Genomic DNA, 57,671 nt, shown 5'->3' on the forward strand with positions numbered 1-57,671 from the left:
ACCCCATTCAAAACGTAAAGGCCCAATGGGCGAAAACCATCTAACCCCAAAACCTACGCTTTGCCTTTGTCCGGCAAAAGTAAACATACTTTCCCCATTGTCAAATGCGTTACCCATATCAAAGAACATAACCCCCCTGATATTGGCGGCTTTAACAATTGGAAACAGATACTCAGCATTAAAAATAACCTGTTTATTACCCCCAATAACAAAATCTGAAGTCTGTAAGTTGGAAGGGTCGTTGCTGGAGGCCACTTGAATTTTTGGCCCCAAAGATCGGATACGAAAACCTCTCAAGCTTAAAATACCTCCAGGGAAATATCGCTCAAACAAAGGGACTCTCTGGTCACTATTTAAAGGTGCCACATAACCAGTTTCAAAATGCAATGCAAAAACTGAATCTTTTATGACCGGAATTTTACTCTTTCTAAACGCGGGAAAAAACCAACGCCCATCAAACTCACTTTTTGAAAATGCATTTTCTCCACCAAAAGGTCCTCCTGCTAACTCTTGCGAAAGTTTTAAGTAAGAGCCTGCATCAGGTTCAAAAACTTTATTACGGGTATCTCTCACTAAAGCAGTGGTAACGCTTGATGTTAGCCCACCAGTAAAGACATTTTCAACCGTTGGCCTTAAATCAGATAAGATTTGATCTACCAATGAATAAGTCAAACCTATTCTAATACGCTCTAAGCCTTTTTGATAAAGTAAATAATCAAACCCTAATGAACCCCCTCTTGAGGTTAAGTCAAAATCAAAATATTGCCGCTCAATATTAAATGCGCTTAGATTCATTCCCCAATTACTATCTAAAAAGTAGGGATCACTGTACGTTAGGTTAAAGGCCTGTGTCCTACCACCAATTCTTGCGTTTAAATTTAAATCCACGCCATAACCAAAAAGATTACGTTTTTGTACCGTGCCTAACAACTGAAAAGAATCTAAAGTATTAAAACCAGCACCAATATTAAAACTGCCCGTTTCTTTTTCTTTAACTTCAAATATTAAGTCAATTGAATTGTCTTGATCCGCTTTGGGTGTTTTAAGGCGCACCTCTTCAAATAAAGCTAAACGCTCAATATTGGCTTTTGAGTTACGAATTTTTTCAATGTCGTATATATCACCCTCATGAATTTCGATTTCTCGCCTTAACACTTTATCCCTGGTGCTTTGGTTACCTACAAACTGAATGCGATTAATTTTTATTTTTGGACCTGGCTGCATAACATAGATAATGCTAACCACTTTATTGCTTTCATCTCTCTGGTCTTGAGGAATCACGTTAACATAGGCATAACCTTTTTTTGCATAGACATCTGATAAACTGGCTATGTCACGTTGTAATGTTAGCGTATCAAAAACTTCTCCTGATTTAAGTTTAACTTTTTCTAATAATTTTTCTTTGGGCTCTAAGAGTTCGCCATCTATATCAATATTACCAACAGTGTATTGTTCACCTTCTTCAATATTAAAAAAGATATGAATTTCACTTTTATCAGATGTAATTTTAATCAAAGGCTCAAGTATTTTTGCATTGATATAGCCTTTATTTCCATAACGACTTTTAATAATTTGCTTATCTTGCTCTAACATATCTTTTTGATATGTTCCGGAAGTTGAAATGAAACTTAAAAAATTCTTTTCTTTGGTAAACAAAAAACTCTTCAATTCTTTTTCACTAAAAATGGTATTGCCAATAAAACTGATACGCGTAACTTTAACTTTTTTACTTTCGTCAATTCGAATCGTCAAGACACTGCCTTGCTTATCATTTTCCAATTTTTCTATACTGTAATCCAAGTCAGCTAAGTAATAGCCTTTACTGGTATAATGATCTCTAATATTATCTAAAGAGCGTTGCAAGTCCTCTTCATTTAAAAAACTATAAGCTTTTATCTCTAACTTTTCTCTTAAAGTATCTTCTTTTTCGTTGGTGTTGCCTAAAAATTTTATTTTATCAATAAAAGGTTTTTCTTGAAGGGTGTAAAGAAGATCTCCTTGTTCATTGATTGAAACTTCAATTTTAGAAAAAAAACCTAAGGCATTAATATTTTCAATGTCTGCTTTTACTTTTTGCCTATCCAGTGAATCTCCTTTTTGGTGACTGACTACGGCTAAAACTGCATCTTTTTCAACCCGCTTATTACCTATTACGTTAATACTGCGGATGCTTTGAGCATGCACTTGATCAACAGTAAATATAAAAAAAACCAACCCAAATACAATGGGAAAAAGCTTAGAAAAAACTATGTTAAAATACTTTTGCATAATTTTACAACAATCACTATTAATCCATATTTTCCGGGATCAAACAGCCATTGCTCAACCTTAATACACGATCTGCTGACTTAGCCAAGTTTCTATTATGAGTTACAACAACTAATGCACAATGATGTTGCTTGACATGCTCAAACAGCAATTGCCCTACACTGGCCCCCGTTTCTTCATCCAAATTACCAGTAGGCTCATCGGCAAGAACAATTTTGGGCTGCGTGACCAAGGCTCTTGCTATAGCAGTCCTCTGCTGTTCTCCCCCAGACATAGCAGAAGGCTTATGATCTTTGCGGTCTAACAAGTGAACCTCTTTTAATGCGGCTTCTGCTTTTTTAAGCGCTTTCTGAACATCCATCTTCTGCATTAACAAAGGAATTGCTACATTTTCAGTGGCTGTAAAATCTGGCAACAAGTGATGAAATTGAAAAACAAAGCCAATGTTCTTATTTCTAAAAGATGATAATTCACGATCTTTTTTAGTAAAAATAGCTTCATTGCCAATTAAAACCTGTCCGGAATTAGGTTTCAATAATGTTCCTAAAATTTGTAAAAATGTAGATTTCCCACAACCTGAGTGTCCAACAATTGCAGCGGACTGACCACTGTTGATTTCAAAATTAAGATTTTTTAAAACATCTACAGTTTCATGATTGTTTTTAGTATACGCTTTGGCAATGTTTTCTGCCTTAATGGAAAGGTTTGAACTATATGTCATGACGAATTCCTTCTGAAGGCTCTAATTGCGAAGCTTTAAAGGCCGGATATAAAGTAGATAAAAAGCTAATACTCAGCGCACATAGTCCTACCCAGGTCCACTCTAATGCGTCAATTCTTATGGGTAAGTGATCTACTTGGTAAACATTGGCGTTGAGTGGAAAAGGAAAGTGATGTTCCAACATATAACAACCAAAAACTCCTAAAGCTAAGCCCAATAAAGTTCCAAGCGCACCTAAAACAAAACCACAAAACATAAATATTTTTGCAATACTTTTGCGTGTTGCTCCTAAGGTTTTTAAAATAGAGATTTCACGTGACTTGGTTAAAACCAACAAGGTTAAGGTGCTAATAATATTAAATGACGCCACCAATACAATCATAACAACCACAATAAAAAATACTGTTTTTTCTAGTTTAAAAGCATTAAACAAGTCTTTGTTTAACTCCATCCAATGCCTAACATAAAACGACGATCCTAAGTTTTTATACAACTCTACGGCAACAGGTTTGGCATTTTTTTCATAGTCCTTCACCATTACTTGTATACCGGCTACGGCATTTTCAACGCCTAGAAAACTTTGAGCATCTTCTAATAATACGTAAGCACTCTTGGTATCAAATTCAAAAAGTCCACTTTTAAAGGTTCCAACAACTTCGAATTTTCTCAACTTGGGTCCAAACCCAAAAGGACTTAGCTCGCCTTCTGGAGATACAATACTAATTGTAGATCCAACACTAACAAAAAGTTGGTTTTCTGCAATATCATTGCCCAAAATAATGCCTGGCAAACCAGATGTAGTTTTAAGGTCTTCAAGCTTACCTCTATTCATGTCATCATTGAGTGAAGTAACGTTTTTGACACGATCAGGATTAACCCCATAAATTACTCCCCCAGAAGACCGCCCAGTTTCAGAAACCATTAATACTTCGCCATAAACAAATGGGTTGGCTCCGGTTACTCCTGAGGTTGCCATTATATCTTCATAGACTGGCTCATAATTATAAATATTGCCTTCATGATTAAATACAATCAAAGGGGCATTATTACCTAAAATTCGTTTACGAAAGTCTTCTTGAAAGCCAGACACAGCGGATAAAACAACGGTTAAAGCCATTACACCAACTGCAATACCCAATACAGAAATCCAACTGATTACTGATAAAAAAGTCTGTTTCTTTTTAGATAAAAGATATCTAAGACCAATAAAATATTCGTAAGAACGATTCATAATAACTACAGCCTTATACTTCAGCAAACCTCTGCTTAATAAAAGCTGTATCTAAAATAGATAAGAAAAAGCCTGCTCTTGGACCTTTATCTTTACCCAAAATAGATGCATAAATCGCATAAAAAATATCTTTAGGGTTTAAGTCCAATTCATTTTTAATGGCATAAATAAGCTCATGAATATCTTGAGCCGACATCTTCTCTTCTAACCTATCTCCTATCAGCTTCAAGGTTTGTTTTTGTTGTGCTGATAAAGTTTTGGCTAAGTCAGGCAATTGTTTTTGAACAGAGAATTTCATGTCTTCTGGTCCAAATTTTTCTAACCATTGCTTGGCATAAGTCATTCTTGAAGATAAAACTGTTTTATCAATATCTTTGTAACCAGATCGTTCAAGTGTACTGGCTACATCATTGACATCATCATGAATTTGCACCAATGAAATAAGATGTTTAAACGGTACGCCTAAACTAGGGGAACTTGAAATCTGAGCTAACTCAAAAGCTCGCTGTTGTTTATTATTGGATTCAGGGTCATCGTATTCATCCATTAGACTTAATATTGGAATGGAAGGATCTAACGATAAATGTTTATTAGGTTTAGCTTTAAACACCCAGTATTTAAGAACTTCAGGAGGAAGAACCTCTAACATATCATTGATTGAAATAACATTTCCTTTACTGGAAGACATGTCGCCCACACCTTTAAGGCCAATCCATTCATAAATGATTGGATAAGGTGCTTCATAATCAAAAATTTCTTTGGCAATAATTTTTCCGGTATCGTATGAGCCACCTCTTGAAGCATGGTCTTTACCAAAAGGCTCAACAGTAACTCCCAACATTTGCCAACGTGCTGGCCAATCAACACGCCAGGTCAACTTGCCACCGCCTTGAATATCTCTAATACCCTTATGACCACAGGCTGAACAACTGTATTCAATTTGTTTTTTTTCTAAGTCATACGATAGAACTTGGGTGGTATCCATACGACCATCTTTTTCACATATGGGCGTAAAAGGAGACCAATCATCTTCGGTATCTTTACCGGTAACCGATTTTAAAATCTTTCTGATGTCTTGAGTTTGCTCTAAAGCCTTAAGCGTATTATTTAAAAAGGCTCCCTGCTTATACAACTCATCCGCCTTGACCAATTCAATATTGATATCCAAGCTTTTTAAGGCTTGTAAAAAAGGGTGTAAAAAACGCTCAGAGTAACTTGGAAAACCGGGCTCTGGCGAAGGAATTTCCGAAAGTGCATTCCCCACATACGGGGCATAGGTTTTTTCATCTAAAAAAGGATAAACTTTGCGCAATGGGTCATAATTATCCGCAATATAGATCAACCTTACTGCCTGACCTTTGTCTTTTACTGCTCTTACAATAGCATCTGCGGTGGCCACTTCTCTAAAATTACCAACATGAATGTATCCTGATGGAGAAATCCCGGTAGCCACCACGACTTCTTTTTTTTGCTCTACAATTTCATTGGCATGTTCATCTGCCCAAAACAAAGGTTGTGTTTGTTCACTCATAGAATGGGTTTCTTAACGTTAAATACGCTATAAATCTATGTATTTTTATATATTTAGAACTTTAGTTTAAGACTTGGCTATAGAAGTGAAAAATACTCCCAACTACCTTCTGATCAACAAAAACAGTTGGTTGCGATTTACAACTTCTCAAAAAAGGTTTTTGAATTTGATTTTTAGTTAAGTTTTTTTGATCTGTGTTTGAAAAAATCCATGCTTCAGAATCTCCAACACTACAACCAACACAGTAGTTGTTAGCTAAAAAAAAGCTACCCCAGTGCACTCGCCATCATCAACATTCTCCATAATTTCACGATCAACAATTTCAAAAAAATCATAAAGCTGTGCGGGCAAATATGCTAAGTCTGTTTCTAATTTTTTTCTTTGAAAAAGTTTATAAAATATTCTGCTGCTAAAGCTCCATTGGCAGAACCACCAACACCATCTGACACAAATACACCCAGCATCTTGTTATCGTATATGTGGTAAGCCGCCCTGTCTTACCCTAAACCTTTTTGTTTTTCTCTAATCTGTACAGAAATATTTTTTTTATTAAACATCACTAATTATGCCTGTTGCAACAAGTAACTTTTAATAAATTCATCAATGTCACCATCAAGCACTGCTTGGACTTTACCAGACTCTGTATTGGTTCTATGATCTTTAATCAGCTGATACGGTTGCATGGTGTATGAACGAATTTGACTACCAAAATCAATCCCTTTTTTTTCACCTGCTAGCTCAGCCTGCTTTTTTTCTTTCTCTTGCTGTTGCTTTTCATACAAGCGGGCTTTAAGAATTTTCATGGCTTGCGCTTTGTTTTTATGTTGAGAACGCTCGTTTTGACAACTGGCCACCGTGTTGGTTGGGATATGGGTTATTCTTACGGCAGAATCCGTTGTGTTAACGTGTTGTCCGCCAGCGCCTGAAGCTCTAAAAGTATCAATGCGCAAATCTTCTTCTAATATTTCAATATCAACATCATCTTCAACTTGAGGAACAGTCGCAACTGATGCAAAAGAAGTATGCCTACGCGCATTAGAATCAAAAGGTGAAATTCTGACTAAGCGATGAATACCCTGCTCTGCCTTTAGATAGCCATAGGCATACTCACCATCAATGGTTACCGTCACATTTTTGATACCAGCTTCTTCTCCCGGCAATATATCTACAATATTAGCTTTGAAACCTTTTTTTTCTGCCCACCGCAAATACATACGTAACAGCATATCTGCCCAATCCTGAGATTCTGTTCCACCTGCTCCACTGTTAATACTTAAAATAGCCGAGCTTGCATCCATCTCACCACTAAGCATACGCTTAAACTCTAAATCGGTTACTGTTTTTTCAACTTTTTTGAATAAGCTTTGTGCTTCTGCTAACATTTGAGCATCACCATCAGCCATATCAACAAAGTCTATGGCATCTTGAATATTCTGTTGCAGCTGATCAAAGGTTCTAACGGTTGTTTCATGACGGCTGCTTTTTTGCTGAATTTTTGCAGCTTTATCGGCATCATCCCAAAAACCCTCTTCTGACATTTGTTGCGCAAGTTCTTTTAGTTCGAGTTTTAACTGATTAACTTTAAAAATCTCTGCTAAAATCTTAATTTTACTTTGCAATGCTTCTAGATCTTGCTTCATAGCCCAAGCTTATACACGATTCCACAACAATACACACGCCAGTAAAATACTGGCGTTTTTTTTTAACTAGTCCAACTGGTTTTTTCGAGTTTGTTTAATTTTTTTTCTAAACGGTTAAGCGTTTTTTCTACAGTGCTTACTTCTTTGCTTAAAGCTTTACTCAACTGCGTAGAGGCTTGTTTTAAAGAATGCTCAACTCTAGAGCCTAACAAAGCTTTACTCCTCTGAGCTCTAGCTTTTACCGCAACTTTTAAATTATTTAATTCGGTTTCTGATAGTTTTTTAACCCGTCCAACTTCATCAATAGATTGATAAACTTGTTTTTCAATATTGGTAGACAAACCATTGGTCATACTCTGGGTTAACTGAATCAAGTTAGAAAATGTATCCATTTTTTGCTGACTTTTTTTATTGTTTTTCCCCCCAGAATAACGAACACTTTGCATGACTCTATGGCTCCTTTTTTTATTTTTTTGAACAATCGGTGTTAATACCGTGATATTAATAACTTAAACGCTAACCGATTTAACGCAAAAGGGCAATCATTTCATATTTTTTTTAAATTATACACCTTGTAAAAACATTATGCTCTAAGCAACTCTCATTATTATCAGACAGCTTTATTTTCCTGAATCACAATACTATCTTCGACTCTAGAATCTTCAAACCTTCATCATCAATATGTTGCTTTAAATCATGTAAAGCTTTTTGTTTTTTTGATAAATCGTTAATTCCGCAAATAAAAGATCCATTGCAGTAATAAAGTCTATAAAAAAAGGGATTCCCCTAAGATATAAAAATGTTGAATCTGTAATTTTTAGATGTTTGTAAACACCGAGCATATCCAGAAAATACTTCCATGCTCGATTGTACTCTTTAAATTGAATCAAATAGCGCATAAAATTATATGTTAGTGATGCCAGATTAATCTGATCCGTGTCAGGTGGGGCTGTTCTATTATCTACTTCATCATTCCAAGCTTTGACTACATTTATAAATTTCTCTTCTGCATCATCAAATTTTTTCAAATATATTAAACAGACTACAGCATTAAAACAATCTATAGATTTTTTAGACCTAATAAACACTTCTTGAAATAATTTAGAGGCAACCTGATACTCTTTTGTTTCAAAGGCTTCTAAGGCTTTTTTTATTAAATCATCTTCTAAAATCAACTTCATATCTCCATAAATAACTTGATCACTCAAAACAAATTTATTTTATCATTAATATTTATGAACTTTATATCATTGCTATAAAATATCCGCGATCCGCAACTGTATATTTTCATAGCCTTGCCAAACATTAATTTCTGGGCGTGCAATAATATCAAACTCATGTTGTTGGCTAGACAAAGATTCAAACTGTTGCCAAAAATCAAAACCAATACAGTCTATGACTTGTCCCTGATTTTCTATTTTAAATTTTAAATGCTTGTTAGATAAGCAACGAACATCAATGGGTTTTACAGTAAACTTAAATAAAGGTTCTTCATGCCCCATACCAAAAGGCCCTAAGTGATTTAACGCTTCTATCAAATCTTTTTTTATAAATTCGTGTTCTAAAACTCCATCATATAACTTTTGAACAATACCTGTATTGGCTTGTTTTTTCATAAACTGCTGACAAGAACTTAAAAACATTGAAAAGTTTTGCATGGCAACACTACCTCCGCCTGCTTGCTTATGTCCTCCATATTGCAACATATGATCTTTTGCATGCTCAAACAAGTCCATCAAATTAAATCCAGAAAAGCTTCTTGCAGAACCTTTGGCAATCTCTCCATCTTCATAAAAAACTATAGCAGGCATAGCAAACTCTTGACTCAACTGTTGTGCAACCAAGCCATTAATTCCTGGATGAAAATCTTTACTACATAAAACAATGCAGCGTTCACCCAAAGATATTTGCCTACGCGCCATATCTTTAGCATTGCTTAAAATGGTCTTTTGTAAACTTTTTCTTTGTGTATTATATGTCTCAAGTTTTGTAGCCAGTTCTGTAGCTTGAATAACATCCTGAGCCAGCAATGTCTCTAGAGCAACATCAGCATAACCTAAACGCGCCGCAGCATTGATTCTGGGAGCTAGCTTGAAACCAACATCTTCACTTAACAATTTTGCCCCTGTAGAAATACCCGCGCAATTTCTCATAGCAACAATACCTGGTTTTTGACTTTTACTTAACTGTCTCAAGCCTTCTTTAACAAACAAACGATTTAAACCTTTTAATGGTGTTAAGTCTGCTATGGTTCCCAAGGCCACAATATCCAATAACTGTTTTAGATTAGGTTCATCTTTTTGATCAAAATAGTGTTTTTCGCGCAAGGCTGATCTAATACCAACACACAACATAAAAGCCACCCCAACGCCGGCCAAGTTTTGATACTCAATATTTTGCGCCAATTGCGGGTTAACAATAATACAGTCAGCGTCAACAGAATCTCCTGCTTGATGGTGGTCTGTGATAATCACATCAATACCAGCTGCTCTAAACTGTTCTATTTCCTCTTTATTAGAAGAACCACAATCACAGGTTATAACCAAATCACATGCTTCTTCTTGAGCAATTTTCAAAGCATTCAAGGACAAGCCATGCCCTTCTTTTAATCTATTTGGAACAAAAGGAACAACCTCAACATTTAAAGATCTAAAAAAATGAGTCAATAAGGCGCATGAACTAATTCCATCCGCGTCAAAATCACCATGAATTAAAAATTTTTTTTCTTTGATCACAGCCGCAGCAATTGCTTGCGCTGCTTGTTCTAAACCAACAATCCCTAAAGGGGATAACATGTGTTGTAAGTTAGGGTCTATATAAAGATCAATATTATCGTCTTTGCTCAAACGATTGGCTGCAACCCTTGCTGCCGCAAGCGGCAGGTCAGTTTTACTTAAAATGCTGTCTAAAACACTTTGATTAACTTGCCGTTCTTGCCAATGGTATTTGGCCATAAAAACCTTAACGCGTTGCTTTTCTTTTTTGAAAATATTTATAAAAATAAATTGTTAATGGTGAAGCTATAAAAATTGTTGAATAGGTTCCAACAACAACTCCAATCGTAAAAGAAAGCGCAAAATTTTCAGTAATCGGACCACCAAAATAGAGCAAAGCAATGGCTGCCAAAAATAATGTGCCAGAAGTAAGCAAGGTACGACTCAAGGTTTCATTAACACTTACATTTACAATGTCTTCAAACTTTTTACCTTTCATGGTCTGTAAGTTTTCTCTCACTCTATCATAAACCACAATGGTATCATTGATTGAAAAACCAACAATGGTCAGGACAGCCGCCACAATTGATAAATCAAACTGTAATTGAAATAATGAAAAAATACCCAATACAAACAAAGCATCATGAACCAAGGCTAAAATTGCCCCTGGAGCAAACTCCAAATCAAATCTAAACCAGATATAAATCAAAATAAGCATAATAGAGAATAGTACAGATCCAATGGCTTGGTTTCGCAACTCTCTTCCAACTTTAGCGCCTACACTTTCGATTTGCAAAACCTCTACATCATCTTTATTTGTTACTGAAGCGGCAAGGCCATCTAAAACTCGTTTTGAAGTTCCAGCAAACTGTACCATCCACTCTTGTTGATCTAAAGAGCCATAAGCTGTAACCGAAGCTACATGCAGCTCTTCAATTCCTAAATCATTGAATTGATTCTTAAGCTCTTCTGGGTCAGAAATACCGCTTCCAAAGACATAGACTCGTTCTTGACCAAATCTTAGCTTTAGATCCTTTGGGTTACCTAAAGCTTGCGAGATGGTTCCACTGTAAGTGCTGTAATCAACCTCTTCTGGTGGTATTCTGATTAAAAACTCCTGACCCCCTTGTTCTCCAAAATCTTGGACACTAGCATTGGACAAGCCCAGTGGCTCTAAAATACTTCTAATTTTTGCAGCATCCATTTCTTGATTAAAACGCACATGCATTTGCGTTCCACCTTTAAAATCAACTCCGTAATTAAGTCCTCGCGTCATCAACAAAAATGCGCACGAAATCAAAATCACAACACTAACCCATAAGGTTACTTTTGAAACTTTTACAAAAGGAACTCGGGGCCTAAGTGGAACTAAACGAAAAAAGCCTAAATTTTTTGGACTCTCTGCTGACGCGCTCATATCGATAACCTCTTGGGTTGAAATTTATTTAAAATCCATTCAAAGAACAAACGTGTAAAGGTTAAAGCCGTAAAATAGTTGGCAATTAGACCAAAGATCAATGTGATTGCAAAACCTTTGATTGGGCCACTTCCAAAATACCATAAAATAACAGCTGTAATCACTGTGGTAATGTTAGAATCTACAATAGTAATATGCGCTCTTTCATAACCTTGTGCAACTGCATCTCTAATACTTTTACCATTAAGCAGTTCTTCTCTAATTCTTTCATAAATAATAACATTTGCATCCACCGCCATACCAATGGATATCAAAATGCCTGCAATACCTGGTAAAGTCAGTGTTCCATTAATCATAGCCAAGCAAGCTAAAATAAATGTTATATTGATAATTAAAGCTGCATTGGCGGCTAAACCAGATAACTTGTAATAAATTGCCATAAAAACTACCACTAAAATTACACCCAGAACAATCGCATTAAAACCATGTTCAATAGAGTCTCTTCCTAACGAAGGTCCTACTGATCTTGTTTCTAAAATTTCGACCGGTGCGGGTAATGCTCCAGCTCTTAAAATAACGGCCAAGTCTTTAGCTTCAGCAAAGGTTTCGCTTCTAGATTTAATTGATCCAAATGTTATCCTTGGTTTGCCATCACTGATGCGACCTTGCAGAACCGGATCAGAATAAACTTTGTTATCTAAAACAATGGCCATTCTTCTACCCACATTTTTACCGCTGATTTCGTCCAGAAGTTGTGTGCCTGCCATATTGTATCTTAAATGAACTTCTGGCCAGTTATTCTCATCAAAACCTATTTGAGCATGATCCAACATTTCACCTGTAATTTTTTTATCTGTTTGAACTAAAATTGGGGTTGTAATATTACCTGCCAAACCTGAAGACTCATTATCCTTAAATAAAAGACGGCGATTATCCGGCAATCTATTGTTTAAAAAACGGTTCAACGATCTGATATCATAGCCGGGCTCAAGTGTTTCATCCGCTTCTTTAACCCACTCCTCTAAAGTTGCTTGAGAAAAACTATCGTCATCAACAATCATAAAAGACAACTGCGCAGTCTGCCCCAAAACTGACTTTGCGCGCTGGGGATCTTCTAATCCAGGCAATTGAACAACGATTCTATCACTGCCTTGAGCTTGGATAGAAGGTTCAGTCACACCAAATTCATCAATACGGTTTCTCAATGTTTCTAAAGCTTGAGAAATAGTCTGCTTTTCAATTTGTCCTTTTCTTTCAGAACTAATCTGAACTTCAAATGTACCTTCTGCAGCAGACGCATTACGAACATCTAAAACTGTCTGTCCTGGCGCGTTTATACGGCTGTAAAAAATATCTTCAAATTTATCAAAATCGCTTGGATTATTCAGTTTAATTTTAATGATTGAACTGTTAAAGTCTCTGCTTACCGATTCATAAAGAATATTTTCACGGTCTAAAAGTTCTTTTATTTCTGTGGCATAATTTTCTGCTTCATCAAGAAGAACACGGTTTACATCCACACCCAAAACCATATGAATACCACCTTGTAAATCAAGACCTAAGTTGATTTTTGATTTTGGTAAATAGGATTTATACTGTTCTAAAGTGGTTTCACTTAAAAAGCTTGGCAAAACAAAATAAATGGCCAATAAAGTTGTAAGTGCTGCAACACTTGCCTTCCATTTCCATGCACTGGACATTTTCATTGTGATTGATCTCCTTTTTTAGCAAATGCTTGTGGGGAATAGTTGGCCGCCACAGCTGATCTTAAAACTTTAATCTTAGTATTTTGCGCAATTTCTAGGCTAATAACACTTTCAGTTACACCTGTAATTTTGCCAATAATACCGTTTTGCAAAATCACTTCATCCCCTTTTTTTAGACTCTCAAGGTACTTTTTATGCTGATCTTCACGTTTTCTTTGTGGCCTAATTAAAATGAAGTAAAAAATCACAAAAACCATGAGCATAGGGAACATAGCTGAAAAAATATTACCAGAATCTGCTGCCTGTTGACCGTTAGAGGCCATTGCGTAAACATTTGAAATCATAGTCGCACTCTTACCTTAGGCTTGAAGTAGGGTCAATTTTTCTTTAAGATCTTTTGCTATACATGTCATTTTTCAGCGCTAAGCCTATATATCAGTTAGAACTTTTCCATTTTGCTAGATAATCTCGTTTAAATTCTACAAACCTATCCTCAAAGATAGCTTCTCGAATTTTTTGCATCAAACTCAGATAATAATGAATGTTATGAATGGTATTTAAACGTATACCTAAAACTTCTTTGCATCGATGAAGATGATGCAAATAAGCTAAACTATGATTTTGACAGGTGTAACACTTACAGTTTATACTTATAGGCTCGTCCATCAAGGCATACTGTTTTTTTTTGATCATGATTTGACCATAATCTGTAAACAAATTGCCATTTCTAGCATTGCGGGTGGGCATCACACAGTCAAACATATCCACGCCCCTATCTACAGCTTCTATAATATCAATAGGCGTACCCACTCCCATCAAATATCTTGGTTTATCAGAAGGTAAAATCTCTGTGACCACATCAACACTCTCATACATCAAGGGTTTTGCTTCTCCTACACTTAACCCCCCTATAGAATAACCAAAGCAATCTCTCTGTATGGTCTCTTGGGCACTGAACTTTCTCAACTCAGGATCCGTGCCACCTTGGACAATACCAAACATTCTTTGATAATCCTGCAAAGGAACGGTTAAGGCTCTGTCCAACCATCTTAATGTTCTTTGCACTGATTCAATGATTTTACTTTTTTCAGTAGGAAGCTCAATACACTGATCCAATGGCATAACAATATCTGAGCCAAGTTTTTTTTGGGTTATAGTTACACTTTCAGGTGTAAAAAATATCTTACTGCCATCATGATGAGATCTAAACTCAACCCCTTCTTCACTTATTTTATTCAAGGCAGATAAACTAAACACTTGAAACCCACCGCTGTCTGTTAAAATACTCCTATCCCAATTCATAAAGCTATGCAGCCCACCTAAAGCCTTTACGGTATCTTCCCCAGGCTTTAAATAATTATGATAAGTATTGGATAAAATAATTTGTGCTCCACATGTTTTTAACTCATCTTGGGATAAAGTTTTAACCGTTGCATTGGTCCCTACGGGCATAAAAACTGGTGTTGCAATCTCGCTGTGTTTTGTTGTTAATGTGGCGACCCTGGCTTTACCAGCTTTAGCTGTTTTTATTAGTTTAAAATCCATAATCGTTTTTAATGCTGAATTAACATGCAATCACCATAGCTGTAAAACATATACTGTTTTTTAATGGCCTCTTGGTACAATTGCATGAGCTTGTTTTGTTGATCATCATTGATAAAAGCCGAAACCAAATGCAGCAAGGAAGTCTGCGGAAAATGAAAATTGGTGAGTAAAGCAGTAGCAACAGGGCTTTGCCATGGATAATGAATAAATAAATCACACACACCCTCAACATCCTCTTCAGGCATCCCCAATTCATACCACCATTGTAAACTTCTAATACATGTTGTACCTACGGCTAAGATTTGTTTACGTGCCGCTTTGGCTTTTAAAAGTGAGCTTGCTGCTTGTTTAGACACAAAAACACGCTCTTCATGCAATTTACCTTCAGCCCAATTTTTTTCACTTAAGGGCTGGAATGTCCCCCAACCCACATCCAACTGAATCTTAACCAACTCTACACCTTTATCTTCTAAAGTTTTTAAAACCTTATCGGTAAAATGTAAGCCTGCTGTTGGCGCTGCTACCGCACCGCCTTTTTCTGCAAAAGTTGTTTGATACCCCTCTTCATCAAGAAGACTGTCTTCACTTTCATCATAATGTTTACGCATTTTTCTAATATACGGTGGAATGGGTAGTTTGCCGTATTCAAGCATCAAAGCTCTAACATCAGTAAAACTTTTATTGATTTCAACAAGGGCTAAACCGTTCTCTAATTTTTCAAGTATTTTAAAATCAAATTGACCTTGCTCATAAACAAGCATAGGTTTTGTTTTTCTACCAGAAACAATGGCTTCCCAAGTAGATGAAATTTGATGTTTAGATAAGCATTTAAGTAAGACCAGTTCTTCTAATTTAGATTTGTATTGCCAAGTAAACCTTGCTTTTAAAACTTTGGCATTGTTAATTAAACATACATCGCCTTTATCAAAAAACTGGGCAATCTGACTGACTTTTTTATGCTCTATTTGGTCTTTGTTAACCTGATAACACAACATTCTTGCCGAAGCTCTATCGTTTTTTGCTTGCCTTGCAATAAGTTCCTGAGGTAACTCAAAATTAAAATTGATGTCTTTTTTCACACTTCTACCTAGCAAAATGATAGTTTAAAACTTATGTTTTTTTCAATTTAAAAGTTTTGCCAGTCAGTTGCGAAAGCTTAGCATGAACCAACTGCATATCTTCCCAGACATATTTCTTGGCGCTAGGGTTACGTAATAAATATGCAGGATGATAGGTTGGCATCAATGCAATGCCTTCATACTCAGCAAATTGGCCTCTTAATTTTGATATGGGTGTCTCGGTTTTTAGCAAGGTATGTGCAGCAAACTTACCCACACAACAAATAACCTTTGGTTGTATGCTTTGAATCTGTTTAATTAAAAATGGTTCGCATTGTTCTATTTCTTCTGGCTCAGGGTTTCTATTTTCAGGCGGCCGACATTTAATGATGTTGGCAATATATATTTCTTCTCTACTTAAACCAATGGCTTCAATTATTTTTGTTAATAATTGCCCAGCTCTTCCTACAAAAGGTTCCCCTTTAATATCTTCATCTCTTCCAGGTGCTTCCCCTACAATCATTAAATCTGCGTTCTTATTACCTACGCCAAATACAATGTTTTTTCTAGTTGAATGCAGTTGACACCGTTGACAATTGCCCAACTCTTGATAAACATTCTCAAGAGTTTTGACTTCTTTTGCAGAGGTCTCCTTATTTGATGCAACTGTTTTATTTTTTATAGTTGGAGTACTTTTATTACTGCTTTGATGATTTTTTGTCTTATCTAACTCTAGCATAAGATGATTTTGCCCTCTTCTCTTTATATCTTTTAAAAAGCTTTCAATATATTCCAACTCTATTGCCATAAAACCTATATATGGTTTTTTATCGTGAAGGGCAACAATCAAAATAAAAACCCTTTTAAACTAATAATTCAGTGATCTATAAAAGGCTCTACCTTTATAAATTATTTGGAAAATCACTAAACAAGCCATTGAAAACAATAGACTATAAATATAAAGGTGATCATCAAATTTAACTTCATGAACTCCAAATTTATCTATTTCATTTAAAAGCTGTAAAAAGTAAATGTTTAAGCTATGCAATTGTTGACTAAAAAATTCAATTAAATAGGCTGTGTCTAGTAAAACAATCAATAGCGTAAAGATGCAGTATATTGCTAAAATAACAGAAAACATTGGGATAAGCAGAAGATTAATAAGCCAAGCCATAGGGTTTAATGTGGAAAAAATAAAACCGGTTAAAATCTGACTCAAAGAAAAAATTCCTAACGATAGCTTAAGTGATAGATAATATGACTTACCCTTTTGATAAAACAATAAAATAGCGCCAACACAGGTAAATGAATAATAAAATGATAGTGTCCGAACTTGCTCTTGATCAAATAAAAACAAAGCCAAGGCTGAACAAAAAAGCACACTCCATCCTGAACAGATAACCCCTAAGTTATGCATAACTTTTCCTAAAATAATAAACAAATACGCCCGTTGAGCAGAAACAGGAAAATTAATCAAACATAAATATGCTCCCCCTATAACAATAGATAACAATGAATCAACCAGATCAACACGCACTCTTCGAATGAAATAAATACTATAAAAAATCAATTTCAAAATACAATTTTTTATAAACAAAACAATCAAGGCAAAATGTATCCCAGAAACAACCAATAAATGACCGATTCCCAAACGCCGAAATACTGTTTTCAGATCATTAGAAATATAATGTTTATTTGCAAAAATACTTGCTTGAACTAAAGAAAAATCTGTCTCAGATAGAAACCTTAATTTATAAGCAATAGCGTTATACATGTCATTTAAGACTGGTTTTTTAGAATTATTTAAGTCAAACCATTGTTTTACATAAACTTTAATTTTATTGCTTTTGTTCACATAAAGCTTTCCAACAATGATTTTCTTTGTCCCAAGATCAGGGATACGGATGGATGGAAAATAAAGTGTCGCTTTGATTTTATGTTGGGTTATACATTTATCAAAAATTTCAGATGAAATACTTGTAAGGTCTGAACTAGAATACAAAATTTTATTTAACTTAGCTTCTGTGACTATATCGTATTTACCAGGTTTATATTCACATGATAACACGCTTTGATTTTGTTTTTTTACCAAAACAAAAAGCAGACTTAAAATTAAAACAACAATGATAGGTAAACAATATTGGAGACACCACTTTATCACAAACAAGAAATAGCATGTATTATGCCAGAATTATGATTTATCACTTTGATTGTTTGCATTAAAAAAGTCATAAACCATTTTTGCTGCTTTACTCCCTAAAGACTCAACTTGCATTAAAGCGTCAAGGTCAGCATTTTGAATATTTTTAAGGCTTTTAAAATGCTGCAACAATAGCTTTTGTTTTTTTGGACCAATTGTAGGAATTTTTGACAAATCACTTTTTAAAGTAGTTTTGTTACGTTTTTTTCTGTGATTTTTTAAACCAAAGCGATGCGCTTCATCACGAATGCTTTGCAATAGGTTGGCCATTTTAGACCCTGGTTTTAAAATAATTGGATTTTTTTGATTGGGAATAAATATTCTTTCTGGAGCATTGTTTTTTCCTTGACTGGTTTTCCATTCTTTTTCTTTTGCAATTGCAATAACATCAATATGGTCAATTCCCAGATCATTCATTATTTTTAATGCCTGAGACATCTGTCCTTTACCACCATCAATTAAAATTAAATCTGGATCACTTTCACCATCAAGTTTTGATAAACGACGTTTAAAAACTTCAAACATCATGGCAAAATCATTTGAGTATTGACTTTCTTTTACATTATAAAAGCGATACTGACTTTTATCCGCTTCGCCATCTACAAAAACGACCTTTGATCCAATAGATGCAGAACCATGAAATGTAGAAATATCATAACCTTCAATTTTCTTTGGATAGTTTTTCAGTCTAAATTTACGTTCAATCTCTTGTAAAACCTCAACATTGCTTTGACTTTTGCGCTTTTTTTCTAAGAAAATAATTTTAGCATTTTTTTTTGTCATCTCTAACAGCTGATTCATTTGCCCTTTTTGAGGCACCTGCACACTCACTTTACTCCCTTTTAAATCTGACATTGCACTGGCATAAACATCTTGATCGGCGACTGATCTTTCTATGAAAACTTTTTGTGGATATTGTTCATAATCATTATTATCTGATAAGTAATAAGATCCAAAAAACGCTCCCAGTATCTCTTCATAAAATTGAATTGATTCTTCATATAAAAAATCCAATGTATTACTGATACGACCTTGTCGCATTGATATCACTTTAACAACACTTGCAGTTTCATCTCCAAACACTGCAATAAAATCTATGTTTTTATGTGGATGCTTATGATCAATTGCTTGAGGTTTTAATGTTTTTTCTATTGCTGACAATTTATCTCTATAGATTGCTGCTTGTTCATATTCAAAGGCTTTAGATGCTTGATTCATCTTTTCTGACAAATGATTAATAAGTGAGTCCTTGTTTCCTTTTAAAAATTTTTTTGCATCAATTACATCTTTTAAATAATCTGAATCATTAATATAACTCACACATGGCGCTGAACATCTTTTAATTTGATATCTCAAACAAGGTCGTTTTCTTTGTTTAAAAAAATAATCTGTACAATCTCTAATTTTAAAAATTTTTTGAACTTCCTTTAATGTTTCTCTTACTGATTTAGCGGAAGAATATGGACCAAAGTATTCACCATCACCTTTTTTAATTTTTCTGGTAATGTAGAGTCGTGGGAAATGATGTCCACTCATTTTCAAACTGACATAGGATTTGTCATCTTTTAAATCTATATTATACTTTGGCCTATGACTTTTAATCAATGAACTCTCAAGTAAAAGTGCTTCTTTTTCGGTTTCAGTCACCAGCCAATCAATATGACTTACTTTAGGAATAAATATTTTAACGGATGGTCGCTCATCAGAGTAGGCATTGACATAGGACTTTAATCGGTCAATCAATTTATTGGCTTTACCAATATATAAAATCTTACCGGTAGAATCCTTCATTATATAAACACCTGGCAGGTAAGGTGCTCTTTTAATTAAGTCAACAACTGACTTTTTCATTAAAGTTTTCTTATATTCAATCTTCTTTGTCATGGGTTAATCAAAGTAATCAACAACTGAATCATATTGCCCACTTTCATCAATATCAATAATGAATTGATCATTAAAGGTTTGACCTACAGCAGTCACACTATTTTCATCAACTAACACTGGTTTGTAGTTTAGCTTGGGCTTTTGACAAGATAATGGCAATAAGCTGACCACTATAAAAAGCCCAAAACGAACCATCAACTTCTTTTTCAAACTATTAAAACACCAGGTAAATATTGCTAAAACAAGCAAACATAAGCAAAATAAGCCCATGCTTGCAGATTGAGGTTGTAGCGTATAAGTAACAAAAACTCTGGTTTCAGTTTCCTCCCCAACACTGAAAAAAATATCATCAAATATAAAACTTAAATCTTGTACATCAAAGCTAGAGGTTGTTTGTAAAAACTTATCTTCACTGTCCAATATTTTATTTTTATTACTATCTAGATACAACGATGCACTCAAAACTTGACTTAGGTTGGGTGAGATACTTTCTTGAAACTCAAGAGAAAAAACATCAAATTTTTCTGAGTAGCCTTGCATCACTTTACTTGCAACCACATGTTCATTGCCTTGATACAGTTTATTAATATCTTCAGCTTTTGACCTTAACCGTGTTGGAAGATCAGCATCTACTGTAACGTCTAGGGTGAAGTCAACTGTTTCCCCTTGAGTTGGATTAAACTTTTGAACAATTATATGATACTGACAATCTTCTAACTTTGGATTTGTATTGTTATTTAATACAATTGTTTCTGAAGTGGTTTGAATTTCATCGCTAAATGCACTGCTTTGATTGTATAAATTGGGTGCTGCTCCTGAAATAGAAAACTCAGGCTCACATTTTACAAATAAATCTAAATCCCTTAAACTGTTCAACCAATTTAAGTTAACTGTTAAACTTCTTGCCCCTGACGGAACATTGATAAAGTACCCTCTTGTAGAGTACTGCTCAAATGTTTGCGAAGAAACTGTTTGCCCAGAAAACATTCGTCCATTATTATTCACAACAATATCAATGTCTTGCACCAAATTTCCTGCCCCAGAAACATTGACCAAAGACGATTCATTTAATAAATCAACAGCTGCATCAAAACTTTCATTGTTAACATTATAAAATTCTGTTTCAATAAAAGGTGGATGTGGGTTGTATGTATTAATTGCAGCTTCTACTGCTTCTATCTGAACAGTATAATCTCCTGATGGAAGCAAACCACAAACATAGTTACCATCATTGATATAGCTTTGATCAGATAAATAACTAACAGCAGTCTTCAATGGATCAGCATCATCTCTACAAGTAACATTTACTGCTCTGACACCTGCTCCATTTTTTCTTAATATATGACCTCTAATTTCATTCCTTGTTGCAATCTCTATACTGTCAGGATAAAGCAACGACATAGAAAACTGATCATCGAGCTCTAAGCTTTCTGAAACAGTTGCATCATCAGGGATAAATGGAAACATCGTAGGTACTACATCATCATCTGCACTACTAGCATTAAGCGCTTGTTCAGAGTTCAATTGAGAGTGGGCTAAGTTTAATAAGTGCCCAAGTTCATGGGTTGCAGTTGCTTTAATAACATCATTATCACTGCCCGTAACAGCTCCATTAATAAGAACAAAACCTGCAGTTATTTCAAAATTATTAGCATTAAATTGTCCAGGTGAAGCAATACCCAATATGGTTGCTCCGGAACCAGGCGCAACTTCACTGAATAGATCATTAATAATAGCTCCAGTGTCATCAAAAATAACCACCGTGTCAGATGTTTTATTAAAAAAATTACCAGATGTATTGATATCAATATAGTTTTTATAGTTATTCACATTGATATCAACCCCAAGCGATGTGCCTTCATTAAACATAAAATCATGTGCTCCAAAAACATTTTCCCACACTGAAAAAGCCTGTGTTAAAATAGTTCTTGCTTGCGCATTGCTTACTGATCCTGTTAAGTTTCCTGTCTCAACCCTATAAACAATTGGGTTAGCATTAGGTTTCCAAACGTAAGGTTGACCATTGATATGTTCTAAAAAAGCTGCTGCTTGTAGAGACGAAGACAGTAAAACAATAAAATTAAATATAATATAAGCATTTAACTTTTTCATGGATTAATATCCTTAAATAAGTTTTCAAAATCTTTTACTGTAAAAACTTGATGTTTATTTTCTATTGCTTGAACCTTAACTATACTCTCTTCCGGTATTTTTTTAGATTTGATTTTAAAAAAATTTTTGTGATTTTCTTTCAATACAATTGTACTATCATTTATATTTTTTGTAGGGTTTTCATTTAACAACAACTTTCCTTGATCAAAGCCAATAGGCATTTGATAACCTTTATTGCTTTTTTTTGACATAAAGAACAATACCCTTTGTCCAGTTTTGTAGGTAGGGATTGGCAAAAGCTTTAAGTGCTTCCAACTTTCACTTTGTTGTTGGCTTACTTGCTTAAACTCTAAAGATTGATTTTTAATAGCTTTTTTATAGCCTTTTACAACTTTTATTCTAATCAAATTATACTCTAAGCCATTTGCATCCTTTTTAAGTTCAGAAACATAAAGTACGTCTGCAATATAAACTGACTCTGCCTTCTCAATCATTTGATCCAAACCAATACTTTTAACTATAATTGCCATAGCCTGATTACTAAAGACAAAGCTTACCGCTAAAATATAAAACCAAAGTTTTAAGTTTCTTACTCTCATTAAAATTGAACTCCCAAGCTTATTCCATATCTAAAATTAACTGGTATTTTTTGATCAGCTGACAACATAGTCCTTAACTGCAATGGACTTAAAATTATATTCACTGTTTTATATTTATAGTTTAATTGCAGTAACTCTAAATGACTTATGACAGCATTTATTGATCGAGTATCATCAAATAATTTTTCATAGCCTACATACATTGCTGATGATAACTGATAGTTGTTTTTTGCTGAAAAATGGTACTTAAACCCAGGGCCTACACTGTATGTTTTAAACAAATCATTGTACAAAAAATCTGCATTCAAACTCAATCCATACTGTTTCCATCTTCTTTCATAAAAAGCAGATACACCTGTTTGATTGGTAGAAAATTGTTTGATATTTTTATAATGAACTAAACCTATATAATAATTGTGCCGCTTATCATTTACAGAAACCTTTTTTGGCTTCTGATAAGTTTTCTGTTTCATAACTGCGGGTGAAGGGCTATGATTTTGTTGAGTTAACTCTTTTTTCTTATACAGTTGAATTAAATTTTTTTTGACCCAAATATTTTTTTCAGGTTTTTGTTTTACTCTTATTGCATAAAATTCACCTTGTTGTGAAACAACACTCACCATATCTCCTGGTCTAAGCGTAGCTATTGTTTTTGAATTTAACCATGGTTTTTCTTTGACGTCTGCCGTCATTTTTATTTTACCCGAATATCTATAACTACTACTATTAATTCTGTAATCTTTGGCATAACACTTATCAAGGCTAATGAAAGTTAATGCAACAGCAAATAAAAAAGAGCAAAGTGTTTCTAACACCTTGCTCTTTCTAATTAAAAAAGTATTTTTAAACACTGAATAAGCTTTACTTGATCAAAGCGTACAAAAACTTACCTTACTTTCAAGTCAGTTAAAGACTTAACTTGAGCTGACTTACCATATGCTTCACTGGCTTTTTTATCCATTCCTTTAGCTTTATAAAGGTCTCCCAACACAGAATAAGCCTCTTGATATTTATCATTTAATTGCACTGCTTTTTCAAGGTTTTGAATGGCATCATTAGGCTTACCATTTTCCTTTGCAACTACGCCTAAACCGTAATAAATTTCTGGCTGGTCAGGACTGATTCTTCTAGCTCTGTCAAACCTTTCTTGTGCTCCAAATATATCTTTTTGCTCTAATAAAATTAGACCAAATAAAATTTGTGCTTTTGCAAAATCAGGTCTATCGACCAAAGCTCTATCCAGTTCTTTTGCAGATTCATCTTTTTGATTATTATCATAATAGACTTTAGCTAACTTATACCTAACTTGGGCATCAGATGGCTTTGCCTCAATATAGTCATTTAACAGCTCTATTGCTGTATTGTAATCACCTTTATCTTCATAATACTCAGACAGTCTTACAACCGCATCCCTATCATTCTCTTTGTACTTTAATACATCTTTATAAGATTTAGCCGCAGCTTCAATATTACCTATTTTGTAATACACGTCTCCTAAATCTCTATGAGCATCGACATAATCTTTTTCCAATGCAATAGCTTTTTTAAGGGCAGTAATTTTACCTGTAGAGTCGCTATCTTTTAGAAGCTTTGCCTTTTCATAGTGTGGAGCAGCAAACTTTCTATCTGCAACAATTGCTTTATTAAAAGCCGTTAAAGCATTGTTTTTTTGACCTAAATTTAAATAGGTTAAAGCTTGTTTATAATAAGCTCTCCCATAGGTTTTATCTAAAGCAACGGCTTTTTTCAACGACGACAAAGCTTCTTGGTTTTTGTTTAGTTTATAGTCAACATCCCCAAGTTTATACCAATACTCTGCATTTTTCTTATCCAGTGCAGTCAACTCTTTTAATACTTGTTTTCTTTTTTCTAGATCACTTTTTCCAGAGTACAGATCAACTAAAGCTAAACGAGATTCAACATCACTGGCACTATTTTTTCTAGCCTCCTCAAATGCTTTTTCAGCCAATTGTTTTTGTTGCAACTTTAAATATTGCTGACCTAAAAGAGCATAAGCTTTTGCAAACTTTGGATCTATACTTGTCGCTCTTTCTAAAGCATCAATGGCTGGCTTTGTTTTTTTATTGTTTGCATAGGCGTTACCTAAGCCATACAAGGAATCCGCACTATTAGAATTTAATGCAATCGCTTTTTCATAACCTCTAGTAGCATCTGACCATTTATTTATCTCACTAGAACTCTTGGCATAACCTAACCATGCTTTTTCATCAGTAGAGTCTAAGCTTGCAACTTTTGCATAAGATTTAGCCGCATCTTTATGCTTATTCATGTTCTCATATATATCTGCTTGTAACATCCAGTAATCTTTATTTTTAGATGCATATCGTACTGATCTTGAAATAGCTTTACTGGCTTTATCCCATTGTTTCTTTTCTTTTAAACTTCTTGCGTAATCATAATAATAACGCGGGTTTTTTGAATCAATTAAGGTTGCTTTTTGAAATGAAACAGCTGCTTTATCAACTTGCTTGTTTTTCATTTGTATCATACCAATATTCCAATGAACATCCGCAAGACTATTATTTTGTGCAGCTGCTTGCTCTAGTGAGGCTTGAGCTTTATTTAAATCACCCTTTTTCAACCATGCCATACCTAAGGTTTTCTGAGCTTCCCAGTAATTAGGTTTGATTTTAACCGCTTGATCTAAAAATTCGATTGATTTATTGTATTTAGCATCATCATAGTATTGTTGACCAATAAGGTAATTGACCTCGCTATTACTCTTATCAATTGCATAATAACCCAACAAAGCTTGTCTAGAGTCTGCTAGATCCTGTTGTTCACTTTGTTTTTTTGCAAGTGATACAATTGACTTTTTATACAATGAATTTGAACTTGATAAACGTAATGCCATTAAATAGCTTTTTTGAGCGAGCGCATAATCATTTAAATCTTCATAAAGAACACCTAACTCATAGTGTGCTTTATCGTTCTTAGGATTCAACTGAATAAGATCTTGGTAGGAAGCAACCGCTTCATTTTTCTGATTTGCCTTGGCCATAGCCTCAGCTTTCTCTTGCAAAATGGTTTCATCTTTTGAACTTAAAATATTCGCTTTAGAAAAAGCTTTAGCTGCATCAGTCCATCTGTTTTGGTTTTTATAGGCATAGCCAAGATTTTCCCATGATATTAAAGAGTTAGCATCAACTGCAATTGCTTTATTAAGTGGGGAAACTGCGTCTTTATAGTTTTTAGTTTCAACATATGCATGTCCAAGACTTTCATTAACTTTTAAATCTGTATCACGCCCATATTTTTTGGCATTTTCAAAAGCAGGAATTGCTTTTTCATATTGTTTTTGGGCATAATAATTATGGCCTAAGTAAGCATAATAAATACCTTTTTTGCTATCTAAAATGGTTGCTGATTTTAACTCTTTCTCAGCATCTTTATAGTTTTTTTGCTCATAATATATTTTACCTAAGTCAAAATGTGTCTGAGCGTTTTTTCCATCATATTTAATTGCTGTTTTGTAGTGCTTTATTGCTAAATCAGTTTTTTTATTTCTTTGGTCAATTTCAGCTTTTTTAACCCAAGCAATAGCAAGGTTTGGCTTTAAAGCATTAACTTTTTCATACCTCTGATACGCTAGTGAATAATTTTTCTGCTCATTGTACAAGTCTGCAAGCAGCAATTGACCTTTTACATCTTTGGCTTGATTTTTAGTATAGGTTTCTAAATCGCTGATGGCTGATGCTTTTTTACCTGTATGAGTTTTAGTCTTAGCACGCATAAAGTATAAATCATCATCTTTTGGGTTAAGGGCTATGGCTTTGCTCAAGCTATCTTCAGCTTTTTGATATGATTTTTGTTCGTATTGAGCAACTGCCAATATTTTTGAACTTTTAACGGTAGGTTTTTGTAATGTGTGTAAAGTTAAGACAGCTTCCTCAGCTTTTTTCCAGTCTTTTTTCTCAGTATACAAATAGCTTAACAATTCCCAAGCTGAATCACTTTGTGGCTTATCTTTAACCAGGGACTCTAAAACATCTACAGCCAATGGCTTTTTATTACTTTTAACCAATGATCTAGCATAAGCAAGACGTGCTTGTTCATTTTTAGAGTTTTTCTTTAAACCTAAAGCAAACGCTTGCGCTGCTTGCGAGTATTTTTGTTGTTTTTCTAATGCGTAGCCTAAAATAAAATATAAATCTGCATCGTTTGAAGTAATCCCTAACGCTTGCCTTGAATACTTTTCAGCTCCATCATAATCTTTTGCTGCTAAGTTAATTTTTGCAATATATTTTCTAGATTCTACATCTTCAGTATTTGCCCGTGCAGCTTTTTGAAAGCTTTTATTGGCTCCATCATAGTCTTTAAGAGCATACAAGGCTTTACCTTGTCCCAGATGACCAACAAACTCTTGCTCAACATCTTTTAAAGATATTGCTTTTTGATAGGCAGCACTTGCATCCTTATAACGCGCCATTTCATAATAGGTTGCACCCAATTGATTCCATAAAAGCGCTTGTTTTGGTTCCACTTTAAGCGCTTGCTTAATTTCTGCTGAGGCTAAATCATAATTTTTTAAATTTAAATAGGCTTGACCTTTTAATCGATAAATATCTGCTGCAAAACTCTTGCTGATTGATACACCTTCAAGGTAACTTAAAACTTCTTTTGATTTGCCTTTATTAGCTTCAATCTTAGCTAAACCTACTTTTGACTCAACATGCTCACTGTTGTATTTGAAAGCTTTTTTGTAATAGTCCTCAGCTTCAGAGTAATCATTCTTAAGCAAGGCAATATTACCTATTTTAGAGTAAACATAAGGATTTTGACTTTTCAGCTTATCAGCTTTTTTATAAGCTATTAAAGCTCCATTGGCGTTGCCCTGTCCCTCTAAGCTTCTACCAAGCCAGTAATACAATTCACTGTCATCAGGATTATGTATTGTGGCTCTACGAAATGCATTAGAAGCCTCACTCCACTTTTGTTGTTTTAATAAAGTTTTACCATCTCTTAACAGAGCTGCCGCAGACTGTGCCTGCAATGAAAACGAAACAAAACAGACCATAGCCAACACAGCAGACTTAAAACAATTTTTCATACTTATTTTTAACTCCTAAAGAATGAAATTCTATAAACAAATTACATCGGCAAAGGCCACAGAGGTAAATCTGCACCAGAAAAACTACATGGCACAAGACTTACAGTAAAAACCCCAACTCTCTTTATATTTTAGTCTTTTCAGCCAATTGGTCAAGTAATTGAATAAGATACAATAATCTTTGGTCAAAATATGTATTAATCAAAAAAATGGCGTATATTATTGCAATATTTATGCTTTAAAAAACAAGGGTGAAAGTATAATTAAAACGATCACTAAAATTAATCCAGCCCAGAGCAAAAGGTTTTTTTTCACATTTACCTGATACTCTCTATAAACTAGACTATTTTCTTTGATGGTTTCTTCCTGTTCCGATAGTTCCATTAAATACTTCTGAACCAATTCATTTTCATCTGTTTGCAGTATCTTGGCAACGCTTCTTAAAAACCCCACAACAAACGCTTTTGGAGGTAATGCGTTAAACCTATCCTCTTCAAGTGCTTCAAGGTAAACTTTTCTCACTTTGGTTAACTTTAAGATATCGTCTTTGGTCAAACCTTTTTCTTTACGTTTTTCAACAAAATATTTACCAAACGTCATGATCTATTCATCTCCCAGCAATTTCTTTTTGACAAGCTTTATATGCCTGTCCATCTTTGTTAGCGAACTTCAAACATCCTTCCAGAGCTTGCTGGCGATTTTTGTAGTCTTTAAATATGGCATATATTTGACTAAGCTTTAAAAAAGAATAACCACAGGCCTCACCCCATGAACTTTCCTGTGTCGCCTGGCATGCCTCAGATGCAGATTTATAATAACCTTCAGATTTTTTGTAATTTTTTTGTTTAAAATGAACGGCTCCAAGTTTATCCAAAGCAAGTACAAAACGTGGATTGCTATTGATTGCTTTTTCATAGTTTTCAACAGCCAAATCATCTTTTGCCATTTTTTCATAAGTTCGACCTAAATTATAATAAGCTCGCTCAGGCGTTGCATACAGTAAGTTTGATACTGCTTTTTCACAATGCTCTTGCGCTTTGCTAAAACGATTTACCTCTATGTAAAGCGCACATAAATTGTTATGCGCATCTGCAAACTTATCATTTACTTTTACAGCTTTTTGAAAATGTTTTTCAGCTTTTTCATAGCGCTTACTTTGAAACAAAATTAAACCATAAAAATTATGTGCTTCACTATTTTTTGAGTTTTCTTTTAAAGAATCTTCAAGGTTAACAATGGCTTCTGGAACACGACCCCTAAAATAAAACTTTTTAGCTATATTATACTTTAACTCAGAGTTCTCAATACGCTTGGGATCTTTACCGCAGGCAACAAGCCCCGACAAGGCTACACATAACAATAATAGTACATTAGTTTTAAAATAACATTTCATATCAAAAACCCAGTAACACTTTCTGAATAGCTTTCTCTTCTCTTGAGGGCTTATTTACACTTTTAGGTAATATAGACTTTTTATTTTCTATAAAGGCTAATGTTTCCATAAAGTCATTACTTTTCACATTTGATTCTAGTTGTTCAAGGTTTTTCATAGAAAATCCTAGTTTTTCTAAATAATCTAGAACATAAACCTCTTGCTTTGACGCATTGCCGGCAATGTCAGTTTCATCAAACTGAATACGAATAACTTTTTTAACACTATTAGAGTGAAAGAAAATATTAAGTAACGAAACATCCTCGCCAACGGTTGCGTAGGCTTCTAGACCCTCAACAACTTTATTGTCAATTTTAATGGACCCGGTATTGGTTGATTTAAAAAACTTTTCACAGCTTTTCCACTCTTGCAAACTAATTTTATCATTATGAATTTTCATCAGATGCTAACATAACAAAAAATATGCTATTCCTCTATGAATTTCAAAAACTTCTCTATACATTTTATTTTTACTGCGGCTTAAACTACATCTTTTGCAGCTAACTGGCCACAAGCGCCCATGATGTCTTGCCCCCTATTTTTCCGCACCATAGAAATAATACCCTGTTCTTTTAAAATCTCTCTGAATCTTTCAATATTGTGTTCACGTGGGCTCTTAAACTCGGGTAAAATCTTATTTTCATTGTAAGGAATTAAGTTAACCTTTGCTTTTAACCCTTTAAGAAACTTTGCTAAATCATAGGCATCTTGTTCACGATCTGTTCTCCCCTGAATCAAAACCACTTCAAAAGTAATTTTTCTACCTTTTCCTAAGCTAAGTCCTGAAAGCTCATGCTTAAGACGCTTTAAATCAAAGGTCTTATTGATTGGCATCCAATAATCTCTATCTTTATCATTAAATCCAGTGAGAGAAATAGCTAAGTTAACGTCACATTGTTGTAAAAATGGTTTTATTCTATTGGCCAAGCCCACGGTAGAAACCGTTATTTTTCTCTTACCAAAAGCATAGGTTTCTTTACTTTTAAGCATCTCAATGGCGGCAACTAGATTATTCATATTTTGCAAAGGCTCGCCCATGCCCATAAAAACCAAGTTGGTAATGCGTTTTTTCATCTTTTTACTGATGTACCAAATTTGATAAACGATTTCTTCAACGCTTAGGTTACGTTTTAATCCTAAGGTTCCAGTTACACAAAAAGCACATTTCAACGCACAACCAGCCTGAGATGATACGCATAATGTTGCCCTATCTTCTTCAGGCATCCAAACACTTTCTATGAGCGCATTATCCGTTAAATTAAACCTATACTTTATGGTTCCATCTTTTGAAAAATATGCTTCAGCACTCAATTTTGGAAAAGAAAAGTTTTCAGATAGTGCTTTTATTAATTCTTTTGGCAAGTTACTCATCTTAAAAAAATCATCACAGCCTTGCCCATAGATCCAATTGAAAATTTGCTCTGCACGAAATTTAGGAAAGCCCTGTTCAAGCATGAACATCTGTAATTCACTGAGTGTTGTCACTAATATTTGTTTGTTCTGAGTCATCGCATAAAAAAAGGCCAACCGCCTTTAACGGTTGGCCTCTATATATCACAATTTAATCGTGTTAGATCAGGTTTTTTGATGAAAAGAAAAAGCTAATCTCTTTTTCTGCATTTTCTAAAGAATCTGAACCATGCACTGCATTTTTCTCAATATTGGTTGCAAATTGTTTTCTAATGGTTCCTTCAGCAGCCTCTGCAGGATTCGTTGCTCCCATAATTTCACGATTTGCTTTGACAGCATTTTCTTTTTCTAAAACCATAGCTACAACTGGGCCTGAAGTCATAAAAGACACTAATTCACCATAAAAAGGTCTTTCTTTGTGCACTTCATAAAAAGATTCTGCTTCTTTGATTGAAAGTTGTTGTTTTTTTAATGCAACCACTTTAAAGCCATTTTTTTCATAAATTGAAAGAATATCACCAATTGCATTTTTTTCGACTGCATCTGGTTTAATCATTGCTAATGTACGTTCCATAGGAAAATCCTCCATTATTTCTTTTTTTACACTACATACTTTTTTAACTCTGCCTAAAATCAAATAAAAAAGATTTTTGTACAGCGAGTTTGGGCCACATAGTGGCCTACTGTCTGAGCTGGTAGAAAACTTTTTCATTTTGGTTTCTTTCTATCAGTTCAGTTAAAAAGGGTTATTTTAAAATACTGCTGACGGTTTTACCCAGTTCCGTTAAATTGTCAACCACTCCCGCTTCGCTCTCTTTTTTAGCAGGGAAAACCGCTTTTCCCTCGCAAACAAAAAACGTCGTTTTTGTTTGCTCACCCTTTGCGATCGACATCGATATAAAATCTCGTCTCCTCCAGCTTCTCTTTGAGAGAGGCGGCCGCCCCTCTCAAAAACAAAAAGCGTGGTTTTTGTTTTTTCACTCCCGTACACTCGTTCGCATGCGAACTCGTGTACTCTTTATATTACTTCAATATCTCGCTGACGGTTTTACCCAGTTCCGTTAAATTGTCAACCACTGTGATGCCACAGGCGTTCATCACTTCTTTCTTTTCTTTGGCTGTGCCTTTACCACCAGAAATAATGGCACCTGCATGCCCCATTCTTCTTCCTTCCGGTGCTGTTGTTCCTGCAATAAAGCCCACAACCGGTTTATTAAAGGTTTCTTTAATCAATTGTGCAGCTTCTTGTTCAGCATTCCCCCCAATTTCACCCAACATAATCACTAAATCTGTATCTTCATCTTGATCAAACAAAGGTAAAATATCTAAAAAAGTTGAACCAATAATGGGGTCACCACCAATACCAACGCAAGTTGACTGTCCAAGACCAGCTTGACTCACTTGATGAACCGCTTCATAAGTTAATGTACCACTTTTTGATACAATCCCAACTCTACCTGGTTTATGAATATAACCCGGCATAATACCAATTTTTGCCCCACCTGGAGTGATGATGCCTGGACAATTAGGACCAATCAAACGGCTTTTACTCAATGCAACTGCGCGTTTGACTCGCACCATATCCAACACAGGGATACCTTCTGTAATACAAACAATCAAAGGAATTTCATTCTCTACTGCTTCTAACACTGCATCTGCTGCAAACGGAGCAGGCACATAAATCATGGTTGCATCCACATCATGATGTTGTTTGGCTTCCGCTACAGTATTATAAACGGGAATACCTTCTACGTTTTGCCCACCCTTACCAGGAGTAACACCAGCAACAATTTGCGTGCCATACTCTTTACAGGTTGTGGCATGAAAGGTTCCATTCTTACCGGTAATTCCTTGTACAATAACCTTTGTATTTTTATCTACTAAAATAGACATGCTCGTTCTCCTATTTATTTTACTGAGGCCACAGCTAGCTGAGCAGCTTGCCCCATATCTGAGGTTGCTTGAATGTTTAAACCTGAATCATTGAGTATTTGACGACCCTTTTCTACATTGGTGCCTTCTAAACGGACAATCAAAGGAATTTTCAAACCTACTTGTTCAACTGCTTGAACAATACCCTCAGCAAGAACATCACAACGCATGATACCACCAAAAATATTAACAAAAATACTTTTAACGTTGCTATCACTGACCAAAATTTTAAACGCTTCACTGACCATTTCAGTGGTCGCTCCGCCTCCAACATCTAAGAAGTTGGCTGGCTCACCACCATACAGCTTAACCGTGTCCATGGTTGCCATAGCTAAACCCGCACCATTGACCATACAGCCAATGTTACCATCAAGGTCAATATAGTTTAAATTCCACTTTTGTGCTTCAATATCACGTTCGTTTTCTTGGCTAAGATCACGCAACTCTAAAAGCTCTTTGTGTCGATACAGTGCATTTTCATCAAAATTCACTTTACCATCCAAAGCAATGATGGTGTTGTCTTTGGTAATCACCAAAGGATTGATTTCTACCAATGAACAATCCAATTTAATAAATAAATCCGTCAAATTTTTTGCTAAGGCAGAAAACTCTTTATGCAAAGCTGCATCTAAGCCTAAGCCAAAGCAAAGTTGACGGGCTTGATAGCCATCTAAACCATACGCTGGGTCTACTTTAACTTTAATAATTTTTTCAGGTGTTGCTTCAGCCACTTCCTCAATTTCAACACCGCCTTCTTGGCTGGCCATCAAAGTAACACTCGCAGTTTCACGGTCTAGCACGGCTGCAAAATAAAGCTCATTATCAATGGCACAGCCCTCTTCAACCAAAACACATGGTACAGGAACACCTTGTGGTCCTGTTTGATGGGTCACCAATGGCTTACTTAAAATAATTTCTGCCGCTTCTTTTACTTCAGTCAATGTTTTGCAAACTTTTACTCCACCAGCTTTACCACGACCACCCGCATGAACTTGGGCTTTAACAACCCAAGGGCCATTGCCACCAAGATTTTTGGCTGCTTGTTCAGCTTCTGCCGCATTTTTTGCAACAATTGAATTTAACACTGGAATGCCTGCAGTTTTAAATAACTGCTTGGCTTGATACTCATGAATATTCATCGTATAAACCTCGCTACCGAGCTCATTAACTCTTTTACAGCTGCTGCTGAAGCATTCAACGCACTGCTCTCTTCTTGATTCAATTTTACTTCAACAACCTGTTCAGCACCTTTACTACCCAACTTAACAGGAACACCAACAAAGGTATTGTCTATACCAAACTCACCTTGCAACTTTACACAAGTTGGCAAAACTCTTTTTTGATCGTATAAAATACTTTCAACCATCTCTACAATTGCAGCTGAAGGCGCATAAAATGCAGAGCCTGTTTTAAGAAAGTTTACAATTTCAGCTCCACCATGTTTGGTTCTATTGACAATTTCATTTACTTTTTCTTCACTTAAAAGTTCTGTGATTGGAATACCCGCCATTGTTGAATATTTTGGTAAGGGTACCATGGTATCGCCATGTCCACCCAAAACAAAAGCAAAAACATCTTTTACTGAACACTTTAAAGCTTCTGCCAAAAAGCAACGATAACGAGCTGAGTCCAACACGCCAGCCATACCAAACACTCTTTCTCTTGGAAATTGGCTCACTTCAGAAGCCACGTAAACCATAGCATCCAAAGGATTGGATACAACAATGAGAATACAGTTGGGTGAGTACTTTACAATTTCACTGGTGACGCTTTTGACAATTTTTGCATTGATTGAAAGCAAATCATCTCGGCTCATTCCTGGCTTTCTTGGCGAACCTGCTGTTATCACAACAACATCAGAATCAGCAGTATCTTTGTAATCTTGTGTACCTATGATATTAACATCGTAACCTTCTATTGGAGCAGCTTGCATCAAATCCAAAGCTTTACCTTGAGGAATACCTTCAGCGATATCAATTAAAACAATATCTCCCAATGCTTTCTGTGCTGCCCAATGCGCAGCAGTCGCTCCAACATTTCCAGCACCAACAATTGTTATTTTTTTTCTCATTTGTTTCTCTCTCCTTCTAAGGGGGATCTTCCCTCTCCCGCTTCGCTCTTTTTTAAAGAGGTTCTCACGACCCTCTCAAAAACAAAAAACGCGGTTTTTGTTTTCTTCACTCCTGTGAACAAACCAATATAAAATTGGTTTATTTGTTTTTTTCAATCCAAAGAACCTCTTCTTTTAACCGATTCATCTCACCATGGTCAAAATCTGCTCAAGGCCTTACTTCAGTTTGTTGAGAATTAAAAATGGATTTCGTGCAGCGAGTTTTGGCTGGCGCAGCCAGTCAACTGTCCGAGCTGGTAGAAACCATTTTTTATTCTGCCCTGACTTTTATAAATGTATTAATTTTTTGCTTAACATTAACCTCACTACTTAAAGTTTTTTACTATGGCTTGGCCAAATTCTGAACATTTGAGTAATGTTGCATTTTCCATTTGTCTTTCTAAATCATAGGTAACTGTTTTATTGGCTATGGTTGTTTGTAAGGCAGTTGTGATTAAATCCGCAGCTTCCGTCCACCCCATGTGTTCAAGCATCATCACCCCAGACAAAATAACAGACCCTGGGTTCACTTTGTCCATACCCGTATATTTAGGTGCAGATCCGTGTGTCGCTTCAAAAATAGCAACTTCTTGACCTAAGTTTGCCCCCGGTCCAAGGCCTAAGCCTCCGACTTGAGCTATCAATGCATCAGAAAGATAGTCTCCATTGAGATTGGTTGTTGCCAAAACACTGTACTCTTTTGGTCTTAACAAAGCTTGCTGAAACATAGCATCTGCAATTCTATCTTTAATCACGATTTTATCGGCAGGACACTGTCCATTATACTGATCAAATAATTCTGCCTCGGTAATTGTTTGCTGTGAAAACTCCTCTTTTGCTAGCTCGTATCCCCACTTTGCAAAAGCACCCTCAGTAAACTTTTGAATGTTACCTTTATGAACCAATGTAACAGAAGGTAACTTTCTTTCTATTGCATATTGTATAGCTTTTCTAACCAAACGTTTTGAACCCATTTCACTGATGGGTTTAATACCAACTCCAAAAGGTAAATCTAATTTACAATTTAATGTTTCATTTAAAAAGTATAAGAGCTTATTGGCCTCTTCAGAACCAGCCTCCCATTCAATACCTGCATAAACGTCTTCGGTGTTTTCTCTGAACACCACCATATCTACATCTTGAGGCCGTTTTAAAGGCGCCTCAACTCCATCAAAGTATTTGATAGGTCGCACGCAAGCATACAAATCAAAGATCTGCCTTAAACCAACATTTAAGCTTCTAAACCCCCCTCCAACAGGTGTGGTTAATGGACCTTTAATTGCAACTTTATATTCTTTGATTGCGTCTAGTGTCTCTTGTGGAAGATAGTCGTTGTATTTTTCTTTTGCTTTCTCACCTGCAAAAATTTCTTTCCAAGCAATTTTTCTTTGTCCTTTATAGGCAAACTCTACCGCTGAATCAAAAACATTTTGGCTAGCTTTCCATATATCTGGGCCAACACCATCACCTTCAATAAACAAAATAATTGGATTATCTGAAACAATTGGTTTTTGATTCGCATCAAATTCGATTTTTTTTCCGTTTTGTTCGCCCATGTTATCCTCCTCAGCTACTGGAGGTAGGTATAACATTCAAACGCAAAAACTCAATAAATATTACTTTTTACTTGTATATTACTCAATAATGCTTAAAGAGCGTTAAAAAAGTAGTTATAGATTTAAATCTACTAAAGTTGTTTCTGATGCAATTGAAAAACAAGATCCTTGTGAAGACCGCCAAGAGCACAAAACCTTTACAATTTTTTCATCATCTGCAGCTTCACTTGCTGGATCTGCTGTCAAATCAGAACTCTGACAGGTTAACGCAATTGGTCTATCAGAGTCCGTTACTTTAACTCTACAATCAGGTTCTTTATAAGGTTTTACCACTCCATCGACTTTTTCTAAAATTGAAGAGGTTCCTGAAGGCGGTGTTCCTGAGCTATTGTAATCTTCTCCTTTACAGACAGTCATGGTCAACTTAAGCTTGTATGGACCTAGTTTTCTCAATGCTATTGCACAGTCGCTCGTACTGGACTCAGCCGGCAATGATTCTCCTGTGCAGGGTGAAGATACTTTTGCCGCTTCAATCGCAAACTGCTCACTCCATGTATTCCCTAGCTCATTAATATCTGTTTTTTGAGACATTTTACCCAGCTCTCTACCATAGATATACATTTCAGATTCTGTTCCACTGTCTGTCACTGAACCGACATCCACCCAATTATGCTCCTTCATTAACTCTAGCTTTGTTTGACATAAGTTTACTGCTTTTGACATCTGGGAGGCCCCCAAAGCCCTTCTATTCAACATTGAGGTCATTAAAACAACCCCCAAAAGCCCAACTGAAAGCACCATCAAGGCAACCAACAATTCAACCACTGTAAACGCTGATTTATTTTTCTTAGATTTTAGCATTCCAATTGTATATTGTAGCAAAAACTCAGCTAATTCCGTACTCTTTTATTTTATACAAAAGGGCTCTATGACTAATCTCTAAAATTTTAGCTGCCTTGGTTCTATTGCCATCAACCTGATCTAAAACCTTTAAAATCAAGTCCTCTTCCATTTTTCTGGTCATTTTCTTGATAGACAAAGATCCAAGCTCAAACTTATGGTTTCCAGCAGACATTGCCCCTTCCATTTTACTCTGAAATTGAGCAGGTAAGTTTTCTAAAGTAATCTCTTCACCCGAGACCAATATCATAGATCGCTCTATGGTATTTTCTAACTCTCTAATATTCCCGGGCCAATCATAATCTAATAAGGTCTTTAAAGCTTCTTCACTCACACTGGTAACATTGGAAGATAGTTTTTTATTTTTCTTTTTAATAAAATGCTCAATTAAAATAGGGATATCTTCTTTTCTCTCTTTTAATGCTGGCAAATGAATGGGGAGAACATTTAATCTATAGTACAGGTCCTCTCTAAAATGACCTTTGTTCACAGCATCTTCAAGATTCTTTAGTGTTGCCGCAATGATCCTAACATCAATTTTTTTTGCCTGGATATCTCCCACTTTTCGTATTTCTTCTTCTTGTAAAACTCTAAGTAGCTTTACTTGCAAAAGCAGAGGCAACTCTCCTACCTCATCCAAGAACAAAGTTCCACCATCAGCTTCTTCAAACAGGCCTTTTTTATCGCTTACGGCACCCGTGAACGCTCCTTTTTTATGACCAAAAAGTTCACTTTCCAATAAATTTTCAGGAATTGCACCACAGTTCACTGTGATAAAAGGTTTGTTTTTCCTTGTACTGGTCTGGTGAATTGCATTGGCCAACAATTCTTTTCCTGTCCCACTCTCACCTAAAACCAAACATGTTGTTTTATAGGGTGCTATTTTCTCAACCGTTGTAAAAACCTGCTGCATTTTTTTACTATTTGATATGATCTTACCAAATGCCATATCTTGTTCAGTTTCTTGTTGATAGTTTTGATAGCTTTTTCTTAACTCATGCTTTTTTAATGTAAAAACCAAACCATCTGCTTTCATGGGTTTAAAAAAATAATCAAAGACTTTGTTGTTTTTCATCGCCCAAGCAGCATCTTCAAAGTTTTTTTGGTTGGCTATAACAATAATTAAAACATGTTGATCAATTTGTTTTATACTTTTGAGTATCGAAACAATCTCGTCATCCATATATTCTATTTCTATGATAAAGTAATTGGGTCTAAATTCTTTTAAGATAGCAGCATACTCTTTTAACTGTCGGCAATATGTAGTTTGCACTCCTTCTTGCTTCAAACGAAATGCAAAAGTTTGAGCATCCTGAAAACTTTTTTGGTGAATCAATACTTTCAAGCCACTTAACATATGCTAAAAAGTATAGTATCTTTTTACGTGTATTAAGCAAACATTAGTAACCAAATCGTCAAAAAAGCCCAACCTAAATATGGTCCAAAAGCGATGGCATCATCTTTTTTTAATTTATATACAATGCTTGCAAAGCCCCACATCATAACGCCTAATAAAGAAGAAAAAAATAAAACTTTTGCAACACCTAAAAGGCCAACATGCAAACCAATCCAGCCCATCATTTTTACATCTCCAAAACCTAAACCTTCTTTACCTCTGATCACACTGTATAAAAATGAAACCAACCACAAAAAACTAAAACCACCTATTGAACCAGCCAATGCTTCATAAAAATTAACTGGCCAGATTAAGTTTAAGGCATAACTTAAAGCTAACATAGCAAAAGCCAGAATCATTCCAAAAATAAGCACCTCATCAGGAATAATTTTATATCTGAAGTCTATATCAGTAATCACCATAACAATTGAAAACAAAACAAAACCATACAATGCTAAGATATAACTATCAAAATAAAGCCACATAATAACTGCCATAAAACCAAACAAAAACTCATAAAATAAATGTAAATATCCATAATAGGCATAACAATAACGACAACGGGCTTTTAAAAAAAGACACGACAAGATTGGTAGATTGTCATACCACGCAATCGAATGTCCACAAGACATACAATGAGAACGAGAAAAAGTGATGCTCATTGATTTTGGCAATCGATACATGCAAACTCCGCAGAAGCTTCCTACACATGTACCAAAACAAAAGACTAAAGCCAGATAAATCAGCTGTTCCATCACAAGTATGTCAGCATACACAACCACCACCCCATAAAAATAACATTAGACAGGCCCCATGAATAGATAATTTTATTTGCATACATTCTACCATTTTTATCAAAAGCTCTCATAATCCATAACGTTAAACTGATTAACCATACAATAAAAACTATACTCAATAAGGCTGGCTTATATCCCCTTTTACTCAAAGAGTATTTTTGTTTTAGCGTTTCAAAATTAAGACTTTGCGAAGGAAGCATTTTTAACTCATCTATCAGCACTTCAAGGTACTGCTTTGTACTTTTTATTACTACAAAATACATTGGAAAATAAGCCCCTCTCACTGAGGATAAAGAGGACCTCAACTCAACATATGTATTTTTTGCTGGCCCTATTAACCCTTGTTTCTCAAAGTTTTCAGCCAGAGTGTACATTTCGTTTACTGCCCAAACATTCCATGGATTCAACGGTGCATACCAACGAATGGCCTCACCATATGCGGCTATCGCTTCTTCATGGTTTTTTTGTTCTAAGTATGAATGCGCACGGCCGTATGCCACCCAAGATCGAAAAGTCACATAAGAAAAAATAATGAAACAGAATATAACTATATTGTATGCCAGTTGTTTTATATTACTTTTAAGGTACATTTTTATTGTAAATCTTTTTTGTTAAAGACCCATATTGTTAGCGACTGTATAATAGCAATTATACATATAGCGTAAAACACTGCATGAACTATATAGCTCCAGGGTATCATCACACCATGAACTATTTTTGCATTAATCGCAAAAATATCTAAACTAAATGACTCTAAAACATCCAATAAGTTTACTGAAAAATTGATCCAAGGAGATAGTGTGGTCTGTCCATTTTCTGTTGCTAGGGCATAGATTTGATTTCTGACAATCATCACAAAGTCATCCGTTGCATGTCCAAAAAACAAAACCCCTAAAGTAAAAATAATACTCATGAATGAGGAGCTGTATGAAGAAAACAATAAGGCAATAGCAACAATAATACTGAGTTCACAAAAAATAAGTATTATTGGTTTAATCAAATTTATATCTAACGGCTCTTTATAAAAACTTAAAACCGTAAATAACAATACTGCCATGCACAACAATTCAAGTGCTATTGTTGCACTTAAACCAAAAAACTTACCTAAAATAAACTCAAAACGCTGAACTGGCTTGGACAATAATGTATAAATTGTTTTGCGTTGCACTTCTTTAAAAATCAACCCTACACCAATAAAAACTGATATCATCACACCAATAAACATCATGGATGCTAAACCCATGTCTTTTATTATCTTAACATCAGCCCCTAAGGTAAGCTGACCCAAAAATAAGGATAATAAAATTATAAAGCCCGAAAACAGCACTAAAGCATATAAAACTTTTTGTCTAACAGCCTCTCTAAATGTATTGGTTGTTATTGCTAAAATTCTCTCAATCATCCTCTGTCATCCTTTACTTGATCAACAAAAATATCCTCAAGTGTTTCTTTGTGCCTATGAACACCTAAAACATTAATATTGTTATCTTGAGTTATACTTAAAGCTATATTGAGATAGTCCTCTTTTGATAATGATACTATAGTGTCTTTCCCAACTTTACGAACCGAGTATTTCTCTTTATCACTAAACAAATTCTTGTGGTCACCTTGTAATGTTATATCAATTCTTTTAACATTGGCATTGACCATATCTGATATAGGGCCACATGCCCTTAATTGACCATTGATTACAATTGCAACTTTGTCACACAAAGCTTCTACGTCACTTAAAATATGAGAAGCAATCAAAACTGTTTTACCTTTATCTCTAAGGTTTAAAATAATATCTCTTACTTCTTTACGACCAACAGGATCTAATCCACTCATCGGTTCATCCATGATCACCAACTCTGGATCATTAATCAAAGCTTGTGCAATACCAATTCTTTGTAACATTCCTTTTGAAAAATGAGAGAGCTTTCTATCTCGTCGCGTATACAAATTTACCATTTTGAGTAATTCAACACTCTTTTGTTTAATTGTAGATGTACTTAAACCAAATAACTTGCCGTAAAACTGTAAAACTTCTTCTGGCTTAAGATAATCATAATAATAAGTCTGTTCAGGCAAGTAGCCAATTCTAGATTTAATCTCTGACTTTCTCCAATCTTGACCAAAAACCTTAACGTCACCCAATGAAGGCCTTACCAAATCAAGTAGAATTTTTATTAAAGTTGTTTTACCTGCACCATTTGGACCAATTAAACCAAACAGTGAACCTCTTTCTATTGAAAAACTTACATCTTTCAATGCTACAATTGGTTTTTTCCAAAAGTCAGTCTTAAAAGCTTTCCCAACAGAATTAATCTCAATTATTTTTTCACTCATTGTATTTTTCCACTTTAATTTAAATTATTTTTTCGTTCTCATCTGAGTTGCGAAGCAACAAATAAAAATCAAAATCAACAAAAGGCAACCCATCAAGCCAGTCAGCTTTATATAACTCAATTTTCTCTCGTAGATCGTTTAGTTTTTTATCTAGGTCTTCTTGATTGTCTTTTATTTGCGCATGATAGAAGCGCAACTTATTTTCTATTTGACGCTTTGAACTTTGATCGCTTACAGTTCCCAATTGGGTTTTTAAACTTTCAATAGCAAATAAAGTTTCCATTAAACGTACACTTTTCTCACTTTCACCTGTTTTACTGTACAAATTAGCGGACCATGTTTTAAAGTGTTCGGGTACATTGGGCATATTAGCCAATGACTCAATAAAGGGAGCACCTCTCTCTTTATCTCTTAATTCCACCGCATAATTAAAACCTATCATTTGCGGAATCATCCAATAGTCTGGATGATGCTTCCAACCTTCAATATCATTTTGTATGTATTGCCAGCCTTTTTCTAAAATTCTATTGCTGGCTCTAATTTTTTCTTCCGTTATCAAACCAGAGTTATATATTGTAACTGCCCCTGCCCAAATATAAATTTTTTCAAAACGTGGATCCAAATCAGTAGCAAAGTTTATTAGAGCCTCAAGGTAACTTTGTTTGCCCTGATTAAAATTCATAAGGTCAGCAAAATAGCCCAAAGAACGTATCCAAACCAAATCTGCACCAACATTCTCATGCCCTAACAATAGCGGTCTAACTAAATCAGATTTAGGTAAATAAATATACTTTTCAACGGGTAGTTGATCCTCAAGATAATAGCTGAGTTGGCCATGTTCTACATAAATAAAACACAACAACACACAAATTAAAGCTGCATGCAAAAATCTTTTTAGCATTGGTTTTGATTTTATAGGCAAATCTTAAAAGTGCAATTTTTACGACCTAAGTGCAAATAAAAATAGCAAAAAAAAAGTGCGCTTTGTAAAGCGCACTTTTTAAGCATTGGTTTAGATTAAAAGATTAATCTGCACCACCATCATAGAAGTCTGCACCGCGAGCAACTTCACCGTTAGCATCAATTGAAGCTACCAATTGTTTGAAAGCAACGTTTGAGTCGCCGTCTAAGTCATAAGTAGCAGTAATAGACATAGCAGAAGTTGCATTTGTTCCGGTAGCAACTACGTTATACGCAGCATATACTGGACCTTCAACTTGTAGGTTCAACTCTGGCCAGTTGCTTGCAGTAAAGTCTGGAGTTGTTTTTACAGAACCAATAGCTGAAAGAGCTGGTTGAGTTGTACAAGTTAAAAATTGGTTATCTTGAACAGCACCTGCTTGAGTTACTTGAGGAGTCATGAAATAAACCAATTCACCTTGGTAAATTTTGTTCATAACCAGCGGAAACTCAGCTGTTTTTGATTTTTTAATGTATTTCATGAATGCTGGAATTGCAACAGCAGCCAAAATACCGATAATTGCTACCACAATCATCAACTCAACAAGCGTAAAGCCTTTTTCATTTTTAAATTTTTTTAACATTTATTCTCCTTAAATGTTTGGTAAAGCATTTACTTTACCGGATTTTAACGCTTTTAAACCTCTTAAAAGCTAGGACAGTATAGTAGTAAGCAAGCGCCATGCCAAAAACAAAAAACATTTATTTTCAATAACTTATAAAGATTTATGCTTGGTTTTATTTTGAAAGTGACACTTTTTGTCTGCCAAAAAATGTCGTTTGTGACAGTTTTTGTCACGTTTTAGGTTCGATTTAAAAAGCGTCCATGTATTATAAATATTATCAATCCTCGTCATCCAACTTATGTTTTTTCAACCTATATCTCATTGATCTAAAACTAATATTCAATAATTTTGCTGCATGCTTTTTTACACCTTTGGTTTTTGCTAAAGCTTGCTCCAACCACTGTTTTTCATAACCATCCATTATTTCATCCAAAGACACTCCTTGTTCTGGAATATCAACGATTTTAGGATTGTGACGGCTTTTGCTAGTGGCTCCCTTCTTAACTATATCGGGCAAGTGATGAAAATCAATCTCCTCTTCTTGATAAATAGCAACCAAACGCATAACTATATTTTGTAATTCACGAATATTTCCCGGATAGTCATAATCTAACAAAGCCTGTATAGCGGCATTAGAAAAGCGTTTTTCTTTTTTGTTATTCAGCTCGCAATGTTTCTTTAAAAAATGTTCTAGTAATTTAGGAATATCATCTTTTCTTTCACGCAGAGGCGGCAGTTCAAAAGAAATCACATCCAGACGATAGTACAAATCTTCTCTAAACTCACCCTCTTTAACTGCTTTTTTCAGATCAACATTGGTAGCCGCAACAATTCTTACATCTACATCTTGAATATTTTCTGAACCAATGGGCCTAATTTGTCTTTCTTGTAAAACACGCAGTAACTTAACCTGCGTCATCAATGGTAACTCTCCCACCTCATCTAAAAACAATGTTCCATGATTAGCCAATTCAAATAAACCTTTTTTATCTTTATCCGCTCCGGTGAAAGCACCTTTTTTATGACCAAACAACTCACTTTCAATTAAGTTTTCTGGAATCGCTCCACAGTTGACTGTAATAAAAGCTTGATCAGCGCGATCAGAATATCTATGAACCGCTCTTGCACAAAGTTCTTTTCCAGTTCCACTTTCACCAAAAATCAGAACATTGGTGTGTGTAGGTGCAATCTGCTTAATGCTAGCAAAAACTTTTTGCATTTGCTCATTACGTCCTACTGAAGACTCATCCATAAAGCTAGTGGCTTCAACTTGATTTTTTAGTTGTTTAACTTCATCTAGGAGATGACTTTGATCTAGTGCATTTCTAATTTTTAAACGCATTTCATCAACATTGAATGGCTTTAAGACATAGTCAAAGGCACCTATTTTCATTGCTTCCACCGCGGACTCAGGTGAACCATAAGCTGTAATGATAATGACGGGTTTTTTAGGGTGGTATTTTTGAACAAAGTTTAAAACATCAATACCTGTATAGTGTGGCATGGATAAATCTGTAATCAGTAAATCAAACTGCTCTGTTTGTAATTTTTCTAGAGCATTTGGTTCCGGATCAATCGTTACAACATCAAAACCTTCTTGAGCCAACATAATTTCTAAAAAGTCTCTGATACTTTTTTCATCATCAATAACTACAATTTTTCTTTTTAATGACATCAAAACTTTCTACAATAGAAACACTATAAAATTAAATTTAGTTTTCTACTCCCAGAGGTAAATATATTTTAAACTGTGTCCCACTTTCCTTCTCTGACTCTACCACAATATATCCTTGATGATCAGAAATAAATCGTTCAACAATAGCTAAACCCAGCCCTGAACCTTTTGTTTTTGTAGTAAAAAATGGATCAAACATTTTAACTTTTATATCATCACTTAAACCTGGGCCATCATCTTCAATACTTAAAATCACATTGTCACGCTCTTTTTGTAAGTTTATTTCTATAACACCTTTACTACCTGTAGCTTCCTGAGCATTTCTAATTAAATTCCATATAACTTGACTCAATTGCTGCTCATTCCCAACTATAAAAACATTTTGTTCAATATTAGAACGTAAAAAAACCCCTTTCTTTTCTTTTTTTAATAATTTTAAAATATTTTCTAAAAGCTCCGTAAGAGAAAACTTCACTTTTACTTGCGACCTAGGTTTTGCAAAATCAAGTAATTCTTCTAGTAAAAAGTTTAACCGATCTGTTTCTTTTAAAGTTATATCTATAAGTTTTTTATATTGTGGATGATTTTTATGCTCCTTTTGTAATAACTGCATGGTACCAAAAATTGAAGTAAGCGGATTTCTAATCTCATGGGCGATACGAGCAGTCATCTCACCTATGCTAGCCAATTGTTGAGCTCGTTTTGCTTTTTTTTGTAAATCTAAATTGTTTTGTTTTAGTCTTTTTTCTTCAGAGTCAAATCGGTATGCGATTTTTGTAAAAAACCATGCAACTCCAAAAAATAAAGCGACCTGAATTAGAACCGATTGTATGGCAAATGTTTTGTTCCACATCAAAGCTTGCCAAACTTTAGGAAGAATTGGATAGATTTGTTTTGTTATCAAGGCATACACCAACAAGCTATAAAAGATAGAGCTTAAACTTGCAGAAAAAAAAGCTCCCAACCTAAACAACAAAAAGGAAGCATTAATAATATTAAGAAAATAGATCAATTCTATTCCAGACAAATAAACAAATAAAGTTGTAAAAATAGCATCCGTTGTTAACTGAATAAAAATAAATAAATACTCATTAAACTCATAAAATATTCTCAACACTAAAAAATATCCGATTGCAAAAAAAAGATTTGCTCCAGTCATCACAACCGTAAACGTAAATTCATCACTCCAAACAAAATCATCTGACATAGGTTCAAAAACAAAAGTAAAAAAGCATAAGGTAAAAGCAATAATAACCCTTGCAAAGCAAAATACTTTTATTTTTTTTAAACTATCCTCAAAGTTATTTTGAATTTGATTGTTCACAATCAGTCTATTTAAGTCATCATTGTGATTTAGGCAATATTACCAGCCATTTCAAACACTGGCATATACATGGCTATAACTAAACCTCCAATAATTCCGCCTAAAAAAACCATCATAATGGGTTCCATTAAAGATGTAAGCGCTTCAACAGACGCATCGACCTCTTCTTCATAAAAATCAGCGATTTTATTCAACATTGTATCCATTGCACCCGTTGCTTCACCTACGCCAATCATTTGACATACCATGGATGGAAAAACGCCCGCTTTGGATAAGGGTTCAGTCATTGTATTACCTTCACTAATAGATTCTTTAACTCTGCTGATAGCATCTTCAATGGTTTTGTTTCCTGCTGTTTTTCTAACGATCTCCAATGCATCCACAATAGGCACACCGCTAGAAAGCATGGTTGCCATTGTTCTGGTAAAACGCGCAACAGCAACCTTTCTAATCAAATCACCAATAACTGGCATCTTAAGAATGTAACGATCAAAAATAGCTCTTCCTTTTTCTGATCTGTAAAACAGTTTCCAAAGATAAATGAATACACCTATTCCAACCATAATAAACAAAAAGTTATTCTGAAACCCATGTGAAATATTGATAACAACTTGCGTGGGCGCCGGCAACTCTGCGTTACCAAAATCTTTAAACATATTTTCAAATACGGGAATAACCTTAGTAAGTAATACTGCAACAACGACTGCCGCTACACATAAAACACCCACTGGATAAAACATAGCCCCTTTTATTTTTTTTCTTAAGCCAACTGCTTTCTCCATATAAACGGATAATCTGTTAAATATAGTATCCAGTATACCCCCAACTTCACCTGCGGCTACAAGGTTTACAAAAAGATCATCAAAAGCAGCAGGATGTTTAGCCAAGGCTTCAGCAAAGGTTGAACCACCTTCAACCTCTTGTTTAATTTCTGTTAGTATTCTTTTAAAGGTAATGTTTTCTTGCTGACTGGCCAAGATATCCAAGCCTTGAACAAGCGGTAAGCCGGCATCAATCATTGTTGCAAATTGACGGCAAAAAATTGTAACGTCTTTTAGCTTTACACTTGGACTAAAAAAACTATTGAGTGCTTTAGCAAAATCTTTCTTTTGCTGGGTTATTTTTTTGGGTCTAATTCTTTGTCGGTTTAACCATTGTACAACTTCACGCTGATTTTTTGCTTTGCGTGTACCTTTTTTAACTGCACCTTGCTGCGTTAAGCCTTCCCAAACGTAAACTGCCATAATTTATTGTACTACCTTTTTCATATTAACCTTTTTTTATGGTATCAACGATATCTTTAAGCTCTCGACCCAAAACATCTTTACCTTTATTTTTAGACATGAAATTATTAGAGTCTTTATTCCCTATAGCCTCTTCAATGACTTTTTGTAGCTCATCTGGATCAGATGAGCGCCGTAAAGCTTCATTCATGGTGATTACACGCTTGATCGCATAATTCGCTAAGGCTTGATTTAAGGTTTGCATACCAAATTTTGCTTGCCCCACCTGCATTTGAGAATAAATCTGGTGTACTTTATCTTCTCTGATTAAATTTCTCACCGCCGGCGTTGGAATTAAAACTTCTGCAGCTAAAACTCTCCCTGTCCCTGATGCTTTGGGGACCAATATTTGAGAAATGACCCCTTCCAATACAAATGATAATTGAGCCCTGATTTGTTGTTGTTGATGCGCTGGAAAAACATCAATAATTCTATTGATTGTTTGAGCTGCTGAGTTGGTATGTAAGGTTGCAAAAACAACGTGACCTGTTTCAGCAATTGTAAGTGCTGCTTCTATGGTTTCTAAGTCTCTTAACTCCCCAACCAATACAACATCAGGGTCTTGTCTTAAAACTGATTTTAATGCATTTTTAAAACTCAAGGTGTCTGAGTGAATTTCACGTTGGTTAACTACACAACTTTTATGATTATGGATAAACTCAATGGGATCTTCAATGGTTAAAATATGCTCTTTTCTATCAGTATTAATTTTATCAATCATTGATGCTAAAGTTGTTGATTTTCCTGAACCGGTAGGACCTGTTACTAAAATCAAACCTCTTGGTTTTAAAGTTAAGTCTACAACTGCTTTAGGTAACCCAAGTGCCTCAAGCGGTAAAATTTCAAAAGGTATTTTTCTAAATGCGCCCGCTACAGCACCTTTTTGTACATAAATATTTGCCCTGAAACGAGCTAAACCCTTTACTCCAAAAGACAAATCCAGCTCATTGTTTTCTTCAAATTGATGTTTCTGGGCATCGGTAAGCACTGAATAACAAATTCTTTTGGTATCTTGCGGTGTTAAAGAAACTTTACCAAGATTGGTGACATGTCCATCTGTTCTAATTTTTGGAGGGCAACCCGAAGTCACATGCAAATCACTAGACCCTCTTTTTAGCATTTCCTTCAATAAGTCATGTAATCCAAACAAACGTAAGCTCCTTCCGCTTCGCTCTCTGTTTTATGGAGGGAAAAACGCTTTTCCCTCGTAAACAAAAAACGTCGTTTTTGTTTGCTCACCCTTTGCGGTCGACGTCGATATAAAATCTCGTCTCCTCCCGGCTTCGCTCTTTTCAAAAAGAGGCTCACACCCCTCTCAAAAACAAAAACAAAGTTTTTGCGTTCTCACTCCCATGACAGAACAATACAACATTGCCCTACCAACACTCTTTAAAGTTTACGAAGAATCCGCCACCGATACTCGCAAGACCTCTTCCACAGTGGTAACGCCTTCTTTAAACTTGGTTAAGGCTGATTGTCGCATAGACTTCATCCCTAAACGCATGGCTTCTTTTTTTATTTCTGAAGTTGCAGCACCGTTTAAAATAAACTCTTTTAACTCATCCCCAATGGGCATCACTTCATAAATCGCAACCCGCCCTCTATAACCTGTTCCATTACAATCATCACAACCTGCTCCTCGCATGGGAACAAAATCACTTAATTCTTCTTCTTTAATGCCTGCATCAATCATGGCTTTTTTATCCTCATCAGGATTCTCAGTAGAGCATGCACTACATATTCTACGCGCTAAACGTTGTGCTAAAATGGCGTTAACTGATGACGCAACTAAAAATGGCTCAATACCCATGTTTAACAAACGGTTAACAGTTGAGGGAGCATCGTTAGTGTGCAGTGTAGACAAAACAAGGTGTCCTGTTAGAGCAGCTTTCACTGATATCTCAGCTGTCTCAAAGTCCCTGATCTCCCCCACCATGATAATATCCGGATCCTGACGTAAGAATGACCTCAGTGCTGATGCAAAATTTAAACCTATATCATCATGCATTTGAACCTGATTGATACCTTCAAGATTAAATTCAACAGGATCTTCCGCAGTTGAAATATTTTCTGTAGTTTTATTCAGCTCCGACAAAGCTGAATACAAGGTTGTTGTTTTACCAGAACCTGTAGGACCGGTCACCAAAACCATTCCAAACGGTTTATGAATAGCACTCTGAAAGTCAGACAAAGCTTTGGTTTCAAAGCCCAACTTTGTCATATCCAATTGCAAATTTGATTTATCTAAAAGACGCAATACAACTTTTTCACCAAACAAGGTTGGTAAAACAGAAACACGATAGTCCATTTCTTTTTTATTTTTCATGATCAGCTTGATACGACCATCCTGAGGTAAGCGTTTTTCAGCAATATCAAGCTTACTCATAATTTTTAAACGAGAAACAATTGCGTTTTTAAGCTTTAATGGCGGTTTCATAACTTCTAATAAAACACCATCCACACGAAAACGAATACGAAAACTTTTTTCATAAGGCTCAATATGAATATCTGAAGCCCCTTTTTTTGCCGCATCTGTTAAAATCATGTTACAAAACTTAACGATAGGTGCTTCTTCAGCCTCTGCTAAAGCAGCTTGCTCATCATCTTCATCTTGTTCTATGATTTCAATATCATCAATATCACCTTCAAGATCGCGAAAAATATCTTCAAAATCTTCTTCTTTATTATAATGCTTTTGAATTGCACTTTTAATAGACTGCTCAGATGCAACTACTGCTTCTATTTTATAACTGGTTAAAAACTTTAATTCATCCAAGGCTAAAATATTAGACGGGTCAGCCATAGCAACAACCAATGACGGCCCTTTTTTCTCTACCGGAATCAATAAATATTTTAATGCAATCTCTTGAGAAACTGATAAATACACATCTTTGGGTATATCCATTCCATCTAAATCAATAGACTTAACCCCATATTGCTGGGATAAAAGATCTGTAATTTGATCTTCATCAACAAAACCTAAGCTGGTTAAAGCTGTTCCCAACTTTACACCAGATTTTCTTTGAACATCCAATGCTTTTTGCAGCTGTTGTCCAGAGATAACATTTTTTCTTAATAATAGTTCACCTAGTCGTTGACTCACAGACATCCTTAATCTGATGGTTTTTAACAGAAATCACTTGCGTTATACTTTAAATTCTACTGACAAGTTCAATAATGTCAACACTTTACTTACAATAGAGAACGAGTTTACATGCATTATTAATATTGATACATTGTTTCATCATAAACTTTGACAGAACATCTCGTTTAAATCTGTTACAGCACCACTATAAATTGCAATATAAATCACGTCATCATAAAACAGTAACTCTCAAAACTTTTTGTTTGCTCCATGCTTTATCTAGCTTATTTTATAAAATGGTCTAATTTATCTAAATCTTTTTTTATTTGCTCTTGTAATGCTTCTATAGAAGAAAATTTTTTTTCTGCTCTTATTCTTTCATAAAAATTGAGTTTTATTACTTTTCCATACAAAGCCATTCCTTTATATTGAGGAATATATGATTCAATGGTGGTTTCTTTAGAATTTTTGATTGTTGGTGCCTGTCCAATATTGGTTAATGCTGGTAACTTCTTACCATCAAGTTCAACTGTAGTTCTATAAACGCCGTTTTTAGGTATACATAAATCTTTTTGATAATTCAGGTTTGCCGTTGGAAACCCTAAACCTGTGCCCTGACCACTGCCTTTTACAACTGGTCCACTAAGAACATAGGCATAACCCAATAGTTGATTGGCTTTATCTATGGCACCCTGTGCTACATACTCTCGGATCTTACTTGAGCTTACATAGTCCCCTTCAACTTTATGTATTTCAAGAACAGTTACTTGAATTTGTTTTTTTTCAAGGTAGTCTTTTATCTTTTCAGGACTTCCCTGCCTAGCCTTACCTATATGTGTATTCTTGCCAATAATGAGTTGCTTTAATTGATAATGTTCAATCAAATGATCCAAAAATTCTATATAACTTAGCTTTGAAAAAGATTTGGAAAATTCAATCACCTTAACTTGGTCAACACCTGCTTTTTTCAACCTGTAGACTCTTGTTTTTAATGGCATAAGCAATTTAAGACTCTTTTTTGAAAAAAACTCCCCGGGGTGCGGAGAAAAAGTTAATGCAATTGATCTAAGCTTGTTTTGATCAGCTATTTCATGTAATTTATCAATCAACTGCATGTGACCCACATGAACTCCATCAAAGTTGCCCACTGTGACACAGCTTGCAGAATCACAACTTGTGCTTAAAAAATCTTGAACGGAATCTTCTTCTTGGCTCACTTTGCCCCTCATATTAAATAATAGTTTAATAATCAAGCTTGTTATGTTTTTGTGGTTGAGCCCTTTAAAAAACAAATATTCGCCCTTAGCCCTATATGAAATATCGACGTTAACATAAAAATAAGGTATTAGCATTGCTTAGTTTAAAGCGGTATAATCAAGTGTACCCATTTTTTATAATAGTTTTTGAGTCATGAAGTGAGTTTTAAAAGTAAAGCATATGGTAAATACATTCTCCTCGACAGAATTGCAGTCGGTGGGATGGCAGAAGTTTTTAAAGCCAAAACCTTTGGGGTTCATGGTTTTAAAAGATTTTTGGTTATTAAACGTATTCTCCCTCATCTTTCTCAAGATGAAGAGTTTGTTGAAATGTTTATTGATGAAGCCAAAATAGCTGTTGAGTTAAGCCATGCTAACATTTGTCAAGTCAGTGACCTTGGAAAACTTGAAGGCAATTATTTTATTGCCATGGAATACATCAATGGTAAGGATTTAAGGGCTATACTTAAAAAGGCCCAACAAGCGCAAAGTCCAATCAACATTCCTATGGCTTTGTTCATCAGTATTGAGATTCTTAAAGGCTTAGACTATGCACACAGTAAAAAAGACACCTTCAGCGGCACCCCTTTAAATCTAATTCATAGAGATATATCTCCACAAAACATCATGCTTTCATTTGATGGTGAAGTTAAAATCGTAGATTTTGGGATTGCCAAAACGGAGTCAAAAATTCACCGAACCCAAGCCGGTGTTCTTAAGGGCAAGTTTGGCTATATGTCTCCTGAACAAGCTGCTGGACTTGAACTTGACCAAAAAACAGACCTCTTTTCTACTGGCATTATTCTCTATGAAATGATTACTGGTCAACGATTGTTTCATGAAGATTCTGATTTTAAGACTTTAGAAGCAATCAAAAATTGTAAAATACCTTCTGTTATTCAGTACAATCCAGATGTAAGTGAAGAACTTGAAAAAATCATATTAAAAAGTTTAGCTCAAGATCCACAAGATAGATTTGAATCTGCCCAAAATATGCAAGTTGAATTATCAAAAATATTTTTTAACAACTATGCAAACTTCTCAACCAAAGATTTAGGCGCTTACCTGCAAAACCTATTTCAAGCAGAAATTAAAGTTGAACAAGAAAATCTTAAACGGGCGTTGGATACTTTAAACATAAGACATATTGAACAAGCAGAAAAAGCTGCTCAGAGTGATCATGACTCTACCTTATCTTCACTGAGTAACACTCAATCTATCGTCAAAAATTTAACAAAAAGTAATATTGTACAAAAATCTGTTGGCTTTTTTCACAAAGCAAAAAACTTTGTTTTAGGTTTCAAACAACTCAACTTAAAACAAAAAGCCTCAGCCATTCTTATTGCACTCACCTTTACTTTTTTAATATTCAGCGTTTTTGGCAATTTTGGAAACAAACAGACCAAGGATAAAGTTTCTGTGGCAACTGAGAATATAGCTATTAGCAGTGTCCCAGAAGGCGCAAACATAATTATAGATAATGAAGAAAAAGGCTTTACTCCATTAAGCCTCCCGTTTGAAGCCAACAAAGTATATGAGTTTAAGGTTAGTCTAGATGGTTATAACGATATTGTTGATCAGGTTCTTATAAAATCAGGCCAAAGAAATTTAAAATTTGAGCTTGAGGAAAAAGTCTTACCCTCAACTTCCTTATTCATTGATAGTGTCCCCCAAGGAGCAAAAATTAATATCAATGGTGAGTTCATCAACCAAGTTACACCAACCACGGTTTATAAACTGACTCAAGGAACTGAATATAATATTATACTTGAAAAAGAAGGTTTTAAACCTCAGGGCCAAACCATTATTCCACAAAAAAATATTGAAGAAGTATTTTTAAAGCTTGAGCCAACACCTTCAACAGTAAAAATAAATATCTCTCCTGAATCTGCAAAAATTTACTTAGATGGTAAAGAAGTTGGTAAAACTATTGAGAACCTAGAACCCAGCACAAGTTATACGTTTAAATTTTCTGCTCCAGGCTATGTTTCTGTTACCCGAGAAATAACACCAAGTAACTCTTTATTTGAATTGGATATTGCTTTAAAAAGAGTTGCAGTCGCTAAAGGTATCATAAACCTTAGTGCTATTCCTTGGGCCAATGTTAAACTTAATGGTAAAAAAATTGGGACAACACCTATTTTAAATTACTCTCTTAATGTTGGAACCTACACTTTTGTTTTTGAGCATCAGGACTTTAAACCCATCACTAAAAAAGTAAAAGTTACTCAAGGCCAAAATGCGCCAATTATTGTTAACTTTGAAAGTCCTTAAAACATACTTTAACAATTAGATTTATTGCTCTTTGCATAATTTACATGAGCTAAACAACTCTTGCTTTAATTGATCGTAGCTTTCATTATAAATATCGCCATTTTCATAACACTCTAAAAACCAATAATCGTGGATATTATCAATGCTCACTTCAATATCTGCCTCAATATTTTTTCCCAATGATTTTATACTGACAATCAAATCTGATTCAATTGACTTACTCACAATCAACTTATTTTTGATATTCATTTCTTTCTCACCTAGATAAGATAAGAAACCATGTTCAATAAACAGCACTTTATTTGACGCTACTTCTATTCCATAAAATAAACCGTTGCTTATATCTTTCACTTTTATCCTGAAAAATCTTAAAACTTCATAAACATTATCTTCTACTTCTCCAGAACTAAGATCATTTAAAATCCTTTGCTTAATCCTTTTAGAATGTTTTAGATTTTCTTTAACAATATATACCGCAATAAACATTCCAAAAAACATAAAAAAATAAATCAATTTGTTTCCAAGAAAATCTGTAAGTGTTTCAGAAACCATTTTAATCAAAGCCATAAACCCAAAACCAAATAAAACACTCAGCCCACATAAAAGCAGCACATAAAAAACTGCTTGTACCAAGATAGATAATAAGCCATAAACTTTTATTTCATTTTCTAAGATCAACTTTTCAGAATGTGTTATTGGTCGTTTATCTTTTTTTAATATCGTAGACATTAAACAACTTTCTTTTGTCTAGATCTTACCTGAATCAAAAGGTCATTTGTGGCTTTATGAACCAAGCTGGCATTAAACGTAAAATTTTTCTTTGGTCCAGAGTTTTTCCAAGCAAACTCTCTATACAAACATAGCACTGCTGGGCCGTTGGATATTCCTTTTGCACGATCAATCAACTGTCCCACATATGCTAAAATCGCTAGATCTTCACTACAATCTTTAGATTCAACTATTTGACTAATTGTTTCATCGGCAATATCTAAGTTATTATTTAAACAAAGCTGAATAAGAGTATGATGTTTTATTTTTTTAGCTCTATTCTTTTCGGCTTTGGAAATTTTCTTTGTTTTTAAATGTGAAACATTGACCAAGTAAGAGCACATAGAACAAAAACAATGCGCGCCTTCACTGTATAATTTTTTTCCTGGATTTTTATCTATATCAAATGAAATATCTAAAAATGTAGCAAAAAGATTACAAAACACACCTAACTCTTGCTGGTTGCCTATATCTGGTCGTGCATCTTGTGGAAAGTTTTTAATATGTTGCTTAATCCATGACTCTGCAGCTTTATTCATACTCATAAAGTTATGCGCTCCTTTAGGACTAATAAAACCTTCATTCATAGCCTTATCTAAAAATCGCAATAACTTGTATGCTTTTTGTTGTAATATTATAAGTTCATCTAAATTTGATAAAGCATCTTCTTTTTCTAAAGATATCTCCTTAAACAAATCATCAATCATCTTTTTTTCCATAGCTTTTTTCCTCAATAGTTATTTTATAATGATTTTCTTGTTTATACGTTTGAATATCCACCGGTAAAAATTTTTTTATAATATCAATGTTGGTCATTGTATGCTGACTGAGTTCCGTTGTTAAAAAACTGCCAGAACCAGACAATGCCATCGGAATAAGCAACTGGTCCGCCATATATGGCCCTATTAAAACATCACTTTCTAAATAGCTTTTTATTTCAGCTAAAAGCTCTTGTGCCACTTGTTCAGCACGTTTCCTTTTTTCTCCAAAACCTACAAACATTTCATGACCATATTCATTTTCAATCATCACTTGAATCACATTGGCTGCTCCAGAAATATTGTTAAGCTTTACTATTTCTGAATCAACCTTATAGTCTATTAAGTTGTTGCTTAGAAAATCTATTTCTCTTTGAGCAATTCCTATTGGAAGGTTTGCCAACAATACTACAATTTTAATTTTTTTGGTCTTGCCACGCAAAAAAAATTGTTTCTGTTTCCAATAGGAAAAAGGTTCAATCAAAAATTTACAAACACCTCCTCCAGCCGGATAAAAACCGTAGTTCTCCAAATGTCCACTGACCTTTACTCCTAGAGCCTTTAGATAAGACAAAAAAATTTCATTGATATAATCAAATGTTGGTGCCTTAGCATTGTGTGTCCCCCCCTCAACTCTTATTTGACTTTGAGAGTTTGTATAAAGAAGAGGATATAAAATAGTTTGAAAGACTAAAGATGTGCTCCCAGCAGTGCCAATCTTAAAGCAATACTCACCAGACTGAATATCATTTGGATAAAATTCTAACACTTTTGAACTGATATGATCACCGCTGCTTTCGGCATTGGATATTGCTTTAGCCGCATGCACAGCTGTTAAGTGCTGCCTTAATAAACCGGGCTTTGACCTCTTTGATCTTATATTTTTAATTTTAAATGCTTTTTGCGTAATCACTGACAAAGAAAGAGCAGATCTTAAAATCTGCCCTCCACCTTCACCAATAGCACCATCTAACTCAATCATCATTAACCTTTCACACAGACAACTTGTTTTAAAGTATAGACCACTTCAACAAGATCTTTTTGTGCTTGCATCACTGCATCAATAGATTTGTATGCTGCTGGTGTTTCATCAATGACACCTTGATCCTTACGACACTCTACTCCTTGTGTTGCTATTTCATGATCTTTTTGAGTAAACCGTTTCTTTGCTGCTGTACGTGACATTACTCTTCCAGCCCCATGACTGCAGCTATGAAAACTTTCTTCATTACCAAGTCCTCTTACAATATATGATCTTGCTCCCATACTTCCAGGAATAATCCCTAAGTCTCCTTTACGGGCTCTTACTGCACCTTTACGAGTTACCCAGATATTTTCTCCATAGTGGTTTTCCTTGTTGACATAGTTGTGATGACAGTTCACAGCCGTTTCCTCCAACTTAAACTCTGGAATTCCACCAGAATTTTTTAATGCTTCTAGCGCATGTTGCATCATGACCTCTCTATTGAACCTTGCATAAGTTTGAGCCCACTCAACTGCTTCAATATAATCTGCAAAATGATCTGTCCCCTCTGGGAAATAAGCTAAATCAAGGTCAGGCAGGTTGATGTGCCATTGACGCATATCTTCTCGTGCCAATTCAATAAAGTATCGGCCAATTCTATTACCCACGCCTCTAGAACCACTGTGCAACATAACCCACACGGCATCATTGTCATCCAAACAGACTTCAACAAAATGATTGCCTGTCCCCAATGTTCCCAAATGAGCAACATTGTTGGTCTGTTTAAGAATTGGATGCTTTTCTAACAAAGCATCAAACTTTGTTTTCAAATGAGCCCACTTTGCTTCAACGAGTGTTGGAATAGTATGCCAAGCCCCTTTGTCTCTTTTACTAGAGTAACCATGTGGGATGGCCGCTTCAATATTTGAACGCAGTTCTGCCAAACTATACGGCAAGTCATTTGCAGTTAAGCTGGTTTTTTGTGCCATCATTCCGCAACCTATATCAACACCGACAGCTGCAGGTATAATTGCACTTGTGGTCGGTATGACACTACCTATGGTGGCTCCTTTTCCTAAATGTACATCTGGCATAATCGCAACCCATTTATAAATAAAAGGCATGTTAGCAATATGATTTACTTGCAAGCGAGACCTTTCATCAAATTCAACGCCTTTCGTCCATGCTTTGACCAAAGCT

49 protein-coding genes (2 of these 49 only partly in view) are annotated in these 57,671 nt (G+C 35.0%); 1 reads left to right on the forward strand and 48 read right to left on the reverse strand.

Going from position 1 to position 57,671, the window contains the following annotated elements:
- The 44 genes from bamA to PKC21_02270 form a co-directional block, all read right to left on the reverse strand.
- A protein-coding gene (gene bamA, locus PKC21_02055; GenBank protein ID HMR24113.1) for an outer membrane protein assembly factor BamA crosses the window boundary here: on the reverse strand, positions 1-2,268 show its 5' portion. The gene continues 69 nt to the left of window position 1, outside the view; only the first 2,268 of its 2,337 coding nucleotides appear in the window; its start codon is at positions 2,266-2,268; the stop codon falls past the left edge of the window.
- A 19-nt stretch (positions 2,269-2,287) separates the two neighbouring features.
- Positions 2,288-2,989 carry an ABC transporter ATP-binding protein gene (locus tag PKC21_02060; GenBank protein HMR24114.1) on the reverse strand — a complete coding sequence of 234 codons (702 nt, stop codon included), beginning with the start codon at positions 2,987-2,989 and terminating at the stop codon, positions 2,288-2,290.
- Complete coding sequence (locus PKC21_02065) at positions 2,979-4,220, reverse strand: ABC transporter permease (GenBank protein HMR24115.1); 1,242 nt, start codon at positions 4,218-4,220, stop codon at positions 2,979-2,981. Before PKC21_02065 ends, PKC21_02060 begins: the two co-directional genes overlap by 11 nt.
- A 13-nt stretch (positions 4,221-4,233) precedes the next feature.
- Positions 4,234-5,751, reverse strand: coding sequence for a lysine--tRNA ligase (lysS, locus tag PKC21_02070; GenBank protein HMR24116.1), 1,518 nt, complete (start codon positions 5,749-5,751; stop codon positions 4,234-4,236).
- A 563-nt stretch (positions 5,752-6,314) separates the two neighbouring features.
- Positions 6,315-7,391, reverse strand: coding sequence for a peptide chain release factor 2 (gene prfB, locus PKC21_02075; GenBank protein HMR24117.1), 1,077 nt, complete (start codon positions 7,389-7,391; stop codon positions 6,315-6,317).
- 62 nt (positions 7,392-7,453) lie between these two features.
- Positions 7,454-7,837, reverse strand: a complete 384-nt coding sequence (locus tag PKC21_02080; GenBank protein HMR24118.1) for a hypothetical protein — start codon at positions 7,835-7,837, stop codon at positions 7,454-7,456.
- A 243-nt stretch (positions 7,838-8,080) separates the two neighbouring features.
- On the reverse strand, positions 8,081-8,572 hold the full coding sequence (locus PKC21_02085) for a hypothetical protein (protein ID HMR24119.1): 492 nt from the start codon (positions 8,570-8,572) through the stop codon (positions 8,081-8,083).
- 72 nt (positions 8,573-8,644) lie between these two features.
- Entirely contained in the window at positions 8,645-10,345 is a 1,701-nt protein-coding gene (gene recJ, locus PKC21_02090) for a single-stranded-DNA-specific exonuclease RecJ (protein HMR24120.1), read from the reverse strand.
- Between the two features lie 7 nt (positions 10,346-10,352).
- On the reverse strand, positions 10,353-11,522 hold the full coding sequence (gene secF / locus PKC21_02095; GenBank protein HMR24121.1) for a protein translocase subunit SecF: 1,170 nt from the start codon (positions 11,520-11,522) through the stop codon (positions 10,353-10,355).
- Positions 11,519-13,228, reverse strand: a complete 1,710-nt coding sequence (secD, locus tag PKC21_02100; GenBank protein ID HMR24122.1) for a protein translocase subunit SecD — start codon at positions 13,226-13,228, stop codon at positions 11,519-11,521. The genes secF and secD overlap by 4 nt, the downstream gene beginning before the upstream one ends.
- Positions 13,225-13,572: a preprotein translocase subunit YajC gene (gene yajC, locus PKC21_02105; GenBank protein HMR24123.1), complete on the reverse strand. Its 348-nt coding sequence runs from the start codon at positions 13,570-13,572 to the stop codon at positions 13,225-13,227. The genes secD and yajC overlap by 4 nt, the downstream gene beginning before the upstream one ends.
- Positions 13,573-13,663: 91 nt before the next feature.
- Positions 13,664-14,773 (reverse strand): tRNA guanosine(34) transglycosylase Tgt, encoded by a 1,110-nt coding sequence (tgt, locus tag PKC21_02110; GenBank protein ID HMR24124.1) that lies wholly within the window; start codon positions 14,771-14,773, stop codon positions 13,664-13,666.
- An 8-nt stretch (positions 14,774-14,781) separates the two neighbouring features.
- On the reverse strand, positions 14,782-15,852 hold the full coding sequence (gene queA, locus PKC21_02115; GenBank protein ID HMR24125.1) for a tRNA preQ1(34) S-adenosylmethionine ribosyltransferase-isomerase QueA: 1,071 nt from the start codon (positions 15,850-15,852) through the stop codon (positions 14,782-14,784).
- Positions 15,853-15,883: 31 nt separating this feature from the next.
- Complete coding sequence (locus PKC21_02120) at positions 15,884-16,639, reverse strand: uracil-DNA glycosylase (protein ID HMR24126.1); 756 nt, start codon at positions 16,637-16,639, stop codon at positions 15,884-15,886.
- Positions 16,640-16,699: 60 nt separating this feature from the next.
- Positions 16,700-17,899 (reverse strand): ComEC/Rec2 family competence protein, encoded by a 1,200-nt coding sequence (locus PKC21_02125; protein HMR24127.1) that lies wholly within the window; start codon positions 17,897-17,899, stop codon positions 16,700-16,702.
- Between the two features lie 123 nt (positions 17,900-18,022).
- On the reverse strand, positions 18,023-19,882 hold the full coding sequence (uvrC, locus tag PKC21_02130; protein HMR24128.1) for an excinuclease ABC subunit UvrC: 1,860 nt from the start codon (positions 19,880-19,882) through the stop codon (positions 18,023-18,025).
- A gap of 36 nt (positions 19,883-19,918) precedes the next feature.
- A complete protein-coding gene (locus PKC21_02135) occupies positions 19,919-22,027 on the reverse strand; it encodes a hypothetical protein (GenBank protein HMR24129.1) in 2,109 nt (702 codons plus the stop codon).
- Positions 22,024-22,626, reverse strand: coding sequence for a hypothetical protein (locus tag PKC21_02140; GenBank protein HMR24130.1), 603 nt, complete (start codon positions 22,624-22,626; stop codon positions 22,024-22,026). Before PKC21_02140 ends, PKC21_02135 begins: the two co-directional genes overlap by 4 nt.
- Positions 22,626-23,441: a hypothetical protein gene (locus tag PKC21_02145; GenBank protein HMR24131.1), complete on the reverse strand. Its 816-nt coding sequence runs from the start codon at positions 23,439-23,441 to the stop codon at positions 22,626-22,628. Before PKC21_02145 ends, PKC21_02140 begins: the two co-directional genes overlap by 1 nt.
- A gap of 71 nt (positions 23,442-23,512) precedes the next feature.
- Positions 23,513-27,697: a tetratricopeptide repeat protein gene (locus tag PKC21_02150; protein HMR24132.1), complete on the reverse strand. Its 4,185-nt coding sequence runs from the start codon at positions 27,695-27,697 to the stop codon at positions 23,513-23,515.
- 231 nt (positions 27,698-27,928) lie between these two features.
- Positions 27,929-28,297 (reverse strand): helix-turn-helix domain-containing protein, encoded by a 369-nt coding sequence (locus PKC21_02155; protein ID HMR24133.1) that lies wholly within the window; start codon positions 28,295-28,297, stop codon positions 27,929-27,931.
- A gap of 7 nt (positions 28,298-28,304) precedes the next feature.
- A complete protein-coding gene (locus PKC21_02160; protein HMR24134.1) occupies positions 28,305-29,042 on the reverse strand; it encodes a tetratricopeptide repeat protein in 738 nt (245 codons plus the stop codon).
- A gap of 49 nt (positions 29,043-29,091) precedes the next feature.
- On the reverse strand, positions 29,092-29,529 hold the full coding sequence (locus PKC21_02165; protein ID HMR24135.1) for a hypothetical protein: 438 nt from the start codon (positions 29,527-29,529) through the stop codon (positions 29,092-29,094).
- Between the two features lie 80 nt (positions 29,530-29,609).
- Complete coding sequence (rlmN, locus tag PKC21_02170; protein HMR24136.1) at positions 29,610-30,638, reverse strand: 23S rRNA (adenine(2503)-C(2))-methyltransferase RlmN; 1,029 nt, start codon at positions 30,636-30,638, stop codon at positions 29,610-29,612.
- Positions 30,639-30,699: 61 nt separating this feature from the next.
- Positions 30,700-31,113, reverse strand: coding sequence for a nucleoside-diphosphate kinase (gene ndk, locus PKC21_02175; GenBank protein ID HMR24137.1), 414 nt, complete (start codon positions 31,111-31,113; stop codon positions 30,700-30,702).
- A 172-nt stretch (positions 31,114-31,285) separates the two neighbouring features.
- Positions 31,286-31,432 (reverse strand): hypothetical protein, encoded by a 147-nt coding sequence (locus tag PKC21_02180; protein ID HMR24138.1) that lies wholly within the window; start codon positions 31,430-31,432, stop codon positions 31,286-31,288.
- Between the two features lie 130 nt (positions 31,433-31,562).
- Positions 31,563-32,432, reverse strand: a complete 870-nt coding sequence (gene sucD, locus PKC21_02185; GenBank protein HMR24139.1) for a succinate--CoA ligase subunit alpha — start codon at positions 32,430-32,432, stop codon at positions 31,563-31,565.
- Positions 32,433-32,446: 14 nt separating this feature from the next.
- Positions 32,447-33,610, reverse strand: coding sequence for an ADP-forming succinate--CoA ligase subunit beta (gene sucC / locus PKC21_02190; protein ID HMR24140.1), 1,164 nt, complete (start codon positions 33,608-33,610; stop codon positions 32,447-32,449).
- Positions 33,607-34,542, reverse strand: a complete 936-nt coding sequence (mdh, locus tag PKC21_02195) for a malate dehydrogenase (GenBank protein ID HMR24141.1) — start codon at positions 34,540-34,542, stop codon at positions 33,607-33,609. The genes sucC and mdh overlap by 4 nt, the downstream gene beginning before the upstream one ends.
- A 365-nt stretch (positions 34,543-34,907) precedes the next feature.
- Positions 34,908-36,137, reverse strand: a complete 1,230-nt coding sequence (gene icd, locus PKC21_02200) for an isocitrate dehydrogenase (NADP(+)) (protein ID HMR24142.1) — start codon at positions 36,135-36,137, stop codon at positions 34,908-34,910.
- A 114-nt stretch (positions 36,138-36,251) separates the two neighbouring features.
- Entirely contained in the window at positions 36,252-36,998 is a 747-nt protein-coding gene (locus PKC21_02205) for a prepilin-type N-terminal cleavage/methylation domain-containing protein (protein HMR24143.1), read from the reverse strand.
- Between the two features lie 25 nt (positions 36,999-37,023).
- Positions 37,024-38,382 (reverse strand): sigma 54-interacting transcriptional regulator, encoded by a 1,359-nt coding sequence (locus PKC21_02210; protein HMR24144.1) that lies wholly within the window; start codon positions 38,380-38,382, stop codon positions 37,024-37,026.
- A gap of 44 nt (positions 38,383-38,426) precedes the next feature.
- Complete coding sequence (locus PKC21_02215) at positions 38,427-39,188, reverse strand: prepilin peptidase (protein ID HMR24145.1); 762 nt, start codon at positions 39,186-39,188, stop codon at positions 38,427-38,429.
- The gene (locus tag PKC21_02220) at positions 39,188-39,730 is read right to left on the reverse strand and encodes a tetratricopeptide repeat protein (protein ID HMR24146.1); all 543 of its coding nucleotides are present in this window, start codon (positions 39,728-39,730) and stop codon (positions 39,188-39,190) included. Before PKC21_02220 ends, PKC21_02215 begins: the two co-directional genes overlap by 1 nt.
- Before the next feature lie 92 nt (positions 39,731-39,822).
- A complete protein-coding gene (locus tag PKC21_02225) occupies positions 39,823-40,632 on the reverse strand; it encodes an ABC transporter permease subunit (GenBank protein ID HMR24147.1) in 810 nt (269 codons plus the stop codon).
- Positions 40,629-41,558, reverse strand: coding sequence for an ABC transporter ATP-binding protein (locus tag PKC21_02230; protein ID HMR24148.1), 930 nt, complete (start codon positions 41,556-41,558; stop codon positions 40,629-40,631). The genes PKC21_02225 and PKC21_02230 overlap by 4 nt, the downstream gene beginning before the upstream one ends.
- Before the next feature lie 19 nt (positions 41,559-41,577).
- The gene (locus PKC21_02235; GenBank protein HMR24149.1) at positions 41,578-42,459 is read right to left on the reverse strand and encodes a hypothetical protein; all 882 of its coding nucleotides are present in this window, start codon (positions 42,457-42,459) and stop codon (positions 41,578-41,580) included.
- A gap of 124 nt (positions 42,460-42,583) precedes the next feature.
- Entirely contained in the window at positions 42,584-43,102 is a 519-nt protein-coding gene (locus PKC21_02240; GenBank protein ID HMR24150.1) for a type II secretion system protein, read from the reverse strand.
- Positions 43,103-43,361: 259 nt separating this feature from the next.
- Positions 43,362-44,759, reverse strand: coding sequence for a sigma-54 dependent transcriptional regulator (locus tag PKC21_02245; GenBank protein ID HMR24151.1), 1,398 nt, complete (start codon positions 44,757-44,759; stop codon positions 43,362-43,364).
- 37 nt (positions 44,760-44,796) lie between these two features.
- Complete coding sequence (locus PKC21_02250; GenBank protein HMR24152.1) at positions 44,797-46,083, reverse strand: ATP-binding protein; 1,287 nt, start codon at positions 46,081-46,083, stop codon at positions 44,797-44,799.
- Between the two features lie 29 nt (positions 46,084-46,112).
- Positions 46,113-47,327 (reverse strand): type II secretion system F family protein, encoded by a 1,215-nt coding sequence (locus PKC21_02255; GenBank protein ID HMR24153.1) that lies wholly within the window; start codon positions 47,325-47,327, stop codon positions 46,113-46,115.
- Positions 47,328-47,352: 25 nt separating this feature from the next.
- A complete protein-coding gene (locus PKC21_02260; protein HMR24154.1) occupies positions 47,353-48,516 on the reverse strand; it encodes a type IV pilus twitching motility protein PilT in 1,164 nt (387 codons plus the stop codon).
- Between the two features lie 246 nt (positions 48,517-48,762).
- Positions 48,763-50,475 (reverse strand): type IV-A pilus assembly ATPase PilB, encoded by a 1,713-nt coding sequence (gene pilB, locus PKC21_02265; GenBank protein ID HMR24155.1) that lies wholly within the window; start codon positions 50,473-50,475, stop codon positions 48,763-48,765.
- A 260-nt stretch (positions 50,476-50,735) separates the two neighbouring features.
- On the reverse strand, positions 50,736-51,668 hold the full coding sequence (locus PKC21_02270; GenBank protein HMR24156.1) for a bifunctional riboflavin kinase/FAD synthetase: 933 nt from the start codon (positions 51,666-51,668) through the stop codon (positions 50,736-50,738).
- A 198-nt stretch (positions 51,669-51,866) separates the two neighbouring features.
- On the opposite strand from PKC21_02270, the gene PKC21_02275 reads away from it, so the two are divergent.
- On the forward strand, positions 51,867-53,981 hold the full coding sequence (locus PKC21_02275; GenBank protein HMR24157.1) for a serine/threonine-protein kinase: 2,115 nt from the start codon (positions 51,867-51,869) through the stop codon (positions 53,979-53,981).
- A 21-nt stretch (positions 53,982-54,002) separates the two neighbouring features.
- On the opposite strand, the gene PKC21_02280 is transcribed toward PKC21_02275, so the two are convergent.
- The 4 genes in view from PKC21_02280 to PKC21_02295 are tightly spaced (each overlapping or abutting the next) and all read right to left on the reverse strand, a layout consistent with a single transcriptional unit that may run on beyond the window.
- The gene (locus tag PKC21_02280) at positions 54,003-54,710 is read right to left on the reverse strand and encodes a hypothetical protein (protein ID HMR24158.1); all 708 of its coding nucleotides are present in this window, start codon (positions 54,708-54,710) and stop codon (positions 54,003-54,005) included.
- Complete coding sequence (locus tag PKC21_02285; GenBank protein ID HMR24159.1) at positions 54,710-55,468, reverse strand: hypothetical protein; 759 nt, start codon at positions 55,466-55,468, stop codon at positions 54,710-54,712. Before PKC21_02285 ends, PKC21_02280 begins: the two co-directional genes overlap by 1 nt.
- Positions 55,449-56,492 (reverse strand): RNA 3'-terminal phosphate cyclase, encoded by a 1,044-nt coding sequence (gene rtcA / locus PKC21_02290; GenBank protein ID HMR24160.1) that lies wholly within the window; start codon positions 56,490-56,492, stop codon positions 55,449-55,451. Before rtcA ends, PKC21_02285 begins: the two co-directional genes overlap by 20 nt.
- A protein-coding gene (locus PKC21_02295) for an RtcB family protein (protein HMR24161.1) crosses the window boundary here: on the reverse strand, positions 56,492-57,671 show its 3' portion. 44 nt of this gene lie beyond the right edge of the window; only the last 1,180 of its 1,224 coding nucleotides appear in the window; the start codon falls outside the window, past its right edge — the gene reads right to left on this strand; its stop codon occupies positions 56,492-56,494. Before PKC21_02295 ends, rtcA begins: the two co-directional genes overlap by 1 nt.

Source organism: Oligoflexia bacterium, from assembly GCA_035326705.1.
Taxonomy (GTDB): domain Bacteria; phylum Bdellovibrionota_G; class JALEGL01; order JALEGL01; family JALEGL01; genus JALEGL01.

Excerpts from the sequence above, each read along its gene's own strand:
- PKC21_02060 (HMR24114.1), bottom strand. The coding sequence starts at position 2,989 with ATGACATATAGTTCAAACCTTTCCATTAAGGCAGAAAACATTGCCAAA.
- PKC21_02065 (HMR24115.1), bottom strand. The coding sequence starts at position 4,220 with ATGAATCGTTCTTACGAATATTTTATTGGTCTTAGATATCTTTTATCT.
- lysS (HMR24116.1), bottom strand. The coding sequence starts at position 5,751 with ATGAGTGAACAAACACAACCTTTGTTTTGGGCAGATGAACATGCCAAT.
- prfB (HMR24117.1), bottom strand. The coding sequence starts at position 7,391 with ATGAAGCAAGATCTAGAAGCATTGCAAAGTAAAATTAAGATTTTAGCA.
- PKC21_02080 (HMR24118.1), bottom strand. The coding sequence starts at position 7,837 with ATGCAAAGTGTTCGTTATTCTGGGGGGAAAAACAATAAAAAAAGTCAG.
- PKC21_02085 (HMR24119.1), bottom strand. The coding sequence starts at position 8,572 with ATGAAGTTGATTTTAGAAGATGATTTAATAAAAAAAGCCTTAGAAGCC.
- recJ (HMR24120.1), bottom strand. The coding sequence starts at position 10,345 with ATGGCCAAATACCATTGGCAAGAACGGCAAGTTAATCAAAGTGTTTTA.
- secF (HMR24121.1), bottom strand. The coding sequence starts at position 11,522 with ATGAGCGCGTCAGCAGAGAGTCCAAAAAATTTAGGCTTTTTTCGTTTA.
- secD (HMR24122.1), bottom strand. The coding sequence starts at position 13,228 with ATGAAAATGTCCAGTGCATGGAAATGGAAGGCAAGTGTTGCAGCACTT.
- yajC (HMR24123.1), bottom strand. The coding sequence starts at position 13,572 with ATGATTTCAAATGTTTACGCAATGGCCTCTAACGGTCAACAGGCAGCA.
- tgt (HMR24124.1), bottom strand. The coding sequence starts at position 14,773 with ATGGATTTTAAACTAATAAAAACAGCTAAAGCTGGTAAAGCCAGGGTC.
- PKC21_02120 (HMR24126.1), bottom strand. The coding sequence starts at position 16,639 with ATGGCAATAGAGTTGGAATATATTGAAAGCTTTTTAAAAGATATAAAG.
- uvrC (HMR24128.1), bottom strand. The coding sequence starts at position 19,882 with ATGAAAAAGTCAGTTGTTGACTTAATTAAAAGAGCACCTTACCTGCCA.
- PKC21_02135 (HMR24129.1), bottom strand. The coding sequence starts at position 22,027 with ATGAAAAAGTTAAATGCTTATATTATATTTAATTTTATTGTTTTACTG.
- PKC21_02140 (HMR24130.1), bottom strand. The coding sequence starts at position 22,626 with ATGAGAGTAAGAAACTTAAAACTTTGGTTTTATATTTTAGCGGTAAGC.
- PKC21_02150 (HMR24132.1), bottom strand. The coding sequence starts at position 27,697 with ATGAAAAATTGTTTTAAGTCTGCTGTGTTGGCTATGGTCTGTTTTGTT.
- PKC21_02155 (HMR24133.1), bottom strand. The coding sequence starts at position 28,297 with ATGACGTTTGGTAAATATTTTGTTGAAAAACGTAAAGAAAAAGGTTTG.
- PKC21_02165 (HMR24135.1), bottom strand. The coding sequence starts at position 29,529 with ATGAAAATTCATAATGATAAAATTAGTTTGCAAGAGTGGAAAAGCTGT.
- rlmN (HMR24136.1), bottom strand. The coding sequence starts at position 30,638 with ATGACTCAGAACAAACAAATATTAGTGACAACACTCAGTGAATTACAG.
- ndk (HMR24137.1), bottom strand. The coding sequence starts at position 31,113 with ATGGAACGTACATTAGCAATGATTAAACCAGATGCAGTCGAAAAAAAT.
- PKC21_02180 (HMR24138.1), bottom strand. The coding sequence starts at position 31,432 with ATGTCGATCGCAAAGGGTGAGCAAACAAAAACGACGTTTTTTGTTTGC.
- sucD (HMR24139.1), bottom strand. The coding sequence starts at position 32,432 with ATGTCTATTTTAGTAGATAAAAATACAAAGGTTATTGTACAAGGAATT.
- sucC (HMR24140.1), bottom strand. The coding sequence starts at position 33,610 with ATGAATATTCATGAGTATCAAGCCAAGCAGTTATTTAAAACTGCAGGC.
- mdh (HMR24141.1), bottom strand. The coding sequence starts at position 34,542 with ATGAGAAAAAAAATAACAATTGTTGGTGCTGGAAATGTTGGAGCGACT.
- icd (HMR24142.1), bottom strand. The coding sequence starts at position 36,137 with ATGGGCGAACAAAACGGAAAAAAAATCGAATTTGATGCGAATCAAAAA.
- PKC21_02205 (HMR24143.1), bottom strand. The coding sequence starts at position 36,998 with ATGCTAAAATCTAAGAAAAATAAATCAGCGTTTACAGTGGTTGAATTG.
- PKC21_02215 (HMR24145.1), bottom strand. The coding sequence starts at position 39,188 with ATGGAACAGCTGATTTATCTGGCTTTAGTCTTTTGTTTTGGTACATGT.
- PKC21_02225 (HMR24147.1), bottom strand. The coding sequence starts at position 40,632 with ATGATTGAGAGAATTTTAGCAATAACAACCAATACATTTAGAGAGGCT.
- PKC21_02230 (HMR24148.1), bottom strand. The coding sequence starts at position 41,558 with ATGAGTGAAAAAATAATTGAGATTAATTCTGTTGGGAAAGCTTTTAAG.
- PKC21_02235 (HMR24149.1), bottom strand. The coding sequence starts at position 42,459 with ATGCTAAAAAGATTTTTGCATGCAGCTTTAATTTGTGTGTTGTTGTGT.
- PKC21_02240 (HMR24150.1), bottom strand. The coding sequence starts at position 43,102 with ATGTTAAAAAAATTTAAAAATGAAAAAGGCTTTACGCTTGTTGAGTTG.
- PKC21_02245 (HMR24151.1), bottom strand. The coding sequence starts at position 44,759 with ATGTCATTAAAAAGAAAAATTGTAGTTATTGATGATGAAAAAAGTATC.
- PKC21_02255 (HMR24153.1), bottom strand. The coding sequence starts at position 47,327 with ATGGCAGTTTACGTTTGGGAAGGCTTAACGCAGCAAGGTGCAGTTAAA.
- pilB (HMR24155.1), bottom strand. The coding sequence starts at position 50,475 with ATGTCTGTGAGTCAACGACTAGGTGAACTATTATTAAGAAAAAATGTT.
- PKC21_02280 (HMR24158.1), bottom strand. The coding sequence starts at position 54,710 with ATGTCTACGATATTAAAAAAAGATAAACGACCAATAACACATTCTGAA.
- PKC21_02285 (HMR24159.1), bottom strand. The coding sequence starts at position 55,468 with ATGGAAAAAAAGATGATTGATGATTTGTTTAAGGAGATATCTTTAGAA.
- rtcA (HMR24160.1), bottom strand. The coding sequence starts at position 56,492 with ATGATGATTGAGTTAGATGGTGCTATTGGTGAAGGTGGAGGGCAGATT.